The sequence below is a fragment of the Xanthomonas sp. NCPPB 1754 genome, assembly GCF_041475725.2.
In the GTDB taxonomy this organism is placed as follows: Bacteria; Pseudomonadota; Gammaproteobacteria; order Xanthomonadales; family Xanthomonadaceae; genus Xanthomonas; species Xanthomonas euvesicatoria.
The window spans coordinates 1,265,562-1,323,232 of record NZ_CM192982.1 but is presented as its reverse complement, the minus strand read 5'-3'; the positions used below and the strand labels follow the sequence as shown (position 1 = coordinate 1,323,232).

General features: G+C 65.0%; 42 protein-coding genes, 1 other RNA gene and 3 pseudogenes (2 of these 46 cut by a window edge). 20 read left to right on the top strand and 26 right to left on the bottom strand.

Features of this window, described 5'->3' with window-relative positions; genetic code table 11:
- From ACCQ15_RS05885 to lexA, 5 genes are all read right to left on the bottom strand, one after another.
- Positions 1 to 1,214, bottom strand: partial view of an alpha/beta hydrolase family protein gene (locus ACCQ15_RS05885; RefSeq protein WP_372381544.1) — the 5' portion only. It extends 379 nt beyond the left edge of the window; only the first 1,214 of its 1,593 coding nucleotides appear in the window; it begins with the start codon at positions 1,212 to 1,214; the stop codon falls past the left edge of the window.
- A gap of 432 nt (positions 1,215 to 1,646) precedes the next feature.
- A complete protein-coding gene (locus tag ACCQ15_RS05880) occupies positions 1,647 to 4,895 on the bottom strand; it encodes an error-prone DNA polymerase (RefSeq protein ID WP_372381318.1) in 3,249 nt (1,082 codons plus the stop codon).
- A 174-nt stretch (positions 4,896 to 5,069) separates the two neighbouring features.
- Positions 5,070 to 6,488, bottom strand: coding sequence for a Y-family DNA polymerase (locus ACCQ15_RS05875; protein WP_372381317.1), 1,419 nt, complete (start codon positions 6,486 to 6,488; stop codon positions 5,070 to 5,072).
- 9 nt (positions 6,489 to 6,497) lie between these two features.
- The gene (gene imuA, locus ACCQ15_RS05870) at positions 6,498 to 7,151 is read right to left on the bottom strand and encodes a translesion DNA synthesis-associated protein ImuA (RefSeq protein WP_011346702.1); all 654 of its coding nucleotides are present in this window, start codon (positions 7,149 to 7,151) and stop codon (positions 6,498 to 6,500) included.
- 1 nt (position 7,152) lies between these two features.
- Entirely contained in the window at positions 7,153 to 7,758 is a 606-nt protein-coding gene (lexA, locus tag ACCQ15_RS05865) for a transcriptional repressor LexA (RefSeq protein WP_031421534.1), read from the bottom strand.
- A 149-nt stretch (positions 7,759 to 7,907) separates the two neighbouring features.
- Between lexA and ACCQ15_RS05860 the strand changes: the two genes are divergently transcribed.
- Both ACCQ15_RS05860 and ACCQ15_RS05855 read left to right on the top strand, forming a co-directional pair.
- Entirely contained in the window at positions 7,908 to 8,129 is a 222-nt protein-coding gene (locus ACCQ15_RS05860) for an AbrB/MazE/SpoVT family DNA-binding domain-containing protein (RefSeq protein WP_008574105.1), read from the top strand.
- Between the two features lie 8 nt (positions 8,130 to 8,137).
- Positions 8,138 to 8,563, top strand: a complete 426-nt coding sequence (locus ACCQ15_RS05855) for a type II toxin-antitoxin system death-on-curing family toxin (RefSeq protein ID WP_029818875.1) — start codon at positions 8,138 to 8,140, stop codon at positions 8,561 to 8,563.
- Positions 8,564 to 8,671: 108 nt separating this feature from the next.
- Here the strand turns inward: ACCQ15_RS05855 and ACCQ15_RS05850 are convergent, their stop codons facing one another.
- The 4 genes from ACCQ15_RS05850 to ACCQ15_RS05835 form a co-directional block, all read right to left on the bottom strand.
- Positions 8,672 to 9,175 (bottom strand): DUF6496 domain-containing protein, encoded by a 504-nt coding sequence (locus tag ACCQ15_RS05850; protein WP_127167970.1) that lies wholly within the window; start codon positions 9,173 to 9,175, stop codon positions 8,672 to 8,674.
- Positions 9,176 to 9,337: 162 nt separating this feature from the next.
- Entirely contained in the window at positions 9,338 to 9,682 is a 345-nt protein-coding gene (locus tag ACCQ15_RS05845) for a cupin domain-containing protein (protein ID WP_008574109.1), read from the bottom strand.
- Positions 9,683 to 9,744: 62 nt separating this feature from the next.
- Positions 9,745 to 10,338 (bottom strand): GIY-YIG nuclease family protein, encoded by a 594-nt coding sequence (locus ACCQ15_RS05840; protein ID WP_008574111.1) that lies wholly within the window; start codon positions 10,336 to 10,338, stop codon positions 9,745 to 9,747.
- Positions 10,335 to 11,654, bottom strand: a complete 1,320-nt coding sequence (locus ACCQ15_RS05835; protein ID WP_372381316.1) for a DUF763 domain-containing protein — start codon at positions 11,652 to 11,654, stop codon at positions 10,335 to 10,337. The genes ACCQ15_RS05840 and ACCQ15_RS05835 overlap by 4 nt, the downstream gene beginning before the upstream one ends.
- A gap of 295 nt (positions 11,655 to 11,949) precedes the next feature.
- Here ACCQ15_RS05835 and ACCQ15_RS05830 point away from each other — a divergent pair, with 295 nt between their 5' ends.
- From ACCQ15_RS05830 to ACCQ15_RS05820, 3 genes are read left to right on the top strand one after another with little or no spacing between them, the layout of a single operon-like run.
- Positions 11,950 to 12,528 carry a (2Fe-2S)-binding protein gene (locus ACCQ15_RS05830; protein ID WP_136733014.1) on the top strand — a complete coding sequence of 193 codons (579 nt, stop codon included), beginning with the start codon at positions 11,950 to 11,952 and terminating at the stop codon, positions 12,526 to 12,528.
- On the top strand, positions 12,501 to 13,589 hold the full coding sequence (locus tag ACCQ15_RS05825) for an FAD binding domain-containing protein (RefSeq protein ID WP_211242534.1): 1,089 nt from the start codon (positions 12,501 to 12,503) through the stop codon (positions 13,587 to 13,589). Before ACCQ15_RS05830 ends, ACCQ15_RS05825 begins: the two co-directional genes overlap by 28 nt.
- On the top strand, positions 13,586 to 15,883 hold the full coding sequence (locus ACCQ15_RS05820) for a xanthine dehydrogenase family protein molybdopterin-binding subunit (protein ID WP_029818870.1): 2,298 nt from the start codon (positions 13,586 to 13,588) through the stop codon (positions 15,881 to 15,883). Before ACCQ15_RS05825 ends, ACCQ15_RS05820 begins: the two co-directional genes overlap by 4 nt.
- 420 nt (positions 15,884 to 16,303) lie before the next feature.
- Here ACCQ15_RS05820 and ACCQ15_RS05815 read toward each other — a convergent pair whose 3' ends face one another.
- Together ACCQ15_RS05815 and ACCQ15_RS05810 are read right to left on the bottom strand one after the other, a co-directional pair.
- Positions 16,304 to 18,832: an excinuclease ABC subunit UvrA gene (locus ACCQ15_RS05815; protein ID WP_033478811.1), complete on the bottom strand. Its 2,529-nt coding sequence runs from the start codon at positions 18,830 to 18,832 to the stop codon at positions 16,304 to 16,306.
- Between the two features lie 234 nt (positions 18,833 to 19,066).
- Complete coding sequence (locus tag ACCQ15_RS05810) at positions 19,067 to 19,705, bottom strand: HD domain-containing protein (protein ID WP_008574119.1); 639 nt, start codon at positions 19,703 to 19,705, stop codon at positions 19,067 to 19,069.
- A gap of 148 nt (positions 19,706 to 19,853) precedes the next feature.
- Between ACCQ15_RS05810 and ACCQ15_RS05805 the strand changes: the two genes are divergently transcribed.
- Positions 19,854 to 20,600, top strand: coding sequence for an EAL domain-containing protein (locus ACCQ15_RS05805; protein WP_011346690.1), 747 nt, complete (start codon positions 19,854 to 19,856; stop codon positions 20,598 to 20,600).
- A 203-nt stretch (positions 20,601 to 20,803) separates the two neighbouring features.
- Here ACCQ15_RS05805 and ACCQ15_RS05800 read toward each other — a convergent pair whose 3' ends face one another.
- The 3 genes from ACCQ15_RS05800 to ACCQ15_RS05790 form a co-directional block, all read right to left on the bottom strand.
- Positions 20,804 to 21,109 (bottom strand): UBP-type zinc finger domain-containing protein, encoded by a 306-nt coding sequence (locus ACCQ15_RS05800; protein WP_031421521.1) that lies wholly within the window; start codon positions 21,107 to 21,109, stop codon positions 20,804 to 20,806.
- Complete coding sequence (locus tag ACCQ15_RS05795) at positions 21,106 to 22,815, bottom strand: FAD-dependent oxidoreductase (protein ID WP_008574125.1); 1,710 nt, start codon at positions 22,813 to 22,815, stop codon at positions 21,106 to 21,108. The genes ACCQ15_RS05800 and ACCQ15_RS05795 overlap by 4 nt, the downstream gene beginning before the upstream one ends.
- A gap of 348 nt (positions 22,816 to 23,163) precedes the next feature.
- Positions 23,164 to 23,793, bottom strand: coding sequence for an alpha-ketoglutarate-dependent dioxygenase AlkB (locus ACCQ15_RS05790; RefSeq protein WP_014089590.1), 630 nt, complete (start codon positions 23,791 to 23,793; stop codon positions 23,164 to 23,166).
- 160 nt (positions 23,794 to 23,953) lie between these two features.
- Between ACCQ15_RS05790 and ACCQ15_RS05785 the strand changes: the two genes are divergently transcribed.
- On the top strand, positions 23,954 to 24,934 hold the full coding sequence (locus tag ACCQ15_RS05785) for an SDR family oxidoreductase (RefSeq protein WP_372381315.1): 981 nt from the start codon (positions 23,954 to 23,956) through the stop codon (positions 24,932 to 24,934).
- Between the two features lie 212 nt (positions 24,935 to 25,146).
- On the opposite strand, the gene ACCQ15_RS05780 is transcribed toward ACCQ15_RS05785, so the two are convergent.
- A non-coding RNA gene (locus tag ACCQ15_RS05780) (sX9 sRNA) lies at positions 25,147 to 25,222 on the bottom strand.
- Positions 25,223 to 25,348: 126 nt separating this feature from the next.
- On the opposite strand from ACCQ15_RS05780, the gene ACCQ15_RS05775 reads away from it, so the two are divergent.
- From ACCQ15_RS05775 to ACCQ15_RS05765, 3 genes and pseudogenes are all read left to right on the top strand, one after another.
- Positions 25,349 to 27,703: a GH92 family glycosyl hydrolase gene (locus ACCQ15_RS05775; RefSeq protein WP_372381314.1), complete on the top strand. Its 2,355-nt coding sequence runs from the start codon at positions 25,349 to 25,351 to the stop codon at positions 27,701 to 27,703.
- Between the two features lie 427 nt (positions 27,704 to 28,130).
- The gene (locus ACCQ15_RS05770) at positions 28,131 to 29,033 is read left to right on the top strand and encodes an SDR family oxidoreductase (RefSeq protein ID WP_008574134.1); all 903 of its coding nucleotides are present in this window, start codon (positions 28,131 to 28,133) and stop codon (positions 29,031 to 29,033) included.
- Positions 29,030 to 30,834 (top strand): annotated as a pseudogene (locus ACCQ15_RS05765) (glycoside hydrolase family 15 protein). The gene ACCQ15_RS05770 and the pseudogene ACCQ15_RS05765 overlap by 4 nt, the downstream one beginning before the upstream one ends.
- A gap of 129 nt (positions 30,835 to 30,963) precedes the next feature.
- On the opposite strand, the gene ACCQ15_RS05760 reads toward ACCQ15_RS05765, so the two are convergent.
- From ACCQ15_RS05760 to ACCQ15_RS05750, 3 genes are all read right to left on the bottom strand, one after another.
- Positions 30,964 to 32,442 carry a glycoside hydrolase family 30 protein gene (locus ACCQ15_RS05760; RefSeq protein ID WP_372381543.1) on the bottom strand — a complete coding sequence of 493 codons (1,479 nt, stop codon included), beginning with the start codon at positions 32,440 to 32,442 and terminating at the stop codon, positions 30,964 to 30,966.
- A gap of 322 nt (positions 32,443 to 32,764) precedes the next feature.
- On the bottom strand, positions 32,765 to 33,634 hold the full coding sequence (locus tag ACCQ15_RS05755) for an NAD(P)H-hydrate dehydratase (RefSeq protein ID WP_372381313.1): 870 nt from the start codon (positions 33,632 to 33,634) through the stop codon (positions 32,765 to 32,767).
- Positions 33,634 to 34,413 (bottom strand): histidine phosphatase family protein, encoded by a 780-nt coding sequence (locus tag ACCQ15_RS05750; protein ID WP_372381312.1) that lies wholly within the window; start codon positions 34,411 to 34,413, stop codon positions 33,634 to 33,636. The genes ACCQ15_RS05755 and ACCQ15_RS05750 overlap by 1 nt, the downstream gene beginning before the upstream one ends.
- A gap of 216 nt (positions 34,414 to 34,629) precedes the next feature.
- On the opposite strand from ACCQ15_RS05750, the gene ACCQ15_RS05745 reads away from it, so the two are divergent.
- The gene (locus ACCQ15_RS05745) at positions 34,630 to 35,259 is read left to right on the top strand and encodes a TetR/AcrR family transcriptional regulator (protein ID WP_008574141.1); all 630 of its coding nucleotides are present in this window, start codon (positions 34,630 to 34,632) and stop codon (positions 35,257 to 35,259) included.
- 60 nt (positions 35,260 to 35,319) lie between these two features.
- On the opposite strand, the pseudogene xopAV (ACCQ15_RS05740) reads toward ACCQ15_RS05745, so the two are convergent.
- Together xopAV (ACCQ15_RS05740) and xopAV (ACCQ15_RS05735) are read right to left on the bottom strand one after the other, a co-directional pair.
- Positions 35,320 to 36,076, bottom strand: a pseudogene (gene xopAV / locus ACCQ15_RS05740) (type III secretion system effector XopAV).
- Positions 36,077 to 36,402: 326 nt separating this feature from the next.
- Positions 36,403 to 37,179 carry a type III secretion system effector XopAV gene (gene xopAV, locus ACCQ15_RS05735; protein WP_372381311.1) on the bottom strand — a complete coding sequence of 259 codons (777 nt, stop codon included), beginning with the start codon at positions 37,177 to 37,179 and terminating at the stop codon, positions 36,403 to 36,405.
- Positions 37,180 to 37,579: 400 nt separating this feature from the next.
- Here xopAV (ACCQ15_RS05735) and xopAU point away from each other — a divergent pair, with 400 nt between their 5' ends.
- Positions 37,580 to 39,154 (top strand): serine/threonine protein kinase, encoded by a 1,575-nt coding sequence (gene xopAU, locus ACCQ15_RS05730; protein ID WP_218495938.1) that lies wholly within the window; start codon positions 37,580 to 37,582, stop codon positions 39,152 to 39,154.
- Positions 39,155 to 39,400: 246 nt separating this feature from the next.
- Here xopAU and ACCQ15_RS05725 read toward each other — a convergent pair whose 3' ends face one another.
- Entirely contained in the window at positions 39,401 to 39,667 is a 267-nt protein-coding gene (locus ACCQ15_RS05725; protein WP_303401892.1) for an XAC0095 family protein, read from the bottom strand.
- Positions 39,668 to 40,244: 577 nt separating this feature from the next.
- Between ACCQ15_RS05725 and hsdR the strand changes: the two genes are divergently transcribed.
- From hsdR to ACCQ15_RS05695, 6 genes are all read left to right on the top strand, one after another.
- Entirely contained in the window at positions 40,245 to 43,739 is a 3,495-nt protein-coding gene (hsdR, locus tag ACCQ15_RS05720; protein ID WP_372381310.1) for a type I restriction-modification system endonuclease, read from the top strand.
- 88 nt (positions 43,740 to 43,827) lie between these two features.
- Positions 43,828 to 45,030: a Fic family protein gene (locus ACCQ15_RS05715; RefSeq protein WP_372381309.1), complete on the top strand. Its 1,203-nt coding sequence runs from the start codon at positions 43,828 to 43,830 to the stop codon at positions 45,028 to 45,030.
- Complete coding sequence (locus ACCQ15_RS05710) at positions 45,027 to 46,565, top strand: class I SAM-dependent DNA methyltransferase (protein ID WP_372381307.1); 1,539 nt, start codon at positions 45,027 to 45,029, stop codon at positions 46,563 to 46,565. The genes ACCQ15_RS05715 and ACCQ15_RS05710 overlap by 4 nt, the downstream gene beginning before the upstream one ends.
- Positions 46,546 to 47,928: a restriction endonuclease subunit S gene (locus ACCQ15_RS05705; protein WP_372381306.1), complete on the top strand. Its 1,383-nt coding sequence runs from the start codon at positions 46,546 to 46,548 to the stop codon at positions 47,926 to 47,928. The genes ACCQ15_RS05710 and ACCQ15_RS05705 overlap by 20 nt, the downstream gene beginning before the upstream one ends.
- 36 nt (positions 47,929 to 47,964) lie before the next feature.
- On the top strand, positions 47,965 to 48,327 hold the full coding sequence (locus ACCQ15_RS05700) for a DUF262 domain-containing protein (RefSeq protein WP_372381304.1): 363 nt from the start codon (positions 47,965 to 47,967) through the stop codon (positions 48,325 to 48,327).
- 174 nt (positions 48,328 to 48,501) lie between these two features.
- Positions 48,502 to 49,767 (top strand): hypothetical protein, encoded by a 1,266-nt coding sequence (locus ACCQ15_RS05695; protein ID WP_372381303.1) that lies wholly within the window; start codon positions 48,502 to 48,504, stop codon positions 49,765 to 49,767.
- 78 nt (positions 49,768 to 49,845) lie between these two features.
- On the opposite strand, the pseudogene ACCQ15_RS05690 reads toward ACCQ15_RS05695, so the two are convergent.
- Positions 49,846 to 50,204, bottom strand: a pseudogene (locus ACCQ15_RS05690) (hypothetical protein); the annotation flags it as partial.
- A gap of 339 nt (positions 50,205 to 50,543) precedes the next feature.
- Entirely contained in the window at positions 50,544 to 51,134 is a 591-nt protein-coding gene (locus tag ACCQ15_RS05685) for a TetR/AcrR family transcriptional regulator (protein WP_372174218.1), read from the bottom strand.
- A gap of 71 nt (positions 51,135 to 51,205) precedes the next feature.
- Between ACCQ15_RS05685 and bdcA the strand changes: the two genes are divergently transcribed.
- Both bdcA and ACCQ15_RS05675 read left to right on the top strand, forming a co-directional pair.
- Positions 51,206 to 51,919, top strand: coding sequence for an SDR family oxidoreductase (bdcA, locus tag ACCQ15_RS05680; RefSeq protein ID WP_057681005.1), 714 nt, complete (start codon positions 51,206 to 51,208; stop codon positions 51,917 to 51,919).
- Positions 51,920 to 52,169: 250 nt separating this feature from the next.
- Positions 52,170 to 52,382, top strand: a complete 213-nt coding sequence (locus tag ACCQ15_RS05675) for a hypothetical protein (protein WP_218195807.1) — start codon at positions 52,170 to 52,172, stop codon at positions 52,380 to 52,382.
- A gap of 256 nt (positions 52,383 to 52,638) precedes the next feature.
- On the opposite strand, the gene ACCQ15_RS05670 is transcribed toward ACCQ15_RS05675, so the two are convergent.
- The 3 genes from ACCQ15_RS05670 to ACCQ15_RS05660 form a co-directional block, all read right to left on the bottom strand.
- Positions 52,639 to 55,311 carry a M1 family metallopeptidase gene (locus ACCQ15_RS05670; protein ID WP_372381302.1) on the bottom strand — a complete coding sequence of 891 codons (2,673 nt, stop codon included), beginning with the start codon at positions 55,309 to 55,311 and terminating at the stop codon, positions 52,639 to 52,641.
- Positions 55,312 to 55,686: 375 nt separating this feature from the next.
- Positions 55,687 to 56,979, bottom strand: coding sequence for an adenylosuccinate synthase (locus tag ACCQ15_RS05665; protein WP_005913957.1), 1,293 nt, complete (start codon positions 56,977 to 56,979; stop codon positions 55,687 to 55,689).
- Between the two features lie 532 nt (positions 56,980 to 57,511).
- Positions 57,512 to 57,671 carry the final stretch of an REP-associated tyrosine transposase gene (locus ACCQ15_RS05660; RefSeq protein WP_372381301.1) on the bottom strand. It continues 305 nt past the right edge of the window, so 160 of the gene's 465 nt are visible here — the last part of the coding sequence; its start codon lies off the right edge, out of view — the gene reads right to left on this strand; its stop codon occupies positions 57,512 to 57,514.

The window sequence follows — 57,671 nt, the reverse complement described above, 5'->3', positions numbered from 1 at the left end:
GCATACAGGCCCGATTCCTTGGCCGCCCCCATCAGGGCTGCGTATGCACCGTAACTGGCGCCAAAGATGCAGATCTTGCGTGCATCCGCATACCCTTGGTCAATCGCCCAACGCGTTGCATCGGTCACATCGTCCTGCATGGTGCCGCCCCACTGACGCGCGCCGGCGTGCTGGAAGTGGCGCCCATAATTGCCCGAGCCACGGAAATTGATCTGCAGCACCGCATAGCCCGCTTGCGCCAGCAGCTGCGCATCGTCGTCGAACTGCCAGCTGTCGAAGATCTCGAAGGGACCGCCATGGGGCATCACCACCATTGGCAGATGTTTGTCGCCCCCGCTGCGCGGCAGCGTGAGATACCCATGCAGTGGCACCCCGTCACGTGCCTGCAGTGCAATCGGCTGCACGGTGGCCGTGCGCTCGGGGTCGAACCAGTCGCGCCGACTGATCACATGCTGGGCTTTGTTCTGTTGCGTATCGAACACGTAGAAATCGCCAGGGTTGCTGCCCGAATAGGCTTCAAGCATCACGTAGCGACCGTCTTTGGTGCTGGAGGTCACGCGCACCGCATTGCCGGCAAAGGCCGCCTCCAGGCTGTGATACATCCACGCCTGTGCCCCATGCTCGTCGAAAAAGCGGGTGCGGGGGCGGTCGGCCATGAAAATGGCGCCGACCGGGATGGTGGTGCCGTTGCGGTAGATGATCTCCAGGGGGTCGGCCACCGCGTCGCGCAATACCTGCTCACGGCGATTGGCCTGGATGTCCCAGCCGACGATCGCATCGGGGCCGTCGGCACTTTGCACGCGCAAGTACGCAATGCGCTCGTCTTGCGAAAAACCCAGCGGTGTTTCGACATGGCCACTGACCTGCTCGTCATTGATCAGCGCCCATTCGTCGCCCGCGCCCTTGCGGTAATACAGCTTGCTAACGTTGTCCGAGCCCGCCCCCTGCGCAAAGCGCACCTGCCCATGATGGTCGGTGGTGAAGCTGGCGCGCTGAATCGGCGCACGCGCAAGCGGGAGGCGGCGGCCGGTGGTGACGTCGAGCTTTTCTGCGCGCGTATAAGGATCCTGCCCCGACATCGGCCAGATCGCCACGATCACGCTGCGGTCGTCGTCGGGCAAGGGATCGGTCAGGAATGCGGCCACCGCTTCGGTCTTCTTGACCTTGATGTTGGTGCCAAGGCCGGTGCCGCGTGCGCGGTAACCCACCAGCAACTCGGCTCCGGTGCCATCGGCATTGATGGCATACAGCTCGCCGGTCGGCAGCGGCTTGTCGAGCAAGCCGTACTTCTGTGCAATGGAGATCAACACGCGGGTGTCGCTGACCCAGGCGAAATCGCTCACGTAGGTGTTTTTTTCCAGCACGAAGGTGGCGCCGATGCTGTTGTCCGAACGCCGCATGATCGCAAGGGCGGTCTTGTCTTCCATCGGCACGGTCGCGGCGAAATACGCGCCGCTGGGCGATAGCTTGATGTCGGCGAACTTGTCCTTCTTGATATAGGCGCCGACATCCACCTGGGCCGTGGCAGTGCCAGCCGCCATCAGCAGCACCAAGGCCGCAGGAATGATCCATTTCCGCATGTACGACTCCGTGTTGTAGGCAAACCGATGGCGAAATCTAGCAGCAATCCATGCACCTAAAAAGCGTCAATGGAAATCGCGCGAGGGCAGCTGCATGTCGCCGAGCAGGTTGCTGAGGTCGTACAGGTCGCCGGCGATGAGATGCTCTACGCCGTCCACGCGTTCCCAGCGACCGCGCACGGCGAGCAGGCGCGATTCCAGTAGCGCACGGCGGCGACGCAGCGCAAGGTGCGCCCAGACGATCACATTGATCATGCCCTGCTCGTCTTCCAGGGTGACGAAGATGGTGCCCTTGGCGGTGGCCGGGCGCTGGCGCTGGGTCACCAGCCCCGCCACATGCACGCCGCTGCCATGGCGGCGGCCCTGCAATTCGCGCAGACCCAGGATGCGCCGCTGGCGCATCTGCGGGCGCAGCAGCGCCATCGGGTGCTGGCGCAGACTCAGGCCGACCGAGCGGTAATCGGCAAGGATTTCTTCGCCGGCGCGCGGCGCCTCGAACGCCACCGGGCGCTCCTCCGGGCTGCCCGGCAACAGGGGGCGACGCGCCTCCACGCCGGCCATTGCCCAGCGCGCGGCGTTGCGGTTGCCCACCATGCCGTGCAGAGCGCCGGCTTCTGCCAATGCCAGGCGTGCTTTTTCGTCGAGTACGGCGCGCAGGCACAGATCGCCGATATCGGCGAACGCCCGCTGCGTGCGTGCGGCAACGATGCGCTGCGCCACCACTTGCGACAGTCCGGCAACCTGCCGCATGCCCAGCCGGATCGCCGGTTGTTCGCCGGGATCGGCAGCGCTGCGCCACGGCCGGCCGCCGACCAGGGTGTTGTCCCAGTCGCTGTGCAATACATCCACCGGCAGCACCTCCACACGCTCGCGCTCGGGGCTGCCGCGGCGCGCATCCTGCACGATCTGGCTGGCCGAATAGAAACCCATCGGCTGCGCGTTGAGCAGCCCGCAGGCGAAGGCGGCCGGCTCGTGGCGTTTGAGCCAGCAGCTGGCGTAGACGAGCTTGGCGAACGAGGCGGCATGGCTCTGCGGAAAACCGTAGGAACCGAAACCCTTGATCTGTTCGAAAATCTGGTCGATGAAGCTGGAGGCGTAGCCTTTGCCTTCCATCAATGCGCGAATGCGCACGCGATGCGATTCCATGTCGCCACCGCGGCGCCAGGCCGCCATCGAACGGCGTAGCTTGTCGGCCTCGTCAGGGTCGTAGCCGGCGTGGATCACCAACTCCATGACCTGCTCCTGGAACAGCGGAATCCCCAATGTCGGCCCGAGAATTTGCTCTACGCCTTCGGAGGGATAGTTGATCAGGCTCTTGTCCTTGCGACGTTGCAGGTACGGATGCACCATGTCGCCCTGGATCGGGCCAGGGCGCACGATCGCCACTTCGATGACCAGGTCGTAGAACTCTGCCGGTTTGAGCCTTGGCAGCATGGCCATCTGCGCACGCGACTCGATCTGGAACACGCCGACCGTATCGGCGCGCTGGATCATCTTGTAGGTCGCCGCATCCTCATCCGGCAAGGTCGCCAACGTGTAGTCGCGATGACGGTGGCCACGCACCAGGTCCAGCGTCTTGCGAATGCAGGTCAGCATGCCCAGGGCCAGGCAATCGACCTTGAGCAGCTTCATGGTTTCCAGATCGTCCTTGTCCCACTGGATGATGGTGCGGTCGGCCATCGCGGCATTTTCCACCGGTACCAGCAACGACAACGGCTCGTCGGAGATGACGAATCCGCCCACGTGCTGCGACAGATGCCGTGGGTGATCGCGCAGGTGGTCTGTCACGAGCAGGATCTTGTTGATCAGCGGGTTGGCCAGATCGAAGCCGGCTTCTTCGATGCGCTGTTCCATCGGTGTTTCGCCATTGCCCCAGCCATAGCAATTGGCCAGCAAGGCAATCTGGTCCGGTGGCAGACCGAAGGCCTTGGCCACGTCGCGCACCGCGCTCTTGCCGCGATAGCAGATCACCGTCGCCGCCAGCGCTGCGCGTTCGCGCCCGTATTTGGCGTAGACGTATTGCAACACCTCCTCGCGGCGTTCGTGCTCGAAATCCACGTCGATGTCCGGCGGCTCGTTACGCGCCTTGGACAAGAAGCGCGAGATCAACAATCGCGTCTTGCTCGGATCAACCGAGGTGATGCTCAGTGCATAGCAGACTGCCGAATTTGCTGAAGATCCACGCCCCTGGCACAGGATGTCTTTGGAACGCGCAAACCGCACCACATCCTGTACCGTGAGAAAGAAAGCCTCGTATTCCAGTTCGGCGATCAACGCCAATTCGTTCTCGATGTCGTCGCGTATTTTCTTCGGCACCCCATCCGGCCAGCGCTCCCGCATCCCGGCTTCAGTGAGCTGACGCAGATAACTGGCAGGCGTATGCCCCTGCGGCACCAATTCTCTGGGATAGGTGTATTGGAGCTTGGAAATGTCGAAGGTGCAGCGTTGCGCCAGCTCCACCGTGGCCTGCAACAACCCATCCGGGTAGATATTGCCCAACGCGCGCCGGGTGCGCAGATGGCGCTCGCCATTGCGGAACAGGTGTGCGCCGCATTCGGCCAGCGGCAGCGTGTGGCGGATGGCGGTCAAGGTGTCTTGCACGATGCGCTCGCGACGCTGCGCCATATGTACATCGCCGCTGGCCAACGCGGTCATGCCCAACTGCTGCGCCAGCGCTTGCAGGACCTGCAGGCGTGCGACATCGTCCTGTTCGCGATGCAATTCCACTGCCAGAAACGCCCGCTCGCCGAAGACTTGTTGCAACCAGGCACCCTGCTCTGCCTGCGGCTGCGCGCCGGGTAGCCACAGTGCAAACACGCCCGGCGCCACATCGCGAAACTGCGCTTGCACCTCGGCCCGCCCCAAGCGATAAGCGCCCTTGCTGGCCGCGCGCCGCGCGGTGGTGATCAACCCGCACAGCTGCGGGTAACCGTGCGCGTTTTCCACCAGCAGCACGAAGCGGGTGCCATCGACCAGGGCGAATTCGCTACCGACGATCAACCGCACCCCGGTGGCGCGCGACGCTTCCAGGCCACGCACGATGCCGGCCAGCGAGCATTCGTCGGTGATGGCCAAGGCGCTGTAGCCGCAGTGTTGTGCGCGCACGAACAGCTGTTCGGCGCTGGAGGCGCCACGCAGGAACGAGAAGTCCGACAGGCAGTGCAGCTCGGCATAGGCGGGCAAGCCATCGGCAACGTGCGCATGGCTGATGTCGTCGTTGGCCGCGCGCAACCGTGCGGCCACATTCCAGGCGCGCGGCATGCGCCCGCCGGGCGTGTCGCGGTCTACGCCATCGATGGCGTCATCCCAGCTCATGGACGGCTGCCTTCAACAGCGCGCTGCGCCAGACGGTTTTTGCAATGCGCAGCAGATCGCGCCGTTGCAGATGCTGCTGCTCTTGCCTGCAGCCCTGGCATCGGCCACGCGCGCCCCAGCCGCAACCACCAGACAGCCGGTACCTGCTCCGATACCGCGCGAACATACGCGCGCTCACGCGAACCATCCATGCAGCATCCAGCCGTCCACCCGACCGGGCGCGGCGAAGGCCCAACCACGCCGGCCGCGCGCAGTCTCCACCACGTAGTAATCGCGACGGGCTTCATCGTCGTCCCACCAACCGCTTTCCAGCCGTTCCGGGCCGGACACGATGCGCAGGTGCGGGTCGTGCAGCGGCACCGGCTGCGGCAGCAACCAGGTGGGGCGCGGCGGACGCGGCGGCGCAGCGGCTTCGCGCACCGCATCGCCGATGGCGCGACGCCACGCGCGCTCCGGGCGCGGGTCGTCGGCCGGCAACACGCGATAGACCGCGTCATCGCCAAGCCGTGCACGCAGGCGCTCGCGCAGTTGCGGCCACTCCACCGATTGCTGCGCGCGCTGATCGAACAGGTCGCGCATGGCCGGTACGAACGGTGGCAGCTGCCGTGCCAGCAAGCGCATCGCCACCACCGGCCGCGGAATCTCCACCCGCTCCAGCCGGTTGCGGGCCAGCTCGAACAGCAAGGTGGGCGCGCGTTCCGGCGTGAGCAGACCGATCTCCACATCGGTCGCGCCTTCTTCATGCTCCAGGCGCAATAAAAACCGCTGCACGCCGCCATCGCGAATGGACATATACGTGCACAGGTCGCCGATCAGCCGGCGCAACGGAAACAGCAGCGCCGGATGCGTTTCCACCTCATAGCCCAGCTCCACGCGGTGGTCGAAGTGGTCTGGCGGCGCGTAGCACTCCAGTGGGTCGTCGACCTGCCCGTAGAGGCGATCCAGATGATCGAGCAGGCCCGCACCAAACCGCCGGCGCAACCCGTCACGCGGCAGGCCGCGCACCGCCGCGAGCGTGCGCACGCCCATGTGCTGCAGGCGCTCGCCGGCATCGTCAGGCAATGCAGCGCGGCGTACAGGCACCTTGTCGAGCGTGCTGTGCAGGGCCGGCAATTGCGTCACCACCATGCCGTCGCGCAGCCCAGCCAGCACGCGCGCGGCGCGCGGCGTGGGCGCCAGCGCAAGCCGGTGCTGGAAGCCCAAGGCCTGCAGCTCATCGCGCAGGCGACGCTCGAAGCGCGGCCAGGGGCCGAACAGGCGAAAGCTGGCACCGGCTTCCAGCACGATGGCGCGCGACCACTGCTGGCTGACCAGCGAACTATGCCGATACGCCCAGGCCGCAAGAAACCGCTGCGTGCGCGCTTCGTTTTGCGCGTCGTAATCGATGGTGCGTACCTGCGTCATCAAGGCATGCGCCGCCGATAGCCGCATGCCGGCCTTCAACCCAGCTGCGCCTGCGGCGGCATTGACCGAATGCAGGCTGCGCAGCTGCGCCGGGCCTTCCACCAGCGCCAGTGGCGCCTGCGGTTCTTCCAGACGCCGAAGGACGGCGTCCAGCGCCAGCTGCGGCAGCAATATGCAGGCCCACAACATGCGCGCGCCTCAATGCGCCAGCCGCAACGGCTGCGACGGCACCTGCCCGCCCCGGCATTTGCGCACCTGCCAGGCATCGCGCTCGGGCAGGAATTCCAGCCGCAAGGCCGCCGGCGATGCATTCACCGCATGACGGCGGTCGCGCAGTGCGAACGCGCAGCAATTGCCGCTATCGGCCGCCACCTGCAACCGGCGCAGCGCACGCGCATCGCCGGTCTGCGGCCAGCCCAGTACCGCAGCGCATGCGCCGCTGCGCAGGCATTGTTCGAACGCCCATAACGCTTCGCGCGGCTCGGCCTGCACCACTTCCAGATGCTCCAGCACCACCCCGCCCGCCTGCCAGGCCGGCGCGTAGGGAATGAACGGCGGTGCCACCAATACCACCCGGCTGCTGCTGGCGGTCATGCGTGCCAGCGTGGGCAGCAACAAGGCGATCTCGCCGATGCCATGCGCAGGCAACAACAATTCGGTCAAGGCACGCCGCGGCCAGCCGCCATCGGGAAGCAATGCATCCAATGCCACATGCCCGGTGGATTCACCGCCATTGGCGGTGGCCGTGCCCTGGCCTGCACGCCAGACCGTGCGCGCGGCCAGCAGGGCGTCCAACGGCAGTGCCACGGCCGCATTGCCGTCCTGTCTGATGCGCGCCGGCTCCTGGCTCATGTCAGCCTTGCCGGATCAGGCCGCAGTACAGCCCTTCGATCGCGAAGTCGGCATCGGCCGCCACCACGATCGGCGCATGCGCGCGATTGCGCGGCAGCAGGCGGATCCGTTCGGCGCCGCGCTCCAGGCGCTTGATGGTGATTTCGCCATCCACCCGCGCCACCACGATTTGCCCGTCGCGCGCCTCGTTGCTGCGATGCACGCCCACCAGGTCGCCATCCAGAATGCCGTCATCGATCATCGAATCGCCCTGCACCTGCAACAGATAATCCGGGCGCAGCGAAAACAGCGCGCGGTCCAGCCAGAGCTGACGCTCCAGGCCGATATCCGCACCGATCGGCAGACCTGCTGCCACTCGCCCCAGCACCGGCAAGGCCAGCAATGCATCGCGACCGGCGCCTCCCGGTACACGGATGCCACGTTTCTGATTGGGCAGCAGCTCGATCAATCCGGCGTCGGCCAGCGCCTGCACGTGCTTTTGTGCGGCATTGCGCGAGGCAAACCCGAAGGCCTGCGCGATCTCGGCCAGACTGGGCGAGACGCCCGCCAGGGCCTGCTCCTGCAGGAACGCCAGCACGGCGGCACGTTGGGGGGGAAGCGATGGCATCGGGGCGAGGCAGCAGGACGGGACAAGGTGTACATTTGTACACCAACCGATCGCAGCAGGCGAGACTGGCGTGCTGAGCCGCTTCAGCACGCCACTTGCGACTGGCTGACGACAGGGTTATAACCTTCGTAATAACGCGAGATGCCGCCATGAAGCTCAAGATCACCGCCATCGGCAATTCCGCCGGCATCATCCTGCCCAAGGAACTGCTGGCCCGCCTGCGGCTTGGAAAGGGCGACGAACTCTATGCACTGGAAACGCCCGACGGCATCAGGCTGACCGCATTCGACCCGACGTTGGCCGCGCAGATGGATGTGGCCGAGCAGGTGATGCGCGAGGATCGCCAAGTGCTGAACAAGCTAGCCAAGTGAACACGCGCATGCTGGTCTGGATCACGCACGCACTTGCATTGGCGATCCACGAACGTCAATTGAGCGAGCACGGCGGCGCAAGCGGAGTGCGCGACGAGGCACTCTTGGCCTCGGCACTGGCACGCCCGCAGCAACTTTTTTCCTACGGCGATCCTCCACCCGATCTTGTAGAGCTGACGGCCAGCCTGGCCTACGGGCTGGCGCGCAATCATCCGTTCGTAGATGGCAACAAACGGACTGCCCATGTGTGTTATCGGGTTTTTTTGCTACTCAACGGCGCCGAACTCATCGCTTCGCAGGAAGAGAAATACGTTGCCATGATGGGCCTAGCCGATGGCGCGTGGAGCGAAGCGACGTTTGCGCAATGGCTGCGACCTCGCGTGCGTTTGCGCGCGGACACGCATGTACACGAACCGCAGGGCCACTACGGCTGAAAACAGGACTGTGGCACGCGACGCGCTTGTCTGGCATTTGCACGCGCAGTCTTGGATCCACACGCCGCAATCAGTCAGCACTGACGTCGCTGCATGGCACAGATGCTCTTACTCGGCACGCTTGCGCGTCGCCGCGGCTTTCTTTGCGGCGGCCTTGCGTACTGCCGGGCCCTTGGTCTTGGCCGCCTTCTTTGCTGCCGTCGAACGGTCGCTGGCAGTGCGTTTTTTTGCGGCACCCGTGGCCTGTTTGGACAATGCCTTTTTGCCTACCGTCTTCTTGGCGGTAGTGCCCTTGCTGGCGGTCTTGAGGGCTTTCTTGGCACCGGCCGAGCGCGTAGGCGACACCGGCTTTTTGGAGGTTGCCGCTGCCTTGTCCTGCGCGGCTTTTTTCTTGGTGGCCTTGGACGCGGAACTGCGCGGGGCGACGTCCACGCCATCGCGGCGCGCCTTGGACAAGCCGATCGCAATGGCCTGCTTGGTACTTTTCACACCATGCGCGCCGTCGCGCACCTGGTCGATTTCTTCTTTGACATATTCGCCGGCCTGGGTGCTGGCCGATTTTCCTTCGCGCTTGTCCTTGGCAGCAGCGCGGCGTGTCTTGGCCTGTGGCATGGCACTTCCCCTGTTGTGGATGGCAACTCGATGTAACAAGCGCCGCGTCAATGCGCAGTGGGCGCGGTGCTCACCTGGCGTTGAAGCCTGCCTGCCGCTTTTTCCAGGTCATGCACCCGCGCCGTGACCGATCCACTCAACGACATGCGAAACCGCCAGCGATCACGCCCCCTCACCGGCTGGCAAGGGTTCGCCTTGGGCATCGTAGGCAGGCGGGTGATAGAAATTGACCGTCTTCAACGGTGTGCTCCCGGTATTGCGGATCTCATGGGTTTCACCGCGCTCGATGGCGATCAGGCTACCGGCCTGCAGTGCATGCGTCTGCCCCTCGATCACCGCCTCGCCGGTGCCGTCCACCACGTACAGCCATTGATCGGCACCACGGTGGCGATTGTCTGGCCCGCCCTCGCCCTGGCCCGGTGCAATCGCCATTTCGGCAGCTTGCACCTGGCGCACCGAAAACAGCACCTTGAACGCGTCGGTCAATGTCAGTTGTGCAATCTGCATAAGGCACTCCTCAGGGTTGAGGCGATGCTGAGGCGACGCACGTCAACGTGCTGGCAACATGCTCAGCCGTTGCGGCAATACCAGGCCCAAATATGTTCGGGCACATGTGCCTGCACGGGAAGATCCAATGCGCGGTAACCATCGAGTACATCGCGCAGCGCACGTTGTGCTGGCGTGGGGCCGACCAGGCCATCCAGTTCGTCCGCACTCAACTGCACCGCGGCCCAGTCGTAGAGGCGATCGATACGCTGGGCCATCGCCGCCTGCAGCCAGTCGCGCAACACGAACACGCGATACCCGCCCTGCTGCAGTTGCGCAACTGCACGTTGCAACGCCTCGCCCACGCCCCGAAACCATTCGGTATGCCCACCGGCCACTGCGCGGATCGCCATCGGTGGCGGTGCGTTGTGCGCAAGCAGCGGGCGCCGCAGTTGCAGTTCGAGATCGCGCGCATCGCGCTCGCGCTCGGTTTCCACCAGCAGCCCGTGCTCCAGATCGAAAAAATCGAACCAGCGCGGATGCAGGCTACCGATGCGCCCCAGCGGATCGCGCGAGAAACCGATCTTGCAATGGTCTTCCCACTGGCATGGGAACACATAGGTGAAGCAACGTCCGTCGATGGCCACTGGCGTGCTGCCAGGCGCGCGCACGCTCATCGGCGACCTGCATGCGCTTGGGTCGGCTGCACCGCGCGCGCATCCTCCGGCGTCGGTTCCCACCCGAACACGCTACGCCCGCCATAGCGATGCGAATCGCGACGTTCCTGCGCGATGTAGTCGTCCACCGTCGGCCCTTGCGCGCGGGCTTCAAGCCGACGCGCCTGCGCGTCAAGCCGCGCAATCGCCTGCAAGCGTTCGTCGTTGCCCAGTCTGGCCTGCTGCATCGCTTGCTTGAGTACGCCGATGGTGTGATCGAGCACGCGTGTGGGCACCGGGAACGGTTGCCGGTCCTTGCCGCCATGCGCAAGCGAAAAGCGTGCCGGGTCGCTGAAACGGCATGGCGTGCCGTGCATCACTTCGGCCACCATCGCCAGCGAGCGCAAGGTGCGCGCACCCACGCCGGGCACTTGCAGCAGCGCGGTGAAATCGCGCGGCCCCGCTTCGGCAGCGGCGGCCAAGCTGGCGTGCAGCCGTCGTGTGATCACGTTTTCGCTGCGCACGTCATGATGGTCGGGCATGCACAGGTGCGGTTGTTGTGCCGGGTCCCAGGCGTGCACGGCGAACAGATCGCCGGTGAGCGGACCTTGCGCCGCAGGCGCCTCCACACCCGCAATCCGTTGCCACTGCTGTGCCAGCCGGTCCGGCGCGGTGCTGCGCAGCAGTTCCACCTGCGCATCGCGCGAGGCAGCGGCGCGGTGGTCGGCGAGATTGACGATGTTGCCTTGATGCGCGCCATCGATGGCAGCATGCGGCGCATCCACAAAACTGCTCAGGCCTTCGGAGAGCCAGTGATACCGGCGTGCCTGCTTGCGCTGCCCATGCATGCCTTGCTGCACCACCACCCAGCGGCCATCGTCGCTGACGATGAAGCCGTGCAGATACAGATCGAAACCGTCCTGCACGGCAGCGCTGTCCACCTTGGCGACCAGGCGGCTGGCCTGTGCCAATGCGGCGCCGTCCAACCCGACCGCATCGCCCACGGCCAGCAACTCCGAAGGCGTGGCACGCGAATGCCGGCCGCGCCCGCCACAGACATGAATGCCCAGTTCGCCGGACAGTGGCGTCAACCCACGCTTGAGCGCGCCGATCACGCTGGTGGTAATGCCGGACGAATGCCAGTCCATGCCCATGACCGCACCGAACGACTGAAACCAGAACGGGTGCGCAAGCCGCCGCAACAATTCATCGCGCCCATAGCTGTGCACGATCGCCTCGCACATCACTGCGCCAAGCCGCGTCATCCGCTCACCCAACCAACGCGGAACGCGGCCTCCATGCAAGGGAAGATCCGCACTACCACCACGCCGGCTCATTGCTGCCACCTCGTCTTCATGCCGCCAGGATAATGGCGGCACGTCGCAACAGCTGGGACACCAGCGCGCTGACGCGTGCGCAAAGCTGACGAATTCAGCGCATGGCATGGCACTCCACACAGTGCATGCACGCGCGCGCGCCATGCAGGCACGAGCGTGCAGCGATCACGATGCCGCTCCTGAATGCGCGTACGCCGCGTCGTATCGATGCCAATCGCAGCCGTGGTCACTTTGCGTTGACCACAGCGCCGTCAAGGTGGTGGTCCTTCTCCTCAGCCATCGCCACGGGGTTCGCATGACTGCCACACCCGCCACTGCCCATGACACGGCGCCGGCCACTGCCACCACCAGTGCGCCGACCTACCCGATCAACCTGCGCATCAACGGTCAGCCGTATCACTTGCAGCTCGAAGCCTGGGTGAGCCTGCTCGACCTGCTGCGCGACCGCCTCGACCTCACCGGCACCAAGAAAGGTTGCGACCATGGCCAATGCGGCGCTTGCACGGTGCTGGTCGATGGCCGCCGCATCAACAGCTGCCTGACCCTGGCCGTCATGCAGGACGGCGCCGACATCACCACCGTCGAAGGGCTGGCCGATGGCGACACACTGCATCCGCTGCAACGCGCCTTCATCGCCAACGACGCATTTCAGTGCGGTTACTGCACTCCGGGGCAGCTGTGCTCGGCCGTGGGCTTGATCAACGAAGGTAAGGCGCACGACCGCGACCAGGTACGTGAACTGATGAGCGGCAATATCTGCCGTTGCGGTGCCTATCCGCAGATCACCGATGCCGTGATGGAGGTGATGGGCAAGCTCAGCGACAGCAGCGACAGCGCGGCCACTCCGTGGACGCCAGGGACGGTGCCGGCATGATTCCGCTCACCTACACACGCCCGGACACCGTCGATGCGGCGCTTGGCGCCATTGCAGTGCGCAGCGGCGACACGCAGCCGGTGCCCTCCGAGGCACCGGTACGCTTCATCGCCGGCGGCACCAATCTGACCGATTTGATGAAACTGCAGCTGATGCGCCCCAGCAGTTTGATCGACATCAATCGGCTGCCGCTGGACAGCATCAGCACCCAACCCGACGGCGGCCTGCGCCTGGGTGCGTTGGCGCGCAATGCCGACACTGCATATCACCCGGAGGTGGAAACGCGTTACCCCTTGCTGAGCGCGGCGATTCTGGCCGGCGCTTCGCCGCAGATTCGCAACATGGCCAGCAATGGCGGCAACCTGCTGCAACGCACGCGCTGCATGTATTTCTACGACCATGCCACCCCGTGCAACAAACGCGACCCGGGCACCGGCTGCTCGGCCATTGGCGGGCTGACCAAATACAACGCCATTCTCGGCACCAGCGCGCATTGCATCGCCACGCATCCATCGGATATGTGCGTGGCATTGGCCGCGCTGGATGCCGTGGTGCACGTGCAGGGCGCCAATGGCGAGCGCGACATTCCGTTCGCGCAGTTCCACCGTCTGCCTGGCGATCACCCGGAACTGGATAGCACCTTGGCGCCGGACGAATTGATCGTGCATATCGATCTGCCCGATGCGCAGCGCTTCGTTGCGCATAGTGCCTACCTCAAGATCCGCGAGCGCCTCTCCTATGCGTTCGCGCTGGTGTCGGTGGCAGCGGCCCTGGATCTGGCCGACGACGGCAGCATTCGCGAGGTGCGTGTGGCACTGGGCGGCGTGGCCCACAAACCCTGGCGCAATGCCGATGCAGAGGCACCGCTGGTCGGCCAGCCGGCCACTGCCGACACCTTCGGCCGCCTGGCCGATGCGCTGCTGCAGGGTGCACAACCGCAGGGCGAGAACGCCTTCAAGCTGCCGCTGGCACGCCGCGCCATCGTGCGCGCATTGAGCGTTGCGCGCGAGGGCACCATCGACAACCGCGGGCGCACCAGTGCGCTGGAGGAATCGCCATGAACGCACGCATCCCCGACCTGTCCGACAGCGCGCTGACCCCGCCGGTTGCCGACAGCGGCACCGGCTATCGCCCCACCGGCACCGGCGTCACGCGCATCGACGGACGCGCAAAAGTCACCGGTCAGGCGCGTTATGCAGCCGAATGGCCGGTGCCGGACCTGGCCTATGGCGTGGTGGTCAACAGCAGCATTGCCAAGGGTGAGATCGTTGCCTTCCATCTGGATGCAGCACGCGCAGTCCCCGGCGTGCTGGAGATCGTCACCCATGAAAACCGCCCGCACATGCGCGGCATGGACCTGTTCTACAAGGACATGACGGCGCCGGCCGGCTCGCCCTTCCGTCCGTTGTACGACAACAAGATCTTGTACAGCGGCCAGCCCATCGCGCTGGTGGTTGCCGAGACCTTTGAAGCGGCGCGCCATGCCGCGCATCTGGTGGAAGTGGAGCTGTTGCAGGACCCGCACGACACCAACCTGATGACCAACCTGGACCGTGCACACGCGCCCAAGCCGCTGAAGGCCGGATTTTCGCCGCCGCCCAAGGACAAGGGCGATCCGCAGAGCGCATTCGACAATGCCGCGTGCCAGGTACAGGCCGACTACTACAGCGGCGTCGAGCACCACAACCCGATGGAATTGTTCGCTTCCACCGTCATCCGCGACGCCGACGGCCATTTCACCATTTACGACAAAACCCAAGGTTCGCAGAACAGCCGCTGGTACGTGTCGCACGTGTTCGGGCTGAGCAAGCGCAAGGTGACCGTGCGCAACCCGTACGTGGGAGGCGCGTTCGGCTCCGGGCTGCGCCCGCAGTATCAGTTGCCGCTGGCGGTGATGGCGTCGATCCTGCTGGATCGCTCAGTGCGCGTGGTGCTGACGCGGCAACAGATGTTCACCTTCGGCCACCGCCCGGAAACGCTGCAGCGGCTCAAGCTCGGCGCAGACCGCGACGGCACCTTGCGCTCGGTCTGGCATGAAGCCATCGCCGAAACCTCGCGCATCGAAGACTACGTGGAGGTGGTGGTCAACTGGAGCGGTCAGTTGTACGCCTGCGACAACGTGCACCTGGGCTACAAGTTGGTGAGTCTGGACCAATACAGCCCCATCGACATGCGTGCGCCCGGCGCCGCGCATGGTGTGCATGCGCTGGAAGTGGCGATGGACGAGTTGGCCTATGAGGTCGGCATCGATCCGTTGGCACTGCGCCTGAAGAACTACGCCGAGGTCAACCCGGCCGACGACAAGCCCTACTCCACCAAGGCGCTGCGCCAGTGTTACGAGCAAGGGGCAGAGCGCTTCGGTTGGGCGCAACGCCCCCTGCAACCGCGCGCGCGCAAGGAAGGCAGCGAGTGGGTGGGCTGGGGCATGGCCACCGGGCAGTGGGATGCGATGCAGATGTTCGCGCGCGCACATGCGGCGCTGCATGCCGACGGCCGTTTGGTGGTCAGCAGCGCAGCCAGCGACATCGGCACCGGCACCTATACGGTGATGGCGATGATCGCTGCCGAAGCGCTGGGCCTGCCCTTGGAGCAGGTGACGTTTCAACTTGGCGACTCCACTTTGCCGGTTGCGCCGATCGAAGGTGGCTCCTCGCACGTCACCACGGTGGGCTCGGCAGTGGATGGCGTGTGCGCAAAGCTGCGCAGACGTCTATTGCGCCTGGCCCAGGCCCTGCCGGACTCGCGCTTTGCCAAGGCCAAACCTGACGATGTGGTTTTTGCCGACGGCAAGCTGGCATTGCGGGCCGATGCCGGCAGCGCCATCGCCTTGACCGACCTGCTGCGCACTGCAGGGCTGGAGCAGATCGAAGATAAGTTCCTCCTGCTGCCGAACGTGCTCAAGCAACGCAAATACACCCGTGCCACGCACGGCGCGGTGTTTGTGGAGGTCCGGGTGGACGAAGAACTGGGCACGGTGCGGGTCACCCGCGTGGTCAGCGCCGTTGCCGCCGGGCGCATTCTCAATCCGATCACCGCACGCAGCCAGATTGTGGGGGGCGTGGTCTGGGGCATCGGCCAGGCGCTGCACGAGCACACCCAATCGGACCATCGCTTCGGCCGCTTCATGAATCACGACCTGGCGCTGTATCACGTCTCCGCCAACGCCGACATTCACGACATCGACGTGATCTTCGCCGACGAAGACGACCGCGTCGTCAGCAGCCTGGGTGCGAAGGGCGTGGGCGAGATCGGCCTGGTCGGCGTGTCTGCGGCGATCTGCAACGCCATCTTCCACGCCACCGGCAAGCGCATCCGCAGCACGCCGATGACGCCGGACAAGGTGATGGCGGACTGACCTGCAGCGTACGTTGCGCTTGCAGGCAATGCTTGGCGCCTTGGGTAGTGAAGTGAAGTGATCCCAACAGTCGGGCCCAATGCAGCGATGCATTGGGCCCGCTGCCATGTCGGTCAGACGCATGGCCGTGCGATAGCGCGGCAAATGCGGCGCATGCCACTCGCAACCCTGTCATGCGCAGCGTCCTCTGCCTTATGTGTCGATACCGCTCGTACGCACCTGCACAAGCGGTCGTGATCGACAGGCAGGCATGTGGGTGATCAGCCTGGGCAGGCAGCGGCAAGTCGACCGCGATGCCAGATACATCCCGCAACGCATCACAGCTTTCCGGCATCATCCGTTAGCTTCGTCCGTAGGCTGACGGGGGATCGCAGGCATGGCACTTCGTACGATGCGGCGCGGGCTTGCCAAACTGTTGGCCTATTGTCCGCGCAACACCTGCGCCAGAAACGGTGCGGTGCGGCTCCCACGATGGCGCGCCACGACATCCGGCGCTCCGGCCACCACGACCTTGCCGCCCGCACCGCCCGCGCCCGGCCCCATATCCAGCACCCAGTCGCTGCTGGCGGCCACGCGCATATCGTGTTCGACCACGATCACGGTGTTGCCTGCATCGACCAGCCCTTGCAACTGGGCCATCAAGGTATCCACGTCGGACGGATGCAGGCCGGTGGTGGGCTCGTCCAGCACGTAGACGGTGTCGCGCTTTTGGGCGCGTTGCAGTTCGGTCGCCAGCTTGATGCGCTGCGCTTCGCCACCGGACAGTTCGGTGGCCGGCTGGCCAAGACGCAGATAGCCCAGCCCCACTTCGCGCAACACCTGCAACGGGCGCAACACGCTGGCATCGTCGGCAAAGAAGATGGCTGCCTGATCCACCGTCATTTCCAGCACCTGCGCGATGTTGCGACCGCGTAGCGCGATCTCCAACGTCTTGGCGTTATAGCGCGCGCCGTGGCAGGTGGGACACGGTGCGTAGACGCTGGGCATGAACAGCAATTCCACATACACCGAGCCTTCGCCCTCGCAGGTGGCACAGCGGCCCTTGGCGACGTTGAAGGAGAACTGCCCTGGGTCGTAACGGCGCCGGCGTGCGGCGGGCGTGGCCGCAAACAGCTTGCGTACCGGGTCGAACAGGCCGGTGTAGGTGGCCAGATTGGAGCGTGGGGTACGGCCGATGGGTTTTTGATCCACGCGCACCAGGCGGCGCACCTGATCCAGCCCGGCAACAATTGCACCCTCCGACGGCACCTGCGTGCCGCGCTCCAGTGGATCCAGTGCTTCTTCGTCCTCTGCCTGCGCCTGCCCCAGATGGGCGGCCAGCAGTTCCACCAGCGCTTGACTCACCAACGACGATTTGCCCGAGCCGGACACACCGGTCACGGTAGTGAACACACCTAACGGCAGGTCCACATCCAGCGCGCGGACGTTGTTGCGGGTGATGCCGCGCAGCTGCAACCAACCGCGTGCCGCGCGCGCCTGGCGATGCACCTGCGGCGGCGTGCCGAACAGATAGCGCCGTGTGGAAGAGGCCTGCACCTGCTCCAATCCCGCGGGCGGCCCGCTGTAGAGCACCTGCCCGCCCTGCACGCCGGCTGCCGGGCCGACATCCACGATCCAGTCTGCATGGCGGATCACGTCCACTTCGTGTTCGACCACGAAGACCGAATTTCCGGCCGCCTTGAGTTGATCCAACGCACCCAGCAGTGCCTGCGCATCGGCGGGATGCAAGCCGGCCGATGGTTCGTCCATCACGTACACCACGCCGAACAACTGCGAGCGGATCTGCGTAGCCAGCCGCAGCCGTTGCAACTCGCCAGGCGACAAGGTGGGCGTGCTGCGCTCCAGGCTGAGGTAGCCCAGACCCAGCGCCTGTACGACGGCGATACGCGCGCGCAGATCCGCGGCGATGCGTTGCGCGGCGATCGCTTGTTCCGGATGTTGGCGCGCATCTTTACGCGTACCTTTGGATGGGGCGGCTTCGGCGGCGGGGCGCAGCAGCTCGGCCACCTCGTCCAGCGGGCGCCGCGACAGCTCCCCGATATCCAGCCCGGCAAAGGTGACCGACAAGGCCTCGCGGCGCAGGCGTTTGCCATCGCACTGCGGGCATTGCGTGCTGAGCAAATACTGCGCCACGCGCTTTTTCATCTGCGCGCTCTGGGTGGTGGCAAAGGTGTGCAGCACATAACGCCGCGCACTGGTAAAGGTGCCCATGTAGCTGGGCTCTTCCTTGCGCTTGAGCGCGCGTTTGACCTCGGCCAGGTCGTAACCGGCGTATACCGGCACCACCGGCTGTTCGTCGGTGAACAAAATCCAGTCGCGGGTCTTCTTCGGCAGCGTGTGCCATGGCACATCCACATCGATGCCCAGCGTGGTGAGGATGTCGCGCTGGTTCTGCCCATGCCATGCGCCCGGCCAGGCGGCGACCGCACGCTCGCGAATGCTCAGGCTGCGGTCCAGCACCATGGTCGCTTCGGTGGCGTCATAGATGCGCCCCAGGCCGTGACAGGTCGGGCATGCCCCCGCAGGCGTGTTCGGCGAAAAACCGTCGGCGTAGATGATCTCCTGCCCCGGCGGGTACTGGCCGGCACGCGAATACAGCATGCGCAACGAGTTGGAGATGGTGGTGACACTGCCCACCGATGAGCGTGCACTGGGCGCGCCGCGCGCCTGCTGCAAGGCCACTGCCGGTGGCAGGCCATCGATGGAATCCACCTCCGGCACGCCTACCTGGTCGATCAGCCGCCGCGCATACGGCGAGATCGAATCCAGATAGCGCCGCTGCGCTTCGGCAAAGATGGTGCCGAACGCCAACGACGACTTGCCCGAGCCGGAAACGCCGGTGAACACCACCAGCGCATCGCGGGGGATATCCACATCCACGTTCTTGAGATTGTGCTCGCGCGCGCCGCGCACGCGCACCAGGCCAGTGGAAGACGTCGCGTTTGACATGACTACCGAAACCAGAGATCGACAAGACGCCAGCCTAGCGTGCGCGCCATGCAGCCGGTGTCAGCGATGGTGATCGAGCGCAGGCAACACCCAAGGTGCCAGACGCTGCAGGGCGCATGCGGTGGCAGACGAGGCACGGGACGCATTCGTCAGATGGAGGGCGGACAGGGCGCAGCAACACATCTGCGCGTCGTACCTGCCGCTGCCGGACGTACCGCCGTCTCCCAGCGGCGCTCAGCCCAGCGCATGTGCCGGCGTCACCTGCTCACCGGTGTCGGCCAGGGCATGCATGCGCGTCACCACGCCACTGAACAACCGCGCGGTGGCGGCATTGCGTGTACGGAAGACCTCTTCCAGCGCGGCGTAATACCACAGCGTGCCTTCGCGCCCGGCAGTGAACACATCGAAGATGCCCTGACCGACGGCAGGATTTTCCAGGTCCTGCACGATGCTGCGCGCGTTATAGAGCTTGTCGCAGCCGGACACCAGCAGCGCGCGCTCGGGCGTCTTGCGCAGGTGCGCAAGATAGGCCTGCTTGCGCTCGCGCCAATCGCGTTTGCGTGCGCGCTCGCTGTTGTCCACCTCGGCCTTGTCTTCGGCAGTGGCATCGGTGCAAGCCATCACGATATCGGCCACCGCATCGCCGAACTGCGCACGGATCGAGGCCTCGTGCCCGCCACCGCAGTCTTCCACCACATCGTGCAGCAGGCCGGCGATGGCTTGTTCCTCATCGCCGCCGCATTCCAGCACCAGCGTCGAGACACCCAGCAAATGACTCAGGTAGGGCACCTGCGTGCCCTTGCGCACCTGCCCGGCGTGAGCGATGCGCGCGTAGTCCACGGCCAGGGCGTAGCGTTCGGTGAGAGCGGTCATGGGGCATCCGATGCGAGCGATGCGCCTAGTATCGCCGAGCCCGACTGCCGACAGGTGAGGATGCTGCCATGAGCGATTCAGGCTCAATCCCACGCGATTGCGGCCGATAGGTCTAGGCTGCACCTACGCTGTTCGATGACCTGACGCCATGACCACGCTTCCTGTCTGCAAAGCCTGCCGCGACGGCCAGGACTTCCCCACCGCGATCACCATGGCCTTCCAGCCCATCGTGGACGTGTCCACCCGCAGCATCTACGCAGGCGAGGCGCTGGTGCGCGGCCTCAACGGCGAGTCGGCCGGCAGCATCCTGGCCGCAGTGGATGAGCGCAATCGCTACGCATTCGACCAGGCCTGCCGCATCAAGGCAATCGAATGCGCTGCGCAGATTGGCTTGCCGGCGCTGCTGTCGATCAACTTCATGCCCAACGCGGTCTATAACCCCGAGCATTGCCTGCGCGCCACGCTGTCGGCCACTGCGCAATACGGTTGGCCGCTCGACGCCATCATCTTCGAGGTCAGCGAACAGGAACATCTCACCGATCCGGCGCATCTGCTCGGCATCCTGCGCACCTATCAGGCGCGCGGCATGAAAACGGCCATCGACGACTTCGGCGCCGGCTACGCCGGGCTCGGCCTGCTGGCCGAGTTCCAGCCGGATCTGCTCAAGCTGGACATCGCCCTGGTCCGCGGGATCGACACCGACCGCAGCCGCCAGGCCATCGTGCGCCACGTGACGCGCATGTGCGAAGAACTCGGCATCGCCGTCATTGCCGAAGGCATCGAACAACCCGATCAATACCGCGCCCTGCGCGACCTGGGCATCCACCTGCAGCAAGGGTATCTGTTCGCCAGACCGCAGATCGGCGAACTGCCGAAGGTGCATTGGCCGCAGTAAGCTCACGCTTGTGCGTATGAACTAAGCAACTCAGCGCACCTAGCAGCAGGCGCCACTCGCCGTAACAGACCCACAACATCCGAACACAGCGGCAATGAAACGTGCGGAAGCCGCTCTTACGATTCCCTAATCCCGACTCCCGATTCCCGATTCCCGGCCGCCTCGCAAGCCAGCAGCGACCGCCGAACACCACGCGGCGCCGCTCACACATACCGCGGAATCGGCCCCAGCTGCGGCGTCTGATCCGGCAGCTCCACTTCCACTTCGTCCACATAGCACCAGCCCCAGCCTTCAGGCGGGTCGTAGCCTTCGATGATGGGGTGGCCGGTGGCGTGGTGATGCGCGGTGGCGTGGCGGTGGGGCGAATCGTCGCAACACCCGACATGGCCGCAGCTGCGGCACAGGCGCAGATGCACCCAGACACTGTCGATGGCCAGGCACTCCTCGCAGCCACGCGCACTGGGGGTGACTGCATGGATTTGATCAGTATGGCGGCAGTGCTGGCTCATGCGCTGGTCGACTCCTGGGTGGCGCTGGCAAGTTCGGAGACCGGCACCGGGTTGGCCTGATGGGCGAGGTACTGATGGATCTGCGCGACCACGGCGGCGCCCTCGCCCACTGCGGCCGCCACGCGCTTGACCGAACCCGCACGCACGTCGCCGATGGCGAACACGCCAGGGCGATTGGTTTCCAGCGGCAGGCACGCCGGTACGCCGTCGCCACGCGCGGTGCCGGTCATGACAAAGCCGCGTTTGTCGGTGTCCACGCAGTCCTGCAGCCAACCGGTGTTGGGATCTGCCCCGACGAACAGGAACAGGTGCCGCAACGCCACGCGCGCGGTTGCACCGTCCTTGCGGGTGCGCAACACCGCGGCCTGCAGGCCGCGCTCGGGGTCGCCTTCCAGCGCGGCCACTTCGGTGCCGGTGTGCAGCTGCACGTTCGGCAACGCGGCGATGCGCTCGATGAGGTATTGCGACATCGAGCTCTCCAGCCCATCGCCCCGAATGATCAGGTGCAGTTCCTTGACCCGCGGCGCCAGGAACGCCACCGCCTGCCCTGCAGAATTGCCGCCGCCCACCAGCGCCACCACGCCGCCTTCGCACAGGCGCGCCTCCACCGGCGAGGCCCAGTACGAGACACCGTGGCCTTCGAAGCGATCCAGGCCCTCGATCTCCGGGCGCCGGTAGCGCGCGCCCGAGGCGATTACCACCGTGCTGGCCAGCAACTGCTTGCCATCGGCAAGATCCAGCTTCAGCGCGCCATCGTCGCGGCCGCATTCCAGCGTGGCCGCTTCGATCGGAATCGCCAGTTCCGCGCCGAATTTCAGCGCCTGGTTGTAGGCGCGCCCGGCCAGCGCCTGCCCGGAAATGCCGGTGGGAAAGCCAAGATAATTTTCGATACGCGCCGAGGCACCGGCCTGCCCGCCGATGGCGCGTTGGTCCAGTACCAGCACCGACAAGCCTTCGGATGCGGCATACACCGCCGTCGCCAGGCCGGCAGGGCCGGCGCCGACAATCGCCACGTCGTAGCGTTTGTCCGGGTCGATGTCCGGCGTCATGCCCAGGCAATGCGCAGCTTCGGCATCGCTGGGCTGGCGCAGCACGCGCCCGCTCGGGCACACCATCACCGGTAGGTCGTGCTCCTGGATACCCAGGCGCTCCACCAACGCGCGGCCTTCGTCGTCGGAGACATCCATCACCGTGTTGGGGTAGCCGTTGCGGGTCAAAAAGCCCTGCAAACGGGTCAGATGCGGATCGTCAGGCTCGCCGATCAGCACCGAACCCGACGCATCGCCCTCGATCAGCCCAACGCGGCGCAGGATCAAGGCACGCATCACCACTTCGCCCACTTCGGCCGAACTGATCATCAGCGCGCGCAGATGCGCAGTATCGAATGGCAGCGCCAGGCAGCCTTCCGGCCCGGCACGTCCAGCCGCCAGCGACGCGCGCCCGGCCAGCTGACTCACCTCGCCGGTGAACTGGCCGGGCGTGTGCCGGGTGATCGGCTTTTCGTTTCCCAGTCCGTCGCGGCGCACCACTTCGATGGCGCCCTCCAGCACCACCCACACCGGCGCATGGGCATCGCCGACCTCGAACACGGGGTCGCCCGCGTCGAACCGTTGCGCCGGCCCGCTGGCAAAGCGCCGGGTGATCGACAATTGGCCCGCGTCCAGCTCGGGAAACATCTGATGGTGGCGGGTCTGGTCCAAAGACATGGAGGGGCGACGCGGCTAGGGATCACATGCAAGCATGGGCAGTGGTGATGGCAATGGCAATCACCCGAAATGGTAACTGATGGCCACGACAGCGCGCAGATGCCAGGCACGCGTAGGCGAGCGAGCGCTGCTGCCGGTCAGGCGCACGCAGCTGCTGTAAAGATCGCATGCGCCCAGCATGCGGGACATCCAGCACAAAAATAACCTAGCGAGCAGCCCTCAGGCCGGGGGCGAACCGCACATGGCAAACGCAGTGCGGTGCATCCAGCACGAAGCAACGGCCGTGCGTCTCCGGCAGCAGCACAGGCGGTTTGCAAGCTGCCAATCAATCGAGCCCAAGCCTGTGCCTTACGATCGCACAGGCTCCCAGTGTGGCCCATGTTGCCCGGCCGCCATGCGCTGGGCCGGGCGCACGCGAAACACCACACTGATGCGCTCGCCCACCGCGCGCGCGGTCTTGGCAATGCCGTGCGCGTGCGTGTGTTGCGAGGCGTGGCTCATCGCCAGCAGGCTCCCCGGCGCCAGCTCCAGCGCAACCGCCCGCGTGCTGCCGTCCTTGGCGCGCAGTTGCATCCGGCGCGGTGCACCCAGCGACAGCAGCGCGATCGGGTGCGGTGCCACCAGCGTGTGCAATGCGTCGTGATGCATTGCCACGCTGTCGCGCCCATCGCGGTACAGATTCAAACCTACCGCGTTGTATGGCGCCGGGAGCACCGCCTGCACCGCATCGAGCAAGCGCTGCAGCGGCAATCCCGCAGGCCATGCATCATCCAACCGATACGAGGCCAGCAAGCGCGGTACGTCCACGACCCGTTCGTACATTTCGCGGCGCTGGCTGCGCCAATCGGCGCCATCGCGCAATGCGTCGAACGCCTCCTGCGCAAGTGCGGGCGGCAACAGCTGCGGCCAGTAGCGCACGCCGCCTTGCTGGTCGTGCAGCACCTGCAGCGGTGCGATGGGAGCGTTGAACAGATCCATCGGCGCGATATGCGGGCGCCTGCCGCCGATTTCAGCGCCACGCTGTCATCACGCGTGGCGCCAGCCCGACCAGTTCAGCTTCACGCTACGGTACGCAAAGCGGCGCACCGTGTTCACGCACGACGATCAAGCATGCCTGCTCGTTTCGTGGAGACATCGCATGCATCGCACCCCTCCTGCCCACGTGGTGATTTCCGGCGCGTCCAGCGGCATCGGCCAAGCCACTGCAGAAGCATTCGCCGAACAAGGCGCCCGCCTGGTGTTGGCTGCACGCGGCCAAGAAGCCCTCAATGCGGTTGCCGAACGCTGCCGTGCGCGCGGTGCCGAAGTCTTGGTGGTGCCCACCGACGTCAAACAGGCCGAACAGGTCAAGGCACTGGCCACCAGCGCGCAGAGTTTTCTGGGCCGCATCGACCTGTGGTTCGGCAATGTCGGGGTGGGCACGGTCGGCAAATTCCACGAGGCACCGATGGAAGCAAGCGCGGCCGTCATCCACGCCAATCTGCTCGGTCGCATGCACGACGCCCATGCCGCCATCCCCATCTTCGTCGAACAAGGCCACGGCATCTTCGTCAACATGATCTCTTCGGGCGGCTTTGCATCCACGCCGTTTGCAGCGACGTACGGCGCCAGCAAATTCGGCCAGCGCGGCTTTTCCGAAGCGTTACGCGCCGAGTTGAGCGACTACCCGCATATCCACGTGTGCGATGTGTACCCGTACTTCGTCGACACGCCAGGCCTGACCCATGGCGCCAATTACGTGGGCCGCCGCATCAGCGGGCCGCCGTTGATGCTGGACACCCGCACCGTCGCGGCAGCTGTCGTGCGCCTGCTGGACCGGCCACGCAACACGGTGGTGTTGGGCACCGCCGTCCATGCGATGCGCCTAGGTCATGCGCTGGCACCGCAGACCCTGGCGCGCGCCATGTACCGTATCTTCAAGCGGTATTTTGCGCAGGCACCACAGGTGGCGCGATCCAGCGGCAATGTGTTCGCAGCGCCCGGCATTGCCGGCGGCATCGACGGTGGCTACCGGCGGCGCCCCGCGTTGCGGGCACGCTCTGCGCGCGACAAGATGTTGATCGGTGCGGCCGCTGCAGCAGTAACGGGTTTGGCAGTGCTGGCTTTACGACGCAAGTGAGTCGCTGAAGTCTGCAATGCCGTGCCGACAATTGCGCGTTTGCCGGCGATTTCCAGACGCTGCGGCAACGCGGGAAAGTAGACCAGCCTCAATGCGACACCACCGCAGCAAGCGCGTGCGCCGCCGTGCATGCCGATCGGCACACATCGTGACGCCGTGAGTGATCAGCGAACCCAACCATGGCCGCGAGGGCCATCGCACCCTCCAAGAGCGGCTAACAAACGTAGCGCGCAGCCGTCGGGTGGGCGCGGACGGCGCGCTCACCACCGCAGTGTCCGCGTGGTACATGCCGATTCCGGGCACCGGCCGCGCCCGCCTGGCGGCTAAGCAATGGCTTTTGTTGGCGGCTCCAGGGTGTAGCGCGCCCACGCAGCTGTGCTACGGTCCGGCGCTGCATCCGCCTGGAGCATCTGCATGTCGCCTCGCTTGATCGCCCCGCGTCGGGCCCGTTGGCTGGCAGTGCTTGCCGCTGTCGTCGCAGTTTTCGGCAACGCCGCGCCGCGCACGCCTGCAACTGCCTTCGACGCGGTAGACCCGTTCATCGGCACCGGCGGCGAAGGCCATACCTATCCTGGCGCCACGGTGCCATTCGGTATGGTGCAGCTGAGCCCGGATACGCAAATCAAGCCGCGCAAGGACGCCTACGGCTGGGCGGCCGGCTACCGGCACAGCGACACCACCATCGTCGGGTTCTCGCACACGCATTTTTCCGGTTCCGGGCATTCGGATCTGGGCGACATCCTGCTGATGCCGCAAGCTGGCGCCATCAAGTTGGAACGCGGCGATGCCAGCAAGCCGGGCAGCGGCTATACCGCGCAGTTCGACCACACCAGCGAACAGGCGCAGCCCGGCTATTACGCAGTGACCCTGAAGGACCGCAACATCCGCGCCGAACTCACTGCCAGCGCGCGTGTGGGCGTGCACCGCTACCAATTTCCGAAAGGCACGCCGGCGCATGTGCTGGTCGACCTGCGCACCAGCCTGTACGACTACCCCGGCAAGGTGCAGTGGTCGCGGCTGCGGGTGCGCAGCGATGGCACGGTGACCGGCTTTCGCGAAACGCGCGGTTGGGCGCCCGGCCGGCAGCTGTATTTCGCCATGCGCTTCTCGCGCCCGCTCACTGCCACGCAACTCCATGACACCGAACAGGACATCCCCTACAAGGGGTTCCCACCGCCGGGCGAAAAGAATCCTGCGCAGCGCGCGCAGATCGAAGGCCGGCAACTGGTCGGTGTATTCGATGTCGCCAACGACGGCACGCCACTGGTGGTGAAGGTGGCGCTCTCGCCGGTCAGCGAGGCCGGTGCCATCGCCAACCTCGATGCCGAAATGCCCGGCTTCGATTTCGATCGCGTACGCGCCGATGCACGCGCGCAATGGACGCAGGCGCTGTCGGCGATCGATGCACAAGGCACCACGCAACAACGCACCCAGCTCTACACTGCGCTGTATCACACCCTGCTGGGACCAACGCTGTTCATGGACAGCGACGGCCGCTACCGCGGGCCAGACAATGCGGTGCATCAAGCAACTGGCTGGACCAACTATTCCACCTTCTCGCTGTGGGACACCTACCGCGCCCTGCATCCACTGCTCACCCTGGTGCAGCCGGCACAACGCAGCAGCGACGTGGTCAATTCGCTGCTCGCCTCGCGTCGCCAAAGCGCCTACGGCATCCTGCCGGTATGGGCATTCCACGGCCTGGAAACCTGGTGCATGATCGGCTACCACGCCGTCCCGGTGATTGCCGACGCGTACATGAAAGGCATCGGCGGCTTCGACGCAGAGGAAGCCTTGCAGGCCATGGTCGCCAGCGCCAACTACGGCCCGTACGATGGCATTGCGCAATACCGTGAGCTGGGCTACGTGCCCATCGACGAAGAAGGCGAAGCCGCATCCAAGACGCTGGAATACGCCTTCGACGACTGGACCATCGCGCGCATGGCCGACAAGCTCGGCAAGCCCGCCATCGCCGCAGAATTCAGCCAGCGCGCCGGCAACTGGAAGCATGCCTTTGACCCGGCCACCGGCTACATGCGCGCGCGCACCCGCGCCGGCACCTTCCGCGAGCCGTTCGACCCGTCTGCCAGTGGCTACGGCAGCGACTACACCGAAGGCAACGCGTGGCAATACTCCTGGTACGTGCCGCAGGACGTGGCCGGGCTGGCTGCCGCGCATGGCGGCGACGACGAATTGCTTGCCCGGCTGGATGCGGTGTTCGATGCGAAGGTGGACCCGAAGATCTTCGAGCACATGGAAGACATCACCGGCCTGATCGGCTGGTACGCGCACGGCAACGAACCCAGCCATCACGTTGCCTATCTGTATGCGTACGCAGGCCAACCGTGGCGCACGCAGGCGCGCCTGACCCAGATCATGCGCAGCCAGTATCACGCAGGGCCCGAGGGCCTGGCCGGCAACGACGACCTCGGCCAGATGTCGGCCTGGTACGTGTTCACCACGCTGGGCTTCTATCCGGTGGCGCCCGGCAGCAACCAGTACATCATCGGCCGCCCGTTCCTGCCGCGCGCTACGCTAAACCTGCCCAATGGCAAACGTTTCGCGATCATCGCCGAGGGCTTGAGCGATGCACGCAGCTACGTCGGTAGCGCCACGCTCAATGGCAAACCACTGACTCGCGCTTACGTTACGCACGAGGAAATCCAGGCCGGCGGTGAACTGCGTTTCCGGATGCAGGCGACACCGAATCAGCAGTGGGCCACCGACCCAGCGCAGCGGCCGTATTCGATGTCGGCGCAGCTGCAATGATCCGACGCAATTGCAAGGTAGCGGCCGGATGATCCTGTAGCGATGCAACCGCAGCAGATGCGGTGTCTGCGCGGCCACGAGCTGATGTTCGCTAGGTCGGTAGCGGCATTCGCAGTGGCACTCGGTTTCTGACTCGGTAACAGATCCGCATGCGCAAGCCGCACGCAGCGCGTTCCACCACCGCTGCCATGTCGCCAGCAGTGCCAGCGCCGTCGATTCCTGCATGACGCACGCGCTTGTCTGCCGTCAGTTTCTGAATGCGACGTTTTCAAAGCCGAGGTGATCGCACGGCGTGCACCGCCGTCACGCATTCACATGATGCACAACTTTCGTTCACTGATACGCATCGCCTCGCTTTCCACACTCCCCGTCATCGGTACGCACAATGACTGCGTGCCTGCCCTTCCCCCAATGCAGGAGAGCGTGCATGTCCGGCAGCAAGAATCAGTACGAAATGCAGAACCCGTTGACCCAGTTTCCGCAGCCGCAATTTCCGCACCAAACCCAGCAGGCTCCGGGCACCATCCACGAACTGCAGCCCAAGGCAGACCATGGCGAGCACAGCTACAAGGGCTTTGGTCGTCTGCAGGGCCGCAAGGCCCTGATCACCGGCGCAGATTCCGGCATCGGGCGCGCCACCGCCATTGCCTTTGCACGCGAAGGTGCGGATATCGTGCTCAATTACCTGCCTGAAGAAGAACAGGACGCAGCCGAAGTGGTGCAGCTTATCCAGGCAGAAGGGCGCAAAGCCATCAGCGTCCCGGGTGACCTCAAGAACGAGGCGTTTTGCACCGAACTGGTGGACCGTGCAGTGAAAGAGCTCGGCGGACTGGATGTCCTGGTCAATATCGCGGGCAAACAGACCGCCGTGAAAGACATCGCAGACATCACGACCGAGCAGTTCGACGCCACCTACAAGACCAACGTCTATGCGATGTTCTGGCTGTGCAAGGCCGCCATCCCGCATTTGCCGCCGGGCGCATCCATCATCAACACCGGCTCGATCCAGTCGTACCAGCCCTCGCCGACGCTGCTCGACTACGCCTCCACCAAGGCGGCCATCGTCAACTTCACCAAGGGCCTGGCGCAGCAAGTTGCCGAGAAGGGGATCCGCGTCAACGCAGTCGCGCCCGGACCGGTGTGGACGCCGCTGCAGCCCAGCGGTGGTCAGCCGCCGGAAAAGATTCCCGATTTCGGCTCGGAGACGCCGCTCAAGCGCGCCGGCCAGCCGGTAGAAATGGCGCCGCTGTATGTGATTCTGGCATCGCAGGAATCGAGCTACGTCACCGGCGAAGTGTTCGGTGCCACCGGCGGCCTGCTGTTGTCTTGAGCCGTCCCGGCGCCGAGTTTCAGCGTGATGCCACCGGCACCTTGCCAATCGCCGCTTATGCGGCGATTGGCGACGGGCGCTCGGTGGCGTTATGCGGTGCCGATGGCAGCATCGATTGGTGGTGCGTGCCGAAGATGGACTCGCCGCCGTTGTTCGATCGCCTGTTGGATGCAGGCGAAGGCGGCTATTTTGCCCTCACGCCGCAACAGCTGCAGCAGGTACAGCGCCGATACCGCGATGGCAGCAATATTCTCGAAACGACCTTCAGCACCGCAACCGGCAGCGCACGTCTGACCGAGTCGCTCAACAGCGGCGAAGCCGGCCGGCTGCCGTGGTCGGAACTTGCGCGACGCATCGAAGGTCTCGAAGGCCGCGTTGTCTTCGACCTGATCTACCGCCCCGGTACACGTGCCGGAGAAGCCACTCCCTGGCAAAGCGAGACGCCGACGGCCGTGTGCATCACGTCGGCCCGCTCATGACCATGCTGCGCTACGACACGGAGGCAGCGCAGCTGGTGCACTGCGACGACCGCGGTGTGCACGCCACGCTGGCGATCCGCGCAGGCCATACACAGGTCGTTGCGTTGCTGGCCGCCGAAGAAGATGCGCTCCCGGTGCCCGCGCTGGAAGACATCGGTGGGCGCATCGAGCGCAGCGATCAGGAATGGCGCGAGTGGAGCGGCAACCTGTCTTACGCCAACAGTTACCACGATGCGGTCGTGCGCTCTGCGCTGGCGCTCAAGTTCCTGTGGTTTTCGCCTACCGGCGCCATCGCCGCTGCGGTCACCACGTCATTGCCGGAGCAAATTGGCGCAAATGGCAATTGGGATTATCGCTATGCCTGGGTCCGCGATGCCGCCTACACCACCAAAGCCTTCCTGCGCGTGGGCGCATTGGCCGATGCCAAGGCCGCGTTTAGCTGGTTGATGCGCACCATCCGCCAGCATCGGCCTGGCGTGCGCCCCTGCTACACCCTGGATGGCGCGTTGGTGCCGGACGAACGCGAGATCGACATTCCCGGTTATTGCAATACGCGCCCGGTGCGCGTTGGCAACACCGCCAATAACCAGCTGCAGCTGTGCCTGTACGGCGATATCTTCGAAATGGCCGCGCGCTTTCTTGATGCCGGGCACATCCTGGACCAGGAAACCGCACGCCAGTTGTTCGAGCTCGGCAACGAATGCGCCAACACCTGGATGCGCAAGGACGCCGGCTTCTGGGAACTGGAAACCGCCGAGCATTACACCATGTCCAAAGTGGAATGCTGGCTGGCGCTACGCCGCGCCAGCGAGCTGGCCAAGGCCGGCCATCTCTCCACCGCGATGCTGCCACGCTGGGAACGCGAACAGGCGCGGATTCTCGAGTGGATCGACATGCACTGCTGGTCCGACGCCAAGCAGGCTTACACCTTCTACGCGGGCACCGGCGACCTGGACGCAAGCCTGCTGTTGGCCTCGCGCTTTGGGCTGGGCGGGCCGCGCCGCGAGCGCATGATCGCCACCCGCAATGCCATTGCCTCAGAACTTGGCAGCGACGCATTGCTGCACCGCTACAGCGGCATGCAACAACGCGAAGGCGCATTTATTGCCTGCTCGTTCTGGCTGGTGGAAGCCTATGGCCTGCTCGGCGAGCGTGCTGAAGCCAGGCGCTTGTTCGAACAGTTGCTGGAACGGCTGGGCAACGATGTCGCGCTGATGCCGCAGATGCTGGACACGAGCACGGGCGCCGCGCTGGGCAACGTCCCGCAAGGCTTGAGCCACCTCGCGCTGATCCACGCGGCGCTGGCCGTGGATGGCGAATAAGCGAAGCGCAGCATCTGTCGCCTTCACCAGGCTGTTATCGCCGCAAACTCCTTCTCCCATCGGCAGAAGGAGCACGCCCGGTGGATGCAGCTGCGCCAGAACGCAGCTCAACCAAATGCGTCGATTCGCTTACTGCGCCAGTACCACGGTCTGGATCGCATGCGCCGGAATCTCCAACGTGCTGGATGCCTCGCCCACATACAGGTTGTAGGCGATCGCAACGTCGCCGGCATTCATGACCACCATGGCGAGGCTGCCATCGGTGTTGAGGAACGCCGTGGTCGCCAGATTGCTACGGCTGCTGGCTGAGCTGACCCGCCGTGCGCCCGGCCGGATGAATTTGGAAAAGTGGCCGATATACCAATAGCTCGGCGTATAGATCACCTCGCCCGTGCGCGTATCGGCATGCACCGGCGCAAAGCAGTAATTGCCCACGTGGTTCGGCCCACCATGCTGGTCGAGCAGAACGTTCCAGTCCGTCCAGCCCACTGCGCCATGATTGAGGTCGTTGATGATGGCCGTGCCGTAGCGTTCGCCATTGGGCCAATACTGCAATTTGGCCGGGTCGAACTTTTCCACCGCCGCTTCGGTCAACAGCAAGTGCTTGTCCGGGTACGCCTGCGCCACTGCCGCCACGTTCTCCACCATCGGCTCGAATCCGGCCCAGGTTTCATACCAATGGAAGCCCATGCCCCATGCATATTTTGCCGCCTCCGGATCGTCGAAGATCACATGCGCGCGGTGCACCATCATGTCGCGGTTGTGGTCCCACACGATGATCTTGCGCTCGCCATAGCCGGCGTGGGCCATGGTGGGCCCGAGATGGTTTTTCAGGAAATCGCGTTCTTCTTCTGCCGAAAACAGCATCGACTCCCAGGTCTGTACCGCCATCGGCTCGTTCTGCAGGCTGATGCCCCAGATCGGGATGCCCGCTTTTTCGTATGCCGCGATAAACCGCGTGTAGTAGCTTGCCCAGGCCTGCGCGTACTCGGGCAATAGCTTGCCGCCCTTGAGCATGGTTTTGCTGTCTTTCATGAAGGCCGGCGCGCTCCATGGGCTGGCAAACGTGGTGAGCTTGCCGCCGGCCGCCGCAATCGCCTGGCGCAACATCGGGATGCGGTACTTGGCATCGTGCTTGACCGAAAAACTCTTCAGCGCCGCGTCGCCCTCCTTGATGTAGGTGTAGCTGCCGCTGCTGAAATCCGAGCTATGGATGGTGGTACGCGCCAGCGTATAGCCAATGCCCTGCTGCGGATCGTAGTACGCCGTGAGCAGCGCACGTTGCGTACGCTTGGGCAGCTTGGCAAAGGTCTCTGCGCTGGAATCGGTGATCGCGCCACCGATACCCAGCACCTGCTGAAACTGCCGCTGCGGATTGACGAAGATGGAGTTTTCTTTTTCGGTCAATGCATGGCCGGCGACAGGAGCGGCCGCCGTGCTGGCGCGCATCTGTTGCGTGGCGCCTTGAGAGCTGGTGTAGATACGCAACGCGCCATCGTTGTTCGTCGCTGGTGGGCTGGCATCCGATGCTGCCAGAGCTGCCGCGTGTGCCATGGCCGCCGTTGCGGCGCTCGCGCTGCTCGCCGTGCCCAGCCCCATCCCCAGCATTCCCACCACCGACCACGTCATCGCTCGCTTCACCGCGCACCCTCCCAGGTAGATCGCGCAAGCCTAACCGACCAACGCGCCGCAACATCGCCTTCCAAACGAGCGCAAGCGCGAATCGAGCTTCCCTTTGCTCTCTGGGACATCGTCCCCCTTGATGGGGGAGAAGGTGGCGCGCAGGGCCGGATGAGGGGACGTGCACCCGTGGCGATGCCTGCAGTTTGTGATGCATCACAAACTGCAGGAAATACAAGACTTCAATCTGCACCAATCCCAGCAACAGCACCCTCACCCCAACCCCTCTTCCGCAGGGAAAGGGGCGTGATCACCTACGCGACAAACGATCCAGGATGCCTGGCACTTCCGGCGGGATCTCGCGCGCCAAGAAGCCCACCGTGCCGATGCGCTTTGCCAGTTGCTTGCCCGCCGCCGCATGCACGAACACGCCCCATAGCGCAGCGGTCAATGCATCGCTGCCCCGTGCAGCGAACCCTGCGATCAATCCGGCCAAGGTATCGCCAGAGCCCGACGTGCCCAGCCCAGGCACGCCACCGCGATGCACCCACAACGCACCGTCCGGCCCGGCGATGAAGCTGTCCGCGCCCTTGACGATCACCACGCTGCGCATCTTCCGCGCGAAGGTCAGCGCATACTCGCCGGGCGCCGCTTCCACTGCAGCCTTGTCGTCGCCGGCGAGCGTTGCCATTTCGCCGGCATGCGGCGTCAGGACAAATGGGCGCCCAGGCGGCGCACGCAAGCTGCGCGACAACGCACCGGCGTCCAACACCAAGGGACAGACCGCCTTTGCAGCGGCCAGCCTGACCAGCGCCCTTGTCGTTGTGGTGGACGCCATGCCCGGCCCGATCACGGCGGCGTCGCAGGCTGCCAGCGCCGCATCCAACGCACGGTGCCCGCGCGTGATCTCGCCCTGCCCGTTCTGCCCCAGCCCCAGCACCAATGCCTCGGGCACCGCCAGGGCCATGGCCGGTGCCACGCTGGCAGCGGTGGCGATCTGCAATTTGCCGGCGCCCGCGCGCAATGCAGCTTCTCCGGCCAGCAATGCCGCACCGGGCACGCGCATCGAGCCACCCACCACCAACACGCGCCCCCGCTGCTCCTTGTCGCCGCCGGGCGATGGCAGCGGCATCGCACGCAATGCAGCAGCGCTCAGCGTGCGAAGGCGTGCGGCAGCCATCAGCGCGCTCCAGCCGGGCGGTCGGATTCGGTGGTCACCGGCGCATCGGCCAGCTCTGGCGGTACGAACTTGGTGCGCACCAACTGCAGCGATTGCCCATCGGCCGCGGCCGCATATTCGGTGACGCCACAATTGGGCACATCGCCTTCGCGGTCGATGGCCAGGATGGTGGCCTCGTCCATCCGCTCGATCAGGTAACGGAAGCAATTGACGATCACCTGGTGCCCCACGATCAGCACGCGCGCACCTACATGATTGCGCTGCAGGTCGCCCACGATGCTGCGCAAGCGAAAGATCACATCGCACCAGCTCTCGCCACCAGGCGGGCGGAAATAGAACTTGCCCACCAGCTTGCGCTGCTCGGCCAGCTCCGGAAACGTCGCCAGGATGCCGGACGTGGTGTAGCGGTCGAGCACGCCGAATTCTTTCTCGCGCAGCCGCTCGTCCACGCTGACCGCATCGGCCGGCCGGCCGAGCGCACGCGCAACCGCAGCGGCGGTCTGCCGCGCGCGCACATAGGTCGAACTCAGGATCAAGGTCGGCCGCTCGTGTTCGGGGAGCCCAGCCATCCACGCGCCCAAGGCCTCGGCCTGGCGCTCGCCCAGCGCCGAGAGCGGCACGTCCGCATCGCGATGCTCCAGGTCGATCAACGTCGCGCCATTGGACTCGGCCACATCGCGCGCCACGTTGCCTGCGCTTTGCCCATGCCGCACCACCCACAGGCGCGCCGGCCACTGCGCCGACACCCCCGCAACCGCACTGTGCTCACTCACACCCATCTCCTGCATCACGTCGGCACCACGTGTCGCACAGCCGCCGTGAACGGGTGGTCGACCATGCGTGCGGCCATGCGCCGCCGCGCTACCGGTGTCATGCATGAGCCCGCACACGGTGCATGCCGCAGGGAACATGCGCCATGGCACGGACCAGCGCCGCTCCAACGGATGCGTAACCCTGGCTCGGTATACTGCAGCCCCCCGCCACGCCGCTCGCCCATGTCCAACGTCCTTCAGCTGCGCACCGCAAAACAGCGCGAAGAGCTCCTGCTAGACGACGTACTGGATGCCGCCGAACGCTGCATCGACGAGATCGGCCTTTCGGCCACCAGCTTCGAACTCATCGCCGAACGCACCCGTCTGTCATGCGGCAGCCTGCTGCAGCGCTTCGAAGACAAGGACGCGCTGGTGCGCGCATTGCTCGAACGCAACTACATGCGCGCCATCCGTCAGATGTGGCTGGTGGAACGCCCGGCCAACGTGCACGTGGTGGACTTCATCGCCGGCCTGCTCGAAGACTGGCTGCTGCAGGAAATCAACATCAAGCGCACCCGCATCGACCTGGAGCTGCACCTGGCCACCCTGCGCGACCCGGTGCTGGCCGCCTTCATGCGCCGGCAGAGCGCATCGCTGATCGAACACCTCAGCGCATTGCTCAAGCGCCTGCTCCGCGGCCATACCGACACCGCCAGCAGCGAACACGAATTCCAGGCCCGCGTCTTCGCCGTCGCTGCCATGTGCGGCGGCCTGCACAGCGTGATGACCAGCGGCATGGAACTCAACCGCATGCATCTGCAGTTGATCCTGCGGGAGAGTTTGTCGGGCATTCTCAAGTCGGCACCGGTGTAAGCCCGAAGCAGCACTGCCCCGCGGTTGCCGGCTGCACTCCCGCCGGCTGCCAGCGCGCATTCAATCTGCCGACGACGTCGATGCTTGCGCCGCGGCGCGGGCCCTGGCTGCCCGCAAAAGCTGGTTGACCAACGTGTGCGCATCGTCGCCGACAGCGCTGGCCGCTTGCCACAGCTCCGGCGGCACGCGAGAACGCTCCACCGTCACGAGATGCATCAGATCCCTGGCTAACGCAATCCGCTCGCCCTCGTTCATGGCAGGACCGGGATTGTCGTCATCCGGCATGGTCACCATCTCCACCGCCGCATCCAGGCACGCTTCGGTGGCCCCCCAATTCGCGAGCCCGCCGGGCTTTTTGCGCCGGCGTTTGCGCGCGTATGTACTAGGAAGCGAGCGATTCGATGGCCTTGAAGCCACCGTATGCCGCCGCCGCGCCAAGCATCGTCTTGGCACCTTCTGAAGCGACCTTCTCGTTATAGCCGTGGTCAACCGCGAAGCCGCTTTGCCCCCCGTAGACATAAAACTGGGTCAACCCACGGGCGAACACGAGTCCAGCGCACTGGGCGGCAGTCTCCGCTGCGTCGTGTACAAAGTGGGCCACGCGCAACCCAGCGGCTGGTTCCTGTGGCTGCGCGACTCGCGCGACAGCCGCCCTGGCCGGCCTGATCGCCGCCTCACGTACAGGCCGCCGTGGCAGAGCCTGGGCCAGCTGCGGATTGGCGTGCGGGTCGTGAACACGTGCAGAGGGGCCCGCATCGGATTCAGCAACCCTCTTTTCCTGATCCTGTCTCGCACCGCTGCGCACTGCCATCGTCATTGCCACAGGACGCATACATCACCTCGCATAGATGGATGGAACCCCATTGTTCCGCTGCGCAAGTACCAACGCGCGGCATTGGCCGAACGAGCGTGACCGATAGCGGAACGCGCACCACGTTCCTGATGCATTGGATGGCAATCATGGCCGATCCAGGCCAAGCGCCATGCTGGACGATCGACCGCCGGCCATGTGCCCATGCTCTAGTGCCGCGCGTCGAACACGGTGCAATCGCGCACCATGTGCAAGTGGGCGTCGATGTCATTTCGAAGCAGCACTGCTCGGCGATTGCGGGCCGCGCCCCGGCACCTGGCCGGCAGGCGCGCTCAACCTGCCGACGACGTGGATGCCTCTTCCGCTGCACGCCCTCTGGCGGCCTGCAGGAGCCGGGCGACCAGGCCGTACGCATCGTTGCCGGCCCCGCGCGCTGCTCGCCATAGGTCTGGTGGCAGACGGGAACGTTCTACCGTCATGAGGTGCATCAGATCCCTGGCCAAGGCCAGCCGCTCGCCTTCGTCCATGCCAGGCCCAGGAGGGTCGGCGTCCAATCTGGTCACCATGTCGACCGCCTGATCCAGGCAGGCCTCGGTGGCTCCCAACTCGCTTGCGCGCTGCGCCTTGGTCGGCACTTCGTACCACCGGCTTTGCGCCTCCACGTAGCGCGCGGCCAACACGTCGGCCAGCCCCATTCCCAGGAATGCGGCCAGCGCTCCCACTGCCTGGTAGCCACTGACTACAGCAAGATTCTTGTAATACAGGTCATCGTTGAAATAGCCGTAGGCCGCCGCTGCAGGCGCCTGGATTGCCGCAAAACCGCCCCATACTGCGGCCCCGACGGCGCCCAAATGGGCCATCGTTCGCCCTAGATTGACGAGGGGGACGCCACGCGGCGTGCCAGGCGCCCTCAGCCGCGCCTCGCGCACGGGGCACCGCGGCAGGCTCTGGGCCAACTGCGTATTGGCATGCGGGTCGTTGGCCGGTGCAGGCGGGCCGGCATCTGCCACGGTCGCACCCTCTTGCTGCTCGCGCCTGGCGCCTCGGCGCGTGACGGACGTCAATGCTAAAGGCCGCATCGTCACTTCTCCGCTATCGATGCGCGCCATTGTTCCCCAGCGTGATCGGGCATGACGCATCCGGCCGAAAAACCATTGCCGAACACGAAACAAGCGGCACGGAGCTTGCCAAAGTGCGCAGGCGGTGCACGCACGCGCCACGTATCGCTGCAGGCAAACCAGCAGGGTGGCTGGCGATCGTGTTGAACGCGCACGTTGGCCACCACAGCCGGCGCCGATCCCGCCGCGCCAGCGGCCAAGACATGCAGCACCCGCGCAACTTCGCCCACGCCTGCACTGCTTCGTGCATTGCTCCCTCCGCATGCACCACTGCCTCAATGATGATCAAAGTGACGCAGCCGGCATCGCCGCTGAGTGGCCCCTGGTGCCAGCGGCTCACTCCAGCTGCCGCGTGTTGCAAGCGAACCGCCAGAGCCACCTCCCCTGATCGTTGACCACACTGTCCTCGACCATGAAACAGATCTCCGGCAACTTCACTCTCCCTTCCACGGCGCTGCGCGCAGACGCAGAGCGCGATGCGCCCGAAACTGCACAGGCGCCCGAACCACACACCCCGCCCCATCCTGTCGCAGACCATCCGCTCAACCTGCTGGAAAAAAGAAGAAGCATCACCGGCGTACTTGCCGACGAACGTAAGCGTCTGGAAGTCGTGGTGCCCCGCCTGCAGGCAGCGTTGGCACCGCACACCTGGTCCTCATCCAGTAGCGACTCGCCAACGACGCCTGTCACCGGCCGCAGCCCCCGTCTGGGCCCGCAACCCGGCTCACCGACCTGGGCCTGTCTGCTGGAGACGCCGGCGCGCCTGTCGGCCCTTGCGGGCGCCGACAGCAGTGACGCATTCCAGAACTTGCGCAACGCACGGCGGCTGGTCAGCGATACGCGTCATGCCCGGCAGCACGTCGTGCTGAGCCCGCGCCTGGTGAAATCGCTGACCAGCCGCTCCGAACGCCCGGACTTGATCCAGAAGCTCTCGGCGTTGAAGCCCGGCGCCCTGGATGTAGACAATGGATTTCTCCACGTAACCCTGGAAACCGGGCACGCAGGCACTGCAGGAACGCTGGACGCCATGCCCACCGTCGGCACCGGCGCATCCGCCTCGACCTACGCGGTGCGGCTGGCCGAAGATCTTTGGCAGGGCGAGCAAAATTGCGGACGCGACTTCATCTTCAAGGCCTTGTTGCGCACCGACCCGCAACGGCCGATCCCGCCGACATTGTGCGACCCTGCCACCGCTGCAGACGCACCGGCGCTGCAGCAACGGGTCGCTGAGCGCAAAGCCATGATCTTCCAGGAGTATCAAATGATCAGGTCGGTGGATGCAGTGCCGTATATCGTGCGCGCCCACGGCGTGGTGCAGATCGAACACACCTTCGGCATTTTGCTGGAGAAAATCGACGGCATCAGCGTGCGCAGCATGATTGGCCGCGCACGCACAGCGCTGCAGCAAGGCGCCATCAGCGCAATGGAGTATCTCGGCCTGGCCCGGCAGCTGATGGCCGACGTACTGGTGGGGATCGCCTGCTGCGAAGACGCCGGCATCGTGCATCAGGACATCTCGCACAACAACGTCATGTACGACCAACCCATGAAGATCTTCCGGCTGATCGACATGGGGCTCGGCGCAGAAGAAGGCGACCCTAACCGCGGCGGTACACCGGGCTTTTACGACTTGAGCACCCCTGCCAGGCATGCGCGCGACGTCTACAGCGTGGCGCAACTGCTGGTGCATGTGCTCAAGCGCCCCGACTACAACATGGGCATGATCGGGATCAATCGCGCCAAGACCGCAGACACCTTCCCCTTCATGGATGCGTTGCAGGCTCTCCCGGCCGACCACAAGCGCATTGTGGTCCGCTTCTTCAACAGCATGCTGGACGACGGAACCGGCGAGCGCACCAAGGCAGAGAGACTGCTGCGCGACCCCTTTTTCACCGAACCGCCGCTCCCGCCCCGTGATCGGATGCACCGCACCTACGAAAAACTGAAGCGCTTGCCTTCTTTTTAGCAGCAATTATTTTCAGCAGCGCCCCCGGTTATAGGTGAGCGCGAGCCGATGGACCACGTAGGGTGTAGTGGCCGCGCCTCGAAGCGCGGGATTGAAAGACAAGTGAGGCAAGTGTGCCCGCACGCGCGCAGCCTGAGCGCTGATTCGGGCATTCAATCGGCACCGCTGCGTGCTGCCATACCCGGCCGATCATCCGTTCATTCGGCGGTGATCCAGACGTCAACAAGATCCAGGCGGCACACCACGTCATGGCAATGGATGCGCCCCTTCGATGACAGCGCACTCCACATCGTCCAGCACCCGGCCCACCTGCTCGGCCAGTAGCTCCAGACAGAACGCCAACTCATCCATGCAGATGGCCGGCTGCCTGGCCTGCTCTTCAACCTGCGTACGTGGCTGCGCCAAACGCGCCAGAAAGCGCATGTGGTCGCGTAGCTGCTGCAAGCGGTACTGCGCGCCTTCTGGCAGGTAGTAGCCCGGGTGTGACTGCGCATCGCGTACAACATCCGACATGGCCTGCTCCTCATTCCATGGAATCCGCCCGCCCGCCGCAAGGCGACGGACGGGAAGTCGGGAGGCTCGAAACCGCGTGTAGCCGGCGGGCGTATTCCCCTTGCGGGTGTTGTATTAGCCGCCCTCCCGACGCAGGCATCGCGTCGGTTGCACCCCTAAACAAGCAGGCACAAAAAACCCACCGGTTTGTCGGAGGTGGGTACCGCTACACGTGGAGTTTCGAGGCTCCGTGAGGTGATCGTGCAACTACAGACTGCCGCCGTCAAGGAATACCGCCGTCAACCCCTTCGGTACCTGGAATTTCATCTAAGCAGCAGGACCATTCCGAACGAATCATCAGGCAGACGCATCGATGCTGCCATCGAATTTCATTGCGGCAACGACTTAAGTTGTCGACAAAAGATTGGGGCCTCACGGGAAAAACTTGCGCAGCTACCAACAAGGTCGCCGCGGACGGCCCAAGCCATCACATATCGGTCCATCGCATCCGGCGCTAGAATGACGACGGCAGCACCGGTGACCTATGATGGCCACCGCGAGATGCCATCCCGCCCGGCGCCACTGTACGGATACGCGTGTGACTGTCGACAGCAACTTTTCCTTCCTGCAGGAACACGATCCGGTCTTCTTCAAACTGGCCTCGATGGCCGAGCAGGTCTTTGCCAGCGATCCCAACACCACGCTGATCAAGCTCCGGCAGTTCGCCGAAGCGCTTGCCCAGGATCTCGCTGGGCGCGCCGGCCTTCTCCACGATCAGCGAACGACTCAGGCAGATCTGATCTACCAGCTCGCACGCGAGCTGCGCCTGGACCGGCGGATCCAGGAGCTGTTCCACGTACTGCGGGTCGAGGGCAACAAGGCGACCCACGGCTTCGCCACGCAACACCGCGAAGCGATGGATGGCCTGAAGGTCGCCCGCGACCTGGCGGTCTGGTACCACCGGGCCTTCGGCAGGAACGCCGCCGAATTCAAGTCTGGTGCTTTCCTGCCCCCGAAGGATCCAGCCGCGCCGTTGCGTGAAGTGCAGGCCGAGGTCCATCGCCTGAAAGCAGAGCTGGATACCGCCCGCCAGCAACACGACCAGAGCCAGGCACTCGCCGAACTCAAGAGCAGCGAAGCCAAGCTCAACGCCGAGCTCGCCGAAGCGATGGACGTCGAAGCGCGTGCGCAGTCGGCGCTGGCAGTCCAACGCGAACAGGAACTGCAACGGCTTCGACAGGACTTCGAACGACGTATCGCCAGCCTGCAACAGCCTGACACCACCCGCCAGGCCGCCACTCAACAGGTCGCCGGCGCCACTCAACAGGTCGCCGGCGCCACCCAGCAGGCCAGCAACAACTTCGACCTCAGCGAAGACCTCACCCGCATCCTGATCGACCAACAGCTGCGCGAGGCCGGCTGGGAAGCAGACTCGCTCGACCTTACCCACGCCAAGGGCATCCGCCCGGAAAAAGGTCGCAATCTCGCCATCGCCGAGTGGCCCACCAAGGTGCCGCGCGCCAACGCCGACTATGTGCTGTTCGCCGGCCTCACACCGGTTGCCGTCGTCGAGGCCAAGCGCAAGCAGATCAACATTGCCGACCGGATTCCCCAGGCCGAGCGCTACGCGCGCGGCTTTGTGATGAGTGGCGAGCTGGCCCCCGCCTACCCGGCCACTACCTCGATCGCAGGCTGGGCCGACGGCCAGGGTGGCCATTTCCAGGTGCCGCTGGCATTCGCCTGCAATGGCCGTCCTTTCGTGAAACAGCTGGCCGAGCAATCGGGCATCTGGTTCCGCGACCTGCGCTCACCGGCCAATCTGCGGCGCCCGCTGCAGAAGTTCCACACGCCCGAGGACATCGCCGATCTGCTCACCCGCGATCGCGACCAAGCCGAGCGCGATCTGGCCCAGGAAGGCTTCGCCTACCTCAACCTGCGCAACTACCAGCAGCGCGCGATTTTGGCAGTGGAAGGCGCGCTGGCATCAGGCGCACGCAACTGCCTGCTGGCGATGGCGACCGGCACCGGCAAGACGCGCACAATGATTGGCCTGATCTACCGTCTGCTCAAGGCCGAGCGCTTCCACCGGATTCTGTTCCTGGTCGACCGCTCCGCGCTCGGCACCCAGGCCACCGAGACGATGCAGGACATGCAGCTGGAGCAGAACCAGACGCTGGCGCAGATCTACAACCTCGATGGCTTGGACGACACGCGCACCGCCGATGAGACCCGCGTGCAGGTCGCCACGGTGCAGGCCATGGTCCGGCGCATTTTCCAGTCCGATGACCCGCCTCCGATCGGCACCTTCGACTGTATCGTCGTCGACGAGGCCCACCGCGGTTACACGCTCGACCAGGAAATGACCGAAGGCGAGCTGGCCGTGCGCGACCACGCGCAATACCTGTCGCAATACCGCCGCGTGCTCGACTACTTCGATGCCTGTCGCATCGGCCTGACCGCCACGCCCGCCAAGCACACCACCGAGATTTTCGGCAAGCCGATCTACACCTACAGTTACCGCGAAGCGGTGGCAGATGACTGGCTGATCGACCACGAGCCGCCCATCCGCTACATCACCGCGCTCGGCAAGAACGGCATCCACTTCGATCGCGGCGAGCGCGTCAGCGTCATCAACACGCAGACCGGCGAAGTCGATACCGCAGACCTGGAAGACGAGCTCGACTTCAATATCGAGTCGTTCAACCGGCGTGTCATCACCGCGGACTTCGACCGGGTCGTCTGCGAGCAGCTCGCCGTCGAGCTCGACCCGAATGGCGAGGAGAAGACCCTGATCTTCTGCGTCAGCCAGCCCCACGCCGAACGCGTCAAGAACCAGCTGGACGAGGCCTTCAAACAGGTCCATGGCGATTACTACAACCAGGCCAGCGTCGCGGTGATCACCGGCAAAAGCGACAAGGTCGACCAGCTGATTCGCAACTACAAGAACGAGCGTTACCCCAGTATCGCTATCACCGTGGACCTGCTGACCACCGGAATCGATGTGCCGCGTATCGCCAACCTGGTGTTCATGCGCCGGGTCCGCTCGCGCATCCTCTACGAACAGATGAAGGGCCGCGCCACCCGCCGCTGCGACGATATCGGCAAGACCGTGTTCCGCATCTTCGATCCGGTCGATCTGTACGCCGCGCTCGAAGACGTCGACACCATGCGCCCGCTGGTCAAGGACCCCAACATCAGCATCGAGCAGCTAGTCCACGAGCTCGGCCAGCAGCGCAGCTTCGATGCCCCCGGCAGCAACGGCGGCAGCCATGCCGACGACGCACTCGACCAGTTGAGCCAGCGCATCATGCGCGTGCTGCGCAAGGCCCAGCATCGCGCCGAGCAGCGCCCGGATTTGCGCGACAAGCTCAGCGAGCTGGAAACCTCCTGGGGCGTGGCGCCGGCCGTGCTGCACACCCACCTGCACAAGCTCGGCGCGCGCAATGCCGCCAGCTTTCTCCGCGAACACCCGCGCCTGGTGGAGCAACTGGGCGAAGTGGGCGTGCTGCTGGGCACCGACCGCTACCCGGTCATTTCCGAACACACTGACACCCTGCTCGAACGCGCACAGAACTACGGCGTCAACGAAGCCCCGGCCGATTACCTGGACAGCTTCAACGCCTTCATCCGCGAGCAGATCAACCAGTCCGCCGCACTCAGCGTCATCGTCAACCGCCCCCGCGACCTCACCCGCGCCCAGCTGCGCGAGGTACGCCTGCTGCTCGACCAGCACGGCTACAGCGAGGCCCACCTGCGCGGCGCCTGGCGCGACAGCACCCAGCAGGAGGTCGCCGCCAGCATCATCGGCTACATCCGCCGTGCCGCGCTGGGCGAGGCATTAGTGCCGTTCGAGCAGCGTGTCGACAAGGCCATGCAGGGCATCTATGCCCAGCGCAACTGGACGCCGGTGCAGCGGCGCTGGCTCAAGCGGCTGGCCCAGCAGCTGATACACGAGGTGGTGATGGACCGCGACACCGTGCAACGCAACTTCAGCGGCGACGGCGGCGCCTTGCAGTTGGACCGCCTGCTCGACGGCCGGCTGGACCAGATCCTGGGCGATCTGGGCGAGCATCTGTGGGATCAGACGGGCTGAGTCGCTAGTGCACACTGGCGTATGAGCCGATTACCCGCGATAATCGGCTCATTCAAAGAGCCAATTAACCCAGCCAATCGGCTCACCGATGCCCAACCGAACAACCGAACCCGGCCCCCGCTGGATCTGGCAGCAGCCCGACTGGCCCCGCTTCCACTGGCAGGCCGATGCCCTGGCGGCACTGCTGCGCGACTGCCAACACGCCCACGGCCAGCTGCTCGGCATGGCCGGCGCGGTTGCCGGCGACCAGCAGGCCGCCGAAGCGCTGGACACCCTGCTCTCCAACATCGTCACCTCCTCGGCCATCGAGGGCGAGCGGCTGGATGTCGGCTCGGTACGCTCCTCGCTGGCCCGCCATCTGGGCCTGGCCGAAGACAGCCCTCGCCGCACCACTGGCCGCAGCGAGGGGCTGGCCGAGCTGATGCTAGACGCCACAGGCCGCGCCGACGCCCCGCTGGACCTGCCCCGCCTGCTGCAATGGCACCGCTGGCTGTTTGCAGAACAGGACAGCCTGCTGCCCAGTCGCATCCGCATCGGCGCGCTGCGTGGCGATGAGCCGATGCAGGTCGTCTCCGGCCGCATCGACCGCCCCACCGTCCACTTCGAAGCCCCGCCGCGCGACGGCCTGGACGCCCAGCTCGCCACCTTCCTCGGCTGGTTCGCCAGCTCGCGCACCGACGCCACGCTGGACCCGCTGCTGCGCGCCGGCATTGCTCACCTGTGGTTCGTCACCCTGCACCCGTTCGACGACGGCAACGGCCGCCTCACTCGCTCACTCACCGATCTCGCCCTGGCCCAGGCGCAACCGCAGGCGATCCGCCTCCATGCACTGTCGGCCAGCATCCTCGCCGACCGCAGCGGCTACTACCGCAGCCTGGAAACCACCCAGAAAGGCTCGCTGGACATCACCGGCTGGCTGCGCTGGTTCCTCACCACCCTGTACGACAGCCTGGTGCAGGCACTGCACCGCATCGATCGGGTATTGGCTAAAGCACGCTTCTGGCAGTTGCACCACGCCCAGCCGTTGTCCGCCGAACAGGTCAAGGTGCTCAACCGCCTGCTTGATGGCGGCGAGCGCGGCTTCGAACACGGCATCAGCGCTTCGCAATACCAGGCCGTGGCCAAGGTCTCCAAGGCCACCGCCACCCGCCATCTGGCCGACCTGCTGGAAAAAGGCTGCCTGCGCCGCCTGCCCGGCAGCGGCCGCAGCACCCGGTACGCCATCAACACGCCGGCCTCCAGCATCGCGCTGCCGGCCCGCACCACTTCAGAACAAGGCAACACCCCATGACCCATAACGACATCGTCCAGAAACTCTGGAACCTCTGCGACGTCCTGCGCGACGACGGCATCAACTACAGCGACTACGTCACCGAGCTGGTGCTGTTGCTGTTCGTCAAGATGGAATACGAGCAGGTGCGCAACAACGACAATTTCGAACACAAGCTGCCCGCCGGCAGCCGCTGGCCCGATCTCAGCGGCAAGTCCGGCCTCAACCTGCTCAACCACTACCGGCAGATGCTGCTGGACCTGGGCAAGAGCAGCGACCCGATGATCGCCGCCATCTACGCCGACGCGCAGACCCGCCTCAAGGAACCGCGCCATCTGGAAACCCTGGTCACCGCGCTCGACGGGCTGGACTGGTTCAGCGCGCGCCAGGACGGCCTGGGCGACCTTTACGAAGGCCTGCTGCAGAAAAACGCCAACGAGACCAAGTCCGGCGCTGGCCAGTACTTCACCCCGCGCCCGCTGATCGACGCCATCATCCGCTGCCTGCAGCCGCAGCCCGGCGAAACCCTGCAGGATCCGGCCGCCGGTACCGCCGGCTTTCTGATCGCCGCCGATGCCTACATCAAGGCCAACACCGACGATCTGTACACGCTCGACGACAAGGCCCGCCGCTTCCAGCAGCACAAGGCCTATACCGGCATGGAGCTGGTGCCCGGCACCCGCCGCCTGGCGCTGATGAACTGCCTGCTGCACGGCATGTCCGGCGAAGGCGCCGGCGTGGTCCAGCTCGGCAACAGCCTCGGCAATGCCGGCGCCGCCTTGCCCAAGGCGGACATCATCCTGTCCAACCCGCCATTCGGCACCGCCAAGGGCGGCGGCGGCCCCACCCGTGACGACCTCACCTACAAGACCAGCAACAAGCAGCTCGCCTTCTTGCAGCACATCTACCGTGGCTTGAAGCCCGGTGGCCGCGCCGCCGTGGTGCTGCCGGACAACGTGCTGTTCGAGGCCGGCGTCGGCACCGACATCCGCCGCGACCTGATGGACAAGTGCAACCTGCACACCCTGCTGCGCCTGCCCACCGGCATCTTCTACGCGCAGGGCGTCAAGACCAATGTGCTGTTCTTCCAGAAAGGCACCGCCGCCAACCCGCGCCAGGACACCGGCTGCACCCAGGCCACGTGGGTCTACGACCTGCGCAGCAACATGCCCAGCTTCGGCAAGCGCACCCCGTTCGGGCCGACGCATCTCAAACCGTTCGAGGAGGCCTACGGCAGCGATCCCAACGGCGCCAGCCCACGCACCGATGAAGGCGAGCAAGGCCGCTTCCGTTGCTTCACCCGCGCCCAGATCGCCGAGCGCGGCGACTCGCTGGATATCAGCTGGCTCAAGGACGCCGACAGCGTCGACGCCAACAGCCTTCCCGCGCCCGAAGTGCTGGCCGCAGAAGCCATGGCCGAACTCAGCGAAGCGCTGCGCGAACTCGACGCGCTGATGCAGGCGCTGGGTGCCGGTGATGAGGCGCTGGAACAGAAGCGGTTGCTGGCCGAGGTGATGGGGCTGGAAGTGACCAGCAGTGAGGTGGGCGGTGAGTGAGTTGCCGCAAGGGTGGGCTTTTGCCTCACTTAACGAACTTCAGGCCCAGGGCGGCATTTTTGCTGACGGGGACTGGATTGAAAGTAAGGATCAAGATCCAAACGGGCGTAATCGCCTGCTTCAACTCGCAGACATTGGCGACGGGCGCTTTATCGACAAGTCCTCTCGTTACGTCAACGATGAGACATTCGACCGATTGAATTGCACCGCGCTTGAAGAAGGCGACATCTTGCTTGCCCGAATGCCTGACCCTCTTGGACGAGCGTGTCTAATGCCTCGCCTTCCGCAACGGTGCCTGACGGTCGTCGACGTTGCTGTTTTTCGTTCTGGAAGCCGCGATATCAGCCATAGCTGGTTGATGCATACGCTCAACGCTTCGCCTATTCGCGAAGAAATTTCGCGCAACGCTTCCGGGACCACGAGGAAGCGGATTGCGCGCGGGAAGCTGGCCGAACTGAAAGTTCCCGTCCCACCGGCGGCAGAGCAAAAGCGCATAGCGCAGAAGCTGGATGCGCTGCTGGCCCAGGTCGACACTCTCAAGGCCCGCATCGACGCCATCCCCGCACTACTCAAGCGCTTCCGCCAATCAGTAATAAATCATGGTGTAAGCGGATCGCTTGCTCTCGATCAACATGCCTCATTCGACACCACGACGTGGCGAAACATGCGCGCGGAAGACGTATGCACCAAGGTCCAAAGCGGCGGAACTCCCAAAGAAGGGTTCACCACAGAAGGCATCCCCTTTCTCAAGGTTTACAACATCGTTGACGGGATTATCGAATTTGAGTATAGACCGCAGTATATCGCTGCCGATATTCATCAAGGCTCATGCCGCAAGTCGATCACAATCCCCGGCGATGTATTGATGAATATCGTCGGCCCACCACTTGGAAAGATCGCGGTTGTACCTCAAGGAGTAGACGAGTGGAACATCAATCAGGCCATCACCCTATTCCGCCCAAGTGAGTCGATTTCGTCCGCTTGGATTCACCTCGTTCTTCTTGAGGGAACTAACATCAGACGAGTCTCCCAAGAGACCAAGGGGTCAGCTGGCCAAGTCAACATCTCGCTATCTCAATGCAGGGACTTCGTGTTTCCTGTTCCACCAACTCAAATTCAGGATGAAATCGTCCGCCGCGTAGAACAGCTCTTCGCCTACGCCGACCAACTCGAAGCCAAGGTCGCCACCGCCCAGCAGCGCATCGACGCGTTGACCCAGAGCTTGCTCGCCAAGGCCTTCCGCGGCGAACTGGTGCCACAGGACCCCACCGACGAACCGGCCAGTGTACTGCTGGAACGCATCCGCGCCCAGCGCGCCGCCACGCCCAAACCGAAGCGCGGTCGCAAGGCGGCGACAGACTGATCCGATCCATCCCATCCATCACAAGGAAGCGAGCCCGTGACCACATTCGACAGCACCAAACTGCCATTGAAGGACCTGCTCAAGGACGTCGTCCAAGGCAAGATCCAGCTACCGGATTTCCAGCGCGGCTGGGTCTGGGATGACGAACATGTGCGCAGCCTGCTGGTCAGCCTGGGGCGCTCGTTCCCTGTGGGCGCGGTGATGCTGCTGGAAACCGGCGGCGAGGTGCGCTTCCAGGTCCGCCCGGTGGAGAACGTGCCGCTGGAAGCACTGGCGGCGCCGGAGAAGCTGATCCTCGACGGTCAGCAGCGTCTGACGACGCTGACCCAGGTGCTCAAGCTGTCCGGCCCGGTCAAGACCACCACCGACAAAGGCAAGCCGGTCGACCGCCACTACTAAATCCACATCCCCACCGCCCTGGCCGGCCCGGACCGGCTGGACGAGGCCATCATCGCCACCGACGGCAGCCGCCAGCAGCGCAGCGATTTCGGCCGCAGGCTGGATCTGGACCTGTCCACACGCGAGCTGGAATGCAAACAGCTGTACTTCCCATGCTCGGAAATCCTGGAGGCGATGGGCTGGCTGCAGGACCTGTTCAAGTTCAACGCCGCTGCGCAGGCGCAATTCTTTGAGTTCAAAGAAAAGGTGCTCGATGCATACAACGAGTACCAGATCCCGCTGATCGTGCTGAAGAAGGAGACCAGCAAGGAAGCAGTGTGCCTGGTGTTCGAGAAGGTCAACACCGGCGGCGTCCCGCTATCGGTGTTCGAGCTGGTGACCGCCAGCTACGCGGCCGATGGCTACAACCTGCGCGACGACTGGTACGGCAGCGAGCTGCGTAAGGTGTCCTCGCGCTACAAGCGGCTGGCCAGGGAACCCATCCTACGCGGGGTGGAGAACACCGACTTTCTGCAGGCGGTGACCATGCTGCACACGCTGGAAAAGCGCCGTGCCGATATCGAGGCCGGCAAGACCGGCAAGCAAGTGGCTCCGGTCAGCGCCAAGCGCGCATCGGTGCTGGAACTACCGCTGGATGCCTACAAGCGCTGGGCTGACCCCGTTGAACAAGGGTTCCTGCGTGCGGCCAAGTTCCTGCGCCAGGAATGTTTCACTGCGCCACGCGACCTGCCTTACCGCACCCAGCTGGCGCCGTTGGCGGCGGTGTTGGCACTGATCGGCGCCGACGAGCACTGGCGCGAGCCGCGCATCCACCAGAAGCTGGCGCAGTGGTTCTGGTGCGGCGTGCTGGGCGAACTCTACGGCGGCGCGGTGGAGACCCGCATCGCAAATGACGTCGACGAGCTGCTGAGCTGGATCGAGCACGATGGCCAACCGCCGCGCACGATTGTGGACGCCACCTTCCAGGTCGACCGCCTCGCCTCGCTGACCTCGCGCCTGAGCGCCGCCTACAAGGGCATCAACGTGCTGGTACTGCGCGAAGGTGCACAGGACCTGTTCTGGAAGTCGCGCATCCGCGACCTGGAGGCCGACGAGGTAGCATTGGACATCCACCACATCTTCCCGCGCGACTGGTGCGAGAAGCAGAACATCCCGCGCGGGCGCTACGACTCAATCATCAACAAGACGCCGATCTCCTACAAGGCAAACCGCATGATCGGCGGCTCCGCTCCCTCCAGCTATCTGGCCGCCCTGCAGGCCCACAAGCAGGTCCAGCTGGACAACGCAGGCATGGATGCACTGCTGGCCAGCCATCGCATCCCGGTAGCCGCCCTGCGTGCCGATGACTTCGACAGCTTCTGCGATCAGCGCCAGCAGAACCTCTTGGCGCTGATCGAGGCGGCAATGGGAAAGCGTGCTGCAGCGGTGGAGACTGACTGACAGCCATCGCTTGGAACTTCGCCGCCAGCTCCTACAGCAGCGCCCAAGAGCGCTGCGTATTCCAGCTAACAGGGCACATTTGGCTGTGCCCTGCGCGCTTGCCACACCGGTGCCTCCCCTGGGGCGCTGGCAATCGCAGTGGACAGCGGGGGCACGCCAAAGGCCGTAGGAATGCCACGCTTTGGCGGCCCGATCACGGCGGGAAAGGCATAGCGCACGCCGTGGACCGCAAACTCATGCAGCGCCTTGCGTACCGTCTCCAACGCGCCGCGGCTTTTTTCCAGCGCCAAGCCGGATGCCACCGCTCGCTTGAAGATGCGATGCACCTGAGAAGGGCGCATGCCCAGCGCTTCTCCAAGGGATGCATAGGTCCAGGCCTGGCTGACCTGGGCGACCTGCTTGTACAGCACCACCAGATCCAGGGGCTTCAGCTCCACAGCCAGGCCCGCCTTATTCCATATTCCGGAATATGGAATAGCCGGCGAACGAGCTGTTTTGCGACCAATCTTTAGCTGCACGCTCTGACCTAAACGAGGGTCTACCGCTCAACGGCGCAAGCCAGACACAGCTCACCCAATGCTCAGCGGCTTCAGCCCCTGCTGCGGCAGCGATCTCTCCTGCGCCTGGCTTTGCCCCTGCACCAAGGTGTGCACCTCGAACTCTTGCAAGCTTGCCAGTGACTGCTCCACCGGCGCTGACTACCACGTCAGTGGGCATGCTGGCACGCAGGTGGGTCCACAGTAGAACGCCCCTGCCCCTGCAACCAAGCACTCTGCCTACCCGCGCAGCGCCGCCCGAATCCCCTCTCCCGCCAACCGCGCACTCGCCAGCAGACGCTCCAGGCTCTGCCCATGCCGGGCACTGGCGGACAGGCCGGCCATGGTGGTGCTGACGAAATCCGCCAGCCGGTCTGCCTCGTGCGGGCACTGCTTGGCGATGTGGGAGCGGATCAACTCTTGGGCAGCGACATGAAAGCTGCAGGCCGCCTCGCGTGCCTGCGGGTCGTTGCTGCGCGTGCCTTCCAGCACCAGGCAGCCGGTGGCGGCGGGGTCTGCGGCGTAGCAGCGGGCGGCCTGCTCCAGTAGGTCGGCCAGGGCGTCGGCCAGCGGACGGTTGGCGTCCAGAATCTGCGGCAGCGGGATGGCACCGGTCTGCGCGTAGCGGTCGAGGATGCGCGCATACAGGCCGGCCTTGCTGCCGAAGGCGGCGTAGAAACTGGGCGGGTTGATGCCCAGCGCCGCGGTGAGGTCGGCCACGCTCAGTGCGTCGTAGCCACGCGCATGGAACAGCTGCTGCGCGATGGCCACCGCTTGATCCGGGTCGAACGCCCGCGGCCGGCCGCGGGACCGGGAGATTTCTGTAGTCATTGTTACAAAACCCTTGACGGCAGACGAGATCTATTATGTATTAACCGCTACATTAATAGCGAGGTGGGTGCATGTCAGCGTTCAAGAACAAGTCCGTGTTGGTGCTCGGCGGCAGCCGGGGAATTGGGGCCGCCATCGTGCGGCGCTTCGTGGCCGACGGCGCGCGAGTGGCGTTTACCTACGCCGGCTCCGCCGAAGCGGCGCAGCGCCTGGCCGGCGAAACCGGCAGCACCGCGGTGCTGGCAGACAGCGCCGATCGCGATGCGGTCATCGACACGGTGCGACGCAGTGGGCCGCTGGATGTCCTGGTAGTCAACTCTGGCATCGCCTTGTTCGGCGATGCGCTGGACCAGGATCCGGACGCGGTGGACCGGCTGTTCCGCATCAACGTGCACGCGCCCTACCACGCCGCCGTGGAGGCCGCGCGGCAGATGCCACCTGGCGGGCGGATCATCGTGATCGGCTCGGTCAACGGCGACCGCATGCCGCTGCCCGGCATGGCGTCCTACGCGCTGAGCAAATCCGCGCTGCAAGGGCTGGCACGCGGCCTGGCGCGCGATTTCGGGCCGCGTGGCATCACCATCAACGTGGTGCAGCCGGGCCCGATCGATACCGACGCCAATCCGGAAAACGGGCCGATGAAAGACCTGATGCACAGCTTCATGGCGATCAAGCGCCACGGTCGCGCCGAGGAAGTGGCCGGCATGGTGGCCTGGCTGGCCGGCCCGGAAGCGAGCTTTGTAACCGGCGCGATGCATACCATCGATGGTGCGTTCGGGGCGTGACGCGTCGTCGCTTGGATTGATGCCACTGCAGCTCGACATGTAGCGCAACGGATGGCGGCAAGCGCCCTCCGTCGACGTGCAGGGCGAGCTGCTGCATCGCCAGCATCGTGATCCACATGCATGATGCTGTTGGCCGTGATGGATCGTCTTCCCATGTCTTGCGCCGTATTGCACATGCAATCGCTGGCTTGACCTTGCATACCCTGTTGACCCTGCGTTGCCTATCGTTCGCGACGAACCCAGCAATGGATTGACCAATGCGCATGATGTCATCCGGTCGGTGCTTAACCCTGCCCATTTGCGTGCTGCCATGCCCACCGATGTGGCGGTGCGCACACCGGTTGAGCAGTCGCTGCAACAACTGGAAACCGCCAGCGTGCAGCGGCAGCAGGCGCTGGCGCAGAGCCAGCAGCAAGACATGGACACTCGGGTCCGCGAGAATATGTCGATGCGCATGGGGTGATGTAGGCACTCAACCGCAACCGGTCGGCCAGCGCGCCGGGGCCAGGCGCAGCTCACAGAGATGCAGCACGCAGCACCGCGCGGAATCGCTCGACACCGAAATCGGCAGTCATCCCGCAGGCGTTCCACTTTCAGGCATCTAACCACTGGATCCCTTCGCTACTGTTGCTGGCCAATGCGCTTCACCTGCACTGGTGGCCACTGCACCAAACAAAAAGCCCGGAAAAACCGAGCTTTTTGTTGCTCCACGCAACGCGTCAGGCTTTGCGCTTTTTCAACCAGGCCGCAATCTGCGGCACACGCCGCTCGCGCAACGTCACGCGCGTCTGGATTGTGCTGATGGCGGTTTCGGCATCGCGGCGTGAGGTGGGGGCCAGGTAGGTGTCGGCATACGCCTTGATCTTGTCGATGGTCTCCAGCTTGTTCGAGCCTGCAGCCAGGTGCGGGTAATAGCGGGCGCGCGAGGTGGAGTCGATCAACGTGTCCACCTGGGTGCGATGCGCCAAGGCGAAGTCGAATGCCAGCTCCGGGTGCTCGCTGGCGACATCGCCGATCATGCTGGCGCCAGTGGTGGCGCCGGGTTCGTCGGTGAGTGCAAGTTCAAGGGCGCGCTGCGCCAGCCCCGGGTCCTTGGCGTAGGCGAGCAACGCATACGACTGGTCGCGCAGCATCGAGGAAGTTTCCTTCTTCGCCATGGCATGCAATGCGTCCCAGGTGGCGAAGTCGGCGTGGCGGGCGACGATACGCAGCACCGTGCTACGCAGTTCCGGCGACAGCGTGCCCGGGTCGGCCTGGAACGCAGCGAAACGACGCTGCGCTTCGGCAATCACCTGTGCATCGTCCAGCGCGCTCAGGCTGTTGAGCAGGCTGGCACGCAGCTGCTTGGTCTGTGCACTGTCGTCCTTGCGCTCGTCCCAGCCGAGCGTGGCGAACTCGGGAGCAAGCCGCGCACGCGCGAAGCGCCGCCAGCTGGCCTGCGCCTTGAGGTCGCCCGCGAACAGGCGATCGATGTTGGAATACGTTTCGGACACCACTTTCCACAGATCCGGCGAGCCACCGACCGGCACCTTGGCGGTAAGCTCAAGCAGGTCCGCTTCGGGCTGCAGCCCCACCGGTGCCAGCGCAGCGGTATCCATCAGCACACCCAACTGATCGACCACCGGCAAGGCGTCGAATCCCTTGGTGAGCGCGGTGAATTGCGCCGGTGCATACAGCGTGCGGAAGTAGCCCTTCTGCCCGGCATTGACCACGACAGGCGTATCGCAGCCGGGTAACTGCACCTGCGCGCTGCCATCCACCAATACGCGCACCGGCGTGCCTCTGGCGCCGCGCACCGTGACGGGCACATGCCAGCGCAATGGCTGTTTGTCGGGGCGGTCGACAGTGTATTCGCCTTGTTTCAGCTGCACGGTCGAGGTGCCGGCCGTGCAGCTGGCGCTGACCTGAATCAACGGCACGCCCGGCTGCAGCGTGAAGTCGTGCGCCACCTGGGTGAACTGCTTGCCCGGTGCCACTGCATCGATCTGCTGCCACAGCGCATCGGTGACGGCGTTGCCGTACTGGTGCTGCTTGAGATAGCTGCGCACGCCGCTGCGCCAGTTGTCCGCGCCCACATAGTCTTCGAGCATGGCGATCACCGCTTCGCCCTTGTCGTAGGTGATCTGGTCGAATGCCTGGCTGGCCTGCTCCACCGTGGCGACGTGCTGCACCACCGGATGGGTGGTGACATACGCATCGCGCTGCATCGCCGCGCGGCTTTTGAAGGCTGCGCCGGTGTTGTCGATATCCCACTCCGGGTGCAGCTTGTGCGTGGTGCGCGCCTCCATCCAGTTGGCGAACCCTTCGTTGAGCCACAGGTCGTCCCACCACGCCATGGTCACCAGGTTGCCGAACCACTGGTGCGCAATCTCGTGCGCGGCAACGGTGAAAACGTCCTGCTTGTCGTTGATGTTGGACGTGGCCGGGTCGAGCAGCAGCGAGTACTCGAAGGTGAAGATCGCCCCCCAGTTTTCCATCGCGCTGAAGAACTGGCTTTGCCCGGGTGCGGCGATGTTGTCCAGCTTCGGCAACGGATATGGAATGCCGAAATAGGCGTTGTATTCATGCAGCACGTCGCGCCCGGAATCCAGTGCGAACTGCGCCTGGCCCACCTTGCCCTTCTGCGCGATCACGCCGATCTCGGTGCCGTTGTCGGCCTTGCGCGTCGCCCGCTCGAAGTCGCCGACGCTCAGGAACAACAGGTACGTGGCCATCTTGGGCGTGGTCTGGAACGCCACGCGCTTCATGCCGCCAGCAGCATTGCTGGACGAGGCAACCGGCATGTTGCTCACCGCCATCTGCGCGGCCGGCGCATTGACTGCCAGGTCGAAGGTGGCCTTGAAATCAGGCTCGTCCCACGAGGGGATGAAGCGGCGTGCATCGGAGTTTTCGAACTGGGTGAACAACGCGCGGCGCTGGCCTTGCGGGGTGGCGTAATCCAGTGCGAACAGGCCGTTGGCCTGGGTATTGATCACACCGCTGTAGTCGATGGACAACACGTAGTTGCCCGGTGCCAGCGGTTTGTCGAAGGCGAAGGTGGCGGTCTGCGCCTGCTCATCGGTGCTGACCTTGGCCGTCTGCGGCTTGCCTCCCTTGCGCTGCGCCAACGTACTGCGCGCGAAGCTGAGGTTGGCCGCCTGCAACACGATGCGGTCGGTGGCTTGTAGCACCACGATGTCGATGGCCACCTTGCCGTCGAAGGTCATCTTGTCGGCATGCGGGGTGATCTCCACCGCGTAGTGGGTGGGCTTGGCCGTGCGCGGCAACTGGCTGGTGACCTGCGCGGCCGATGCGCTGACCACCTCCGGTGCAGCCACAGCAGCGTGAGCCGGCGCAACGGCGCAGGTGCTGGCCAGCGCCAGCGCAATAGCAGTCACCAGGATCTGGCGCATGACATTCCTAAAAAGAGTAATGAAGTAAACGAAGTCGTACAGCGGCCAGCATCATGGCGCCGGCCCGCAAGACCACACACGGCCGAAAGTCATGCGCCTGCCTGACAGAGGCGAAGGCACACACGTCAAAGAGAAGCCACGGCAACGACAAGGCACGCACGCATCAAACCAGGGCAAGGCAATCCCGGCTGGCGCGAGCATGCTACACGGCCATGCTGAACCCGCCCCGCATCGATCAGGCGGGGGCGGCCAGCAACACCTCACCAGCGGCCGTCAGACAGGTGCCGGGCGCGTGGCCAGGCAACGCAATGGCATTGCGCAAACAAAAGCCCCGCTTTCGCAGGGCTTTCGTCGGTTCAATCACGCATCAGCCGATCAGGCGAACGGGTCCTGCAGCACCATGGTGTGGTCGCGGTCCGGGCCGGTGGAAACGATCGAGATGGGGCAGCCGGCCAGTTCCTCCAGCGCGCGCAGGTAGGCGCGGGCGGCCGGCGGCAGGTCATCCCACACGGTGATGCCGTGGGTGTTCTCGCTCCAGCCCGGGAACTCCAGGTACACAGGGGTGCACTCTTCCCAGCCCTGCGCGTCCAGCGGCGCGTACTCGGTGCGCTTGCCGTGATATTCATAGGCGATGCAGATCTTCAGCTTCTCCATGCCGTCGAGCACGTCGAGCTTGGTGATGCACAGGCCGGAAATGCCGTTGATGGCCACTGCACGCTTGAGCGCCACGATATCCATCCAGCCGCAGCGACGCGGGCGACCGGTGGAGGCGCCGTATTCGGCACCGCGGTCGCGGATGCCCTGGCCCACTTCGTCGTCCAGTTCGGTCGGGAACGGGCCGCCGCCGACGCGCGTGGCATACGCCTTGGCAATGCCGAGTACGTAGTCGATCGCATCGGCGCCAACGCCGGTACCGGCCAGTGCGCCGCCCACGGTGGTGTTGGAGCTGGTGACGTACGGATAGGTGCCGTGGTCGATGTCCAGCAACGCACCCTGCGCGCCCTCGAACAGCACGCGCTTACCCTGCTTGCGCAGGTCGTGCAGGATGCCGGCCACGTCCGACTTCATCGGCTGCACGTACTCGCCGAAGGCCAGCGCCTCGTCGTAGGTCTTCTGGAAATCGACCGCTTCCACGCCCAGGTACTTGGTAAGCACGAAGTTGTGGTAATCCAGCGCGGTGCGCAGCAGTTCTTCCAGCTGCGGCGGGTAATGCAGGTCGGCGATGCGGATGCCGCGACGCGCCACCTTGTCTTCGTACGCCGGGCCGATACCGCGACCGGTGGTCCCGATGGCCTTGCCGCCGGCCGCCTTCTCGCGCGCCTGATCCAGGGCGATGTGGTAGGGCATGATCAACGGCGCAGCCGGAGAGATCTTCAGGCGCGAACGCACTTCCACGCCGGCGTCTTCCAGCTCGCTGATTTCCTTGATCAAGGCAGCCGGGGAGATCACCACGCCATTGCCGATCAGGCACAGCGCGTCGTCGCGCAGGATGCCGGACGGAATCAGATGCAAGACGGTCTTCTTGCCGTTGATGACAAGCGTGTGGCCGGCGTTGTGGCCGCCCTGGAAGCGGACCACCGCACCGATTTCCTCGGTGAGCAGATCGACGATCTTGCCTTTGCCTTCATCGCCCCACTGGGCACCGAGCACGACAACTGACTGACCCATGACGGGTGAACTCCTAAGTTTTGCTGCGGCCATCGGGGCCGCGGGATGGGACCGCTGCAGGGCTGGCCGCGACACCCTGCGCGCGGCTCCATCGGGGAGCGTTGCAGTGGCGCGATAGCCCTGACACGGAAAAAGCCGAACCGAGTGCTCTGGTTGGAGCGTGCCCGGCCGGCTTTTGTGCATTATCCGGGTTTCCGCTGGCCTGCACTACCCCTGGCGGACGGCGGATCGGGGGCGGGTCAGATTGCGGCTGGCAGTCGGTTGCGTGGTGCTCCGAGCGCTGCCGGCCACCTGGGTCCCTAGGGGCCCTAGCCTGCCGGATCACCGTAGCGACATCCCAATTGGGTCGTAGGGACGGCAACGTAGCGAGCCTTGGCAAACCTGCAGACCGCCCAAAGCGGCCATCGCCCGATCCACGACGGGCAGCCCTAACCACCACCCCGATAACCCCCCCCGTAGGAGCGCACCCGGGCGCGACAGGCATTACCGGTGAAGCCATCGCGCCCAGATGCGCTCCTACGGCAGATGTGTCTCACAGCCAGACTGCGTCCCAGAACGGATAGTCCCCGGCCCGCGTCACCAGTCCGGCCCGTCGCGGATTGGCAATGATGTAGCGCGCCGCAGCGGTCAGATCATCGTCCCTGCGCAATGCGTGGTCGTGATAGCTGCGGCTCCAGACCGGTGCACGAGAC

Excerpts from the sequence above, each read along its gene's own strand:
- ACCQ15_RS05880 (WP_372381318.1), bottom strand. The coding sequence starts at position 4,895 with ATGAGCTGGGATGACGCCATCGATGGCGTAGACCGCGACACGCCCGGC.
- ACCQ15_RS05875 (WP_372381317.1), bottom strand. The coding sequence starts at position 6,488 with ATGTTGTGGGCCTGCATATTGCTGCCGCAGCTGGCGCTGGACGCCGTC.
- imuA (WP_011346702.1), bottom strand. The coding sequence starts at position 7,151 with ATGAGCCAGGAGCCGGCGCGCATCAGACAGGACGGCAATGCGGCCGTG.
- lexA (WP_031421534.1), bottom strand. The coding sequence starts at position 7,758 with ATGCCATCGCTTCCCCCCCAACGTGCCGCCGTGCTGGCGTTCCTGCAG.
- ACCQ15_RS05860 (WP_008574105.1), top strand. The coding sequence starts at position 7,908 with ATGAAGCTCAAGATCACCGCCATCGGCAATTCCGCCGGCATCATCCTG.
- ACCQ15_RS05855 (WP_029818875.1), top strand. The coding sequence starts at position 8,138 with ATGCTGGTCTGGATCACGCACGCACTTGCATTGGCGATCCACGAACGT.
- ACCQ15_RS05850 (WP_127167970.1), bottom strand. The coding sequence starts at position 9,175 with ATGCCACAGGCCAAGACACGCCGCGCTGCTGCCAAGGACAAGCGCGAA.
- ACCQ15_RS05845 (WP_008574109.1), bottom strand. The coding sequence starts at position 9,682 with ATGCAGATTGCACAACTGACATTGACCGACGCGTTCAAGGTGCTGTTT.
- ACCQ15_RS05840 (WP_008574111.1), bottom strand. The coding sequence starts at position 10,338 with ATGAGCGTGCGCGCGCCTGGCAGCACGCCAGTGGCCATCGACGGACGT.
- ACCQ15_RS05835 (WP_372381316.1), bottom strand. The coding sequence starts at position 11,654 with ATGAGCCGGCGTGGTGGTAGTGCGGATCTTCCCTTGCATGGAGGCCGC.
- ACCQ15_RS05830 (WP_136733014.1), top strand. The coding sequence starts at position 11,950 with ATGACTGCCACACCCGCCACTGCCCATGACACGGCGCCGGCCACTGCC.
- ACCQ15_RS05820 (WP_029818870.1), top strand. The coding sequence starts at position 13,586 with ATGAACGCACGCATCCCCGACCTGTCCGACAGCGCGCTGACCCCGCCG.
- ACCQ15_RS05815 (WP_033478811.1), bottom strand. The coding sequence starts at position 18,832 with ATGTCAAACGCGACGTCTTCCACTGGCCTGGTGCGCGTGCGCGGCGCG.
- ACCQ15_RS05810 (WP_008574119.1), bottom strand. The coding sequence starts at position 19,705 with ATGACCGCTCTCACCGAACGCTACGCCCTGGCCGTGGACTACGCGCGC.
- ACCQ15_RS05805 (WP_011346690.1), top strand. The coding sequence starts at position 19,854 with ATGACCACGCTTCCTGTCTGCAAAGCCTGCCGCGACGGCCAGGACTTC.
- ACCQ15_RS05800 (WP_031421521.1), bottom strand. The coding sequence starts at position 21,109 with ATGAGCCAGCACTGCCGCCATACTGATCAAATCCATGCAGTCACCCCC.
- ACCQ15_RS05795 (WP_008574125.1), bottom strand. The coding sequence starts at position 22,815 with ATGTCTTTGGACCAGACCCGCCACCATCAGATGTTTCCCGAGCTGGAC.
- ACCQ15_RS05790 (WP_014089590.1), bottom strand. The coding sequence starts at position 23,793 with ATGGATCTGTTCAACGCTCCCATCGCACCGCTGCAGGTGCTGCACGAC.
- ACCQ15_RS05785 (WP_372381315.1), top strand. The coding sequence starts at position 23,954 with ATGCATCGCACCCCTCCTGCCCACGTGGTGATTTCCGGCGCGTCCAGC.
- ACCQ15_RS05775 (WP_372381314.1), top strand. The coding sequence starts at position 25,349 with ATGTCGCCTCGCTTGATCGCCCCGCGTCGGGCCCGTTGGCTGGCAGTG.
- ACCQ15_RS05770 (WP_008574134.1), top strand. The coding sequence starts at position 28,131 with ATGTCCGGCAGCAAGAATCAGTACGAAATGCAGAACCCGTTGACCCAG.
- ACCQ15_RS05760 (WP_372381543.1), bottom strand. The coding sequence starts at position 32,442 with ATGCTGGGGATGGGGCTGGGCACGGCGAGCAGCGCGAGCGCCGCAACG.
- ACCQ15_RS05755 (WP_372381313.1), bottom strand. The coding sequence starts at position 33,634 with ATGGCTGCCGCACGCCTTCGCACGCTGAGCGCTGCTGCATTGCGTGCG.
- ACCQ15_RS05750 (WP_372381312.1), bottom strand. The coding sequence starts at position 34,413 with ATGGGTGTGAGTGAGCACAGTGCGGTTGCGGGGGTGTCGGCGCAGTGG.
- ACCQ15_RS05745 (WP_008574141.1), top strand. The coding sequence starts at position 34,630 with ATGTCCAACGTCCTTCAGCTGCGCACCGCAAAACAGCGCGAAGAGCTC.
- xopAV (WP_372381311.1), bottom strand. The coding sequence starts at position 37,179 with ATGGCGCGCATCGATAGCGGAGAAGTGACGATGCGGCCTTTAGCATTG.
- ACCQ15_RS05725 (WP_303401892.1), bottom strand. The coding sequence starts at position 39,667 with ATGTCGGATGTTGTACGCGATGCGCAGTCACACCCGGGCTACTACCTG.
- ACCQ15_RS05715 (WP_372381309.1), top strand. The coding sequence starts at position 43,828 with ATGCCCAACCGAACAACCGAACCCGGCCCCCGCTGGATCTGGCAGCAG.
- ACCQ15_RS05710 (WP_372381307.1), top strand. The coding sequence starts at position 45,027 with ATGACCCATAACGACATCGTCCAGAAACTCTGGAACCTCTGCGACGTC.
- ACCQ15_RS05695 (WP_372381303.1), top strand. The coding sequence starts at position 48,502 with ATGGGCTGGCTGCAGGACCTGTTCAAGTTCAACGCCGCTGCGCAGGCG.
- ACCQ15_RS05685 (WP_372174218.1), bottom strand. The coding sequence starts at position 51,134 with ATGACTACAGAAATCTCCCGGTCCCGCGGCCGGCCGCGGGCGTTCGAC.
- bdcA (WP_057681005.1), top strand. The coding sequence starts at position 51,206 with ATGTCAGCGTTCAAGAACAAGTCCGTGTTGGTGCTCGGCGGCAGCCGG.
- ACCQ15_RS05670 (WP_372381302.1), bottom strand. The coding sequence starts at position 55,311 with ATGCGCCAGATCCTGGTGACTGCTATTGCGCTGGCGCTGGCCAGCACC.
- ACCQ15_RS05665 (WP_005913957.1), bottom strand. The coding sequence starts at position 56,979 with ATGGGTCAGTCAGTTGTCGTGCTCGGTGCCCAGTGGGGCGATGAAGGC.